This window comes from Streptomyces sp. NPDC001194 (assembly GCF_042896985.1).
Classification (GTDB): domain Bacteria; phylum Actinomycetota; class Actinomycetes; order Streptomycetales; family Streptomycetaceae; genus Streptomyces.
Window position 1 is genome coordinate 1 of the sequence record NZ_JBIAXU010000019.1, and the last position, 56,687, is coordinate 56,687.

A 56,687-nucleotide genomic window follows, 5' to 3' on the forward strand; every position below is an offset into this window, starting at 1 on the left:
ACGCCCGGTTACATTCCGAACCCGGAAGCTAAGCCTTTCAGCGCCGATGGTACTGCAGGGGGGACCCTGTGGGAGAGTAGGACGCCGCCGAACAACCCGCCCTTTTAGCTCAGTCGGTAGAGCGTCTCCATGGTAAGGAGAAGGTCAACGGTTCGATTCCGTTAAAGGGCTCCAAAGAAAAGGCCCCCGCCTCATGGCGGGGGCCTTTTTGCGTTTCCGGGAGTCGACTCCGGCGCCGGACGGGCGGGCTGCAGCGCACCTCCCTAAACTGAGCGGGAAGGGGGGAACCCTGGGAGGCGTGATGACCGTTCCGTTCGACGCGGCACCGAAGCACCCGCAGAGCGACCCCGAGGACGTCCTCAAGCAGGTCGGAGGCACCTGGCACTGGGCACTCGGCTTCGCCCTCGCGACCCTGATCCCCGGCATTCTGGTACTCGTCTGGCCCGACGAGACGCTGCACATCCTGGCCGTCATCATCGGTCTGCAGCTGCTTGTGGTGGGTGTCTTCCGCTTCGTCTCCGCCTTCTCGCACAGCAACGACGGCGGCAGCAGACTGGCGGGCATCCTGGTCGCCATGCTGGCGCTCCTGGCCGGCGTCCTCGTGCTGCGGCATCCGATGCAGACCATCGGCGCACTGTCCCTGATCCTCGGGGTGTTCTGGCTGCTGACCGGAGTACTCACGGCCTACACCGCGATCGCGGACCGCGCACTTGTGCACCGGGGCCTGCTCTTCGGCCTGGGCGCCCTCGGCACCGTCGCCGGAATCGTCGTGCTGTGCTTCCCGGTGGACTCCGCGGTCGCGCTGACCCGGCTGCTGGGGCTCTGGCTCGTCCTGCTGGGCGTTTTCGAGGTCGTCATGGCCTTCGCACTGCGCTCCGCCACCCGCCGCATGAGCTCCGGCTAGTCGCCCGTGCGCTGCTGGGGGACGCGGAAGGCCAGGATGGCCATGTCGTCCGAGGCCGGTTCGGCCGCGAAGCGCTCCACCGCGCGCAGGACGCGGGCGGCTACCGCGCCGGCGGTGAGGCCCGTACAGGTGGTGAGCACCTCGGTGAGGCCGTCGTCGCCCAGCATGCGCGTGCCCTCGCGGCGTTCCGTCACGCCGTCCGTGACGCAGAGCAGCACATCGCCGGGGTCGAGCATGAGGGTCTGTTCGTAGAGGTCGAGGTCGTCGATCACGCCGAGCAGGGGCTGCGGGTCCGCGGCCGCGGTGACCTGACCGTCCGGTCGGAGGCGGAGCGGCAGCGGGTGGCCCGCGCAGACGACCTTCATCAGGGCGCCGCCGTCCGGCTGCGGGTGGAGCTCCCCGTAGAGGAGGGTCAGGAAGCGGCTGCGGGCGCCCTCGTCGAGGATGGCCGCGTTGAGCCGCTCCAGTACGGCCGGGCCGCCGAGACCTTCGCGGGCCAGCAGGCGCAGGGCGTGCCGGGCGAGGCCGGTGACGGCGGCGGCCTCGGGGCCCGTACCGCAGACGTCGCCGATGGCGAAGCCGTACGCGCCGTCGCGGATCGGGAAGACGTCGTAGAAGTCGCCGCCCACCTCGTTGCCCTCGCCGGCCGCGCGGTAGATGACCTCGACCTCCATGCCGGGGATCGCGGGGGAGCCGGGAGGGAGCAGGCTGCGCTGCAGGGAGCGGCTGATCGCCGTGCGCTCCGAGTAGAGGCGGGCGTTGTCGAGGGCGAGGGCGGCCCGGCGGGAGAGGTCCTCCGCGAGCTCGAGGATCTCCTGGCGGAAGTGCTCCTCGGAGGGCTTGCCGAGGGTGAGCATGCCGATCACGCGGTTGCGGGCCAGCAACGGGAGGACGACGGTCTCCCCGCCGACCGCCTGGGCCGTCTCAGGCCAGGGGCGGGCGCCGGCCTCGCGGACCGGTTCGGGCGGGCTGACACGGGACAGGAGGGCCTTCAGGCCGTCGATGCGCTCCTCGTCCTCGTGCAGGACGTACGAGAGGTACGGATCCGAGGACTGGTCGGCGATCGTGTACACGGCACACCAGGTGGCCAGGGTCGGGACGGTCATCTGGGCCATGAGGGCCAGGGTCTGGTCCCGGTCGAGGGTGCCGGCCAGCAGGTCGGAGGCCTCGACGAGGAAGGACAGGGAGCCGCGGCGCAGTCGTTCCAGCTCGCCGAGGCGGGCGGATTCGACGGCGAGGGCGATGCGGTCGGCGGCGAACTGGAGCCGCAGCGCCTCGGCGTTGGAGTAGCGGCCGGGGTTCTCGGCGGCGACGCCGAGCGAGCCGGTGAGCCGGCCTTCGACCTTGAGCGGGACGGTGATCACCGAGCGCATGCCGGTGGCCTCCAGGAGCGGTACGGCTCCGGGGACGGCGGCGAGGTCGTCGTGGACGGCGGGCATGCGGGCGGAGCCGTACCGGTTGGTGCCGGCCTCGACGGGGACTCGGGCGAAGCGCTGGCGGGTCGAGGGGAGCCCGGTCGTTGCGCGGACCTCGAGCTCCGTCTCGTCGTCGGTGGCCAGCAGCAGGAAGGCGGAGTCGGCGTCGAGCATGTCGCGGGCGCGTTCGACGGTGCGCTGGAGGAGCCCGTCGAGGTCGTCGGGGGCGGGGGAGCCGATGAAGACCTCGAAGGGGTCCGCGGGGCGGGGCTCGGTGAGCTGGAGGCTGTCGGCGGAGGCCACCCGGACGGGGGTCTGGAGCAGGGCCCGCTCGTCGTCGTGGACCAGGAGGCAGACGATGGAGGGCTCGCCATGGGCATCGCGTACCCGCAGGTGGGATGCGTACACGGGGATCACGCGGCCGTCGGCGCCGCGGATGCCGTAGCTGCCCTCCCAGCGGGAGAGGCGCAGGGCCTCGGCGATGCCGGTGCCGGTGCCGGGGGTCTGGGGCCAGGCCGCGAGCTCGGCGAGGGGGCGGCCGACGACCTTCTCGGCGGAATAGCCGAAGACGTGCTCGGCGTCCTCGTTCCAGGCGGAGATCGAGTCGGAGGCGTCGATCTGGAGGACGGCGACGCGCACCCGGCTGTCGGCGAGGGGCAGGAGGCGGTCCGGGACGACGGGTCCGGCGGATCGGGTACCGACCGGCCGGTCCGGGAGGTCGAGCCGGAACCACACGTGCTTGTGGGTGGCCGTGTACTCGACTCCCCAGCGCGTGGCGAGGGCGGCGCAGAGCATCAGTCCGCGGCCGCTCTCCCGGTCGGGGTCGGCGTACGGGCGCTCGCCCGGGTGCTGGAGGGGGAGCTCGCGTTCCGGATAGCGGTCGGCGATCTCGACCCGTACCCCGTCCCCGGAGCGCAGGCAGAGCACCTCGGCCTTGGTGCCGGCGTGGACCACGGCGTTGGTGACGAGCTCGCTGGTGAGCACCACGGCGTCGTCGACGATGTCCGCGAAGCCCCATCCCTGCAGGGTGTCGCGGACGAACGCCCGGGCCGCGGCGACCGAGCGCCCGAGGGGGTCGAAGCTGGCAGCCGCCCGAGCCGTGATCACGAATCTCCTTCGACGCGGTTGGACATCGGGTGCCAGGTTACTTACCTTCGCGGTCGGCATGGTGCCGTCGTCAGGGATTCCACCCGCAGGGTGCGGCCGGTGTGCGATGGTGCCGAAGTGTTATGGCCGGGTTCGGTCAGGGTGAAACACTGGGCAGGATCGGATAGCCGGGCGTGCGCTCGCCGGGTGTCGGTGGAACAGCGGTCGACCCTTTCGGGAGGGACACGGTGGAGTCTGGCGCAGCGGTGCGACGTACGGGAACGCGCCCGAAGGGCGGGAGGTCCCGCCGCAACGGCACGACGGAAGTCGATACCGCGGCCCTGAACCGGCTGCTCACGGCCCTGGTGTCGATGCGGGACGGGAACTTCCGCAAGCGGCTGACGGTGTCCGGCGACGGTGTGATGGCGGAGATCGCCGCCGTCTACAACGAGGTCGCCGACCGGAACCTCCATCTGACGGGAGAGCTCTCCCGGGTGCGGCGGATGGTGGGCCGCGAGGGAAAGCTGAGCGAAAGGCTGGAAACAGGCGCCTGCGAGGGCTCCTGGGCGGCCGCGATCGATGCCTCGAACCAGCTGGTGGACGATCTCGCCCGGCCGGTGTCCGAGGTGGGCCGGGTGCTGTCGGCGGTCGCCGAGGGTGATCTGGACCAGCGGATGGACCTGCGGACGCAGGCCGCGGAGGGGGCCGGGCATCCGCTGCGCGGTGAGTTCCTGAAGGTCGGGCGTACGGTCAACAACCTGGTCGACCAGTTGTCCGCGTTCACCGACGAGGTGACGCGGGTCGCGCTGGAGGTGGGCACCGAGGGCAAGCTCGGCGGTCAGGCCCAGGTGCGCGGGATGTCGGGTTCCTGGAAGGATCTGACCGACTCCGTCAACACGATGGCGTACCGGCTCACCGCTCAGGTGCGTGACATCGCTCTCGTCACGACGGCGGTCGCGAAGGGCGATCTGTCGCGCAAGGTCACGGTGCACGTGGCCGGCGAGATGCTGCAGCTGAAGAACACCGTGAACACCATGGTGGACCAGCTGTCCTCGTTCTCCTCCGAGGTGACGCGGGTCGCCCGTGAGGTGGGTACGGAGGGTGAGCTCGGCGGCCAGGCGAAGGTGCCCGGGGTCGCGGGTGTGTGGAAGGACCTGACCGACTCCGTCAACACCATGGCGGGCAACCTGACGGCTCAGGTGCGCGGGATCGCGCAGGTCACGACGGCTGTGGCCAATGGCGACCTGTCGCAGAAGGTACGGGTCAGCGCGCGCGGCGAGGTGGCGCAGCTGGCCGAAACGATCAACCAGATGACGGAGACGCTGCGCACCTTCGCGGACGAGGTCACCCGCGTGGCCAGCGAGGTCGGGGCGAAGGGCCTGCTGGGCGGTCAGGCGCAGGTGCCGGGTGCGGCGGGTACGTGGAAGGACCTCACCGATTCGGTGAACACGGTCTTCCGCAACCTGACCACGCAGGTGCGGGACATCGCGCAGGTGACGACGGCGGTGGCCAACGGCGATCTGTCGCAGAAGGTCACCGTGGACGTGGCCGGCGAGATGCTGGAGCTGAAGAACACCGTCAACACGATGGTGGACCAGCTCCAGTCCTTCGGTGCCGAAGTGACGCGAGTGGCCCGTGAGGTCGGCGTCGAGGGTGAGCTGGGCGGTCAGGCGCAGGTGCCGGGCGCGGCGGGTACGTGGAAGGACCTCACCGATTCGGTGAACACCGCCTTCCGCAATCTGACCGGCCAGGTGCGCAACATCGCGCAGGTGACGACGGCGGTGGCCAACGGCGATCTGTCGCAGAAGGTCACCGTGGACGTCTCGGGCGAGATGCTCCAGCTGAAGAACACCGTGAACACGATGGTGGACCAGCTGTCCTCCTTCGCCGATCAGGTCACGCGGATGGCCCGTGACGTGGGCACGGAGGGCCGCCTCGGCGGCCAGGCACGGGTGGAGGGGGTCTCGGGCACCTGGAAGGAGCTCACCGACTCCGTCAACTTCATGGCGGGCAATCTGACCTCCCAGGTGCGGCAGATCGCGCAGGTGACCACGGCGGTGGCCCGCGGCGACCTCTCGCAGAAGATCGACGTGGACGCGCGCGGCGAGATCCTGGAGCTGAAGAACACCATCAACACGATGGTCGACCAGCTCTCGGCGTTCGCCGAGCAGGTGACGCGGGTGGCCCGGGACGTGGGTACGGAGGGCCGGCTCGGCGGGCAGGCGCAGGTGCCCGGGGTGGCCGGCGTGTGGCGCGACCTCACGGACTCGGTGAACGGCATGGCCGGGAACCTGACCTCGCAGGTGCGCAACATCGCGCAGGTCGCGACGGCGGTGGCCCGCGGCGACCTCTCGCAGAAGATCGACGTGGACGCGCGCGGCGAGATCCTGGAGCTGAAGAACACCCTCAACACGATGGTGGACCAGCTCTCGAACTTCGCGGAGCAGGTGACCCGCGTCGCCCGCGAGGTGGGCACCGAGGGGATCCTGGGCGGTCAGGCGGAGGTGAAGGGGGTCTCCGGTACCTGGAAGGACCTCACGCAGTCCGTCAACTTCATGGCGAACAACCTGACCTCGCAGGTGCGCAACATCGCCGAGGTGACGACGGCGGTCGCGATGGGCGACCTCTCCAAGAAGATCACCGTGGACGCGAAGGGCGAGATCCTCGAACTCGTCACCACCGTGAACACGATGGTGGACCAGCTGTCCTCGTTCGCGGAGCAGGTGACGCGGGTCGCCCGTGAGGTGGGTTCCGAGGGCATCCTCGGCGGGCAGGCGCGGGTGCGCGGGGTGACCGGCATCTGGAAGGACCTGACCGACAACGTCAACCTGATGGCCAACAACCTGACCTCGCAGGTGCGCAACATCTCGCAGGTCTCGGCGGCGGTCGCCAACGGCGACCTGACCAAGGCGGTCACGGTCGAGGCGCGCGGCGAGGTCGCGCAGCTCGCCGACACCGTCAACACGATGGTGAAGACCCTGTCCTCCTTCGCTGACGAGGTCACGCGCGTGGCCCGCGAGGTGGGTACGGAGGGCCGGCTCGGCGGCCAGGCGCACGTGCCGGGTGTGTCGGGTACGTGGAAGGACCTGACCGATTCGGTGAATTTCATGGCCTCCAACCTCACCGGCCAGGTGCGGCAGATCGCCATGGTCACGACCGCCATCGCCAAGGGCGACATGACCAAGAAGATCGACATCGACGCCCGGGGCGAGATCCTGGAGCTGAAGACGACGATCAACACGATGGTCGACCAGCTGTCCTCGTTCGCCGACCAGGTCACGCGGGTGGCGCGCGAGGTGGGTACCGAGGGCATCCTGGGCGGCCAGGCGCGGGTGCGCGACGTGGACGGCACCTGGCGCGACCTCACGGAGTCCGTGAACGAGATGGCCGGGAACCTGACCCGGCAGGTGCGCGCGATCGCGGCCGTGGCCACGGCGGTGACGCGCGGCGACCTCAACCTGAAGATCGACGTGGACGCGGCGGGCGAGATCCAGGTCCTCCAGGACAACATCAACACGATGATCGCGAACCTGCGCGACACCACCTTGGCCAACAAGGAGCAGGACTGGCTGAAGGGCAACCTCGCCCGGATCTCGGCCCTGATGCAGGGCCGCCGCGAGCTGGACGACGTGGCCTCGCTGATCATGAGCGAGCTGACCCCGGTGGTCTCGGCGCAGCACGGGGCGTTCTTCCTGGCGCTGCCCTCGGGGGCCACCACCGAGATCGGGACCGACGGCGGTCCCGACGGTTCGTACGAGCTGCGGATGCGCGGGAGTTACGCGTACGCGGGCGGGGCGGTGCCCACCTCCTTCCGGCCGGGGGAGGGGCTGATCGGGACCGTCGCCGAGGAGAAGCGGACGATCCTGGTCGAGAACACCCCGCCCGGCTACCTGAAGATCTCCTCCGGTCTCGGGGAGGCTCCGCCGGCGCACGTGATCGTGCTGCCGGTGCTGTTCGAGGGGAAGGTGCTCGGCGTCATCGAGCTGGCGTCCTTCCAGCCCTTCACGCAGATCCAGAAGGACTTCCTGAGCCAGATCGCCGAGATGATCGGTACGAGCGTCAACACGATCAGCGTCAACTCCAAGACGGAGATGCTGCTCAAGCAGTCGCAGGAGATGACCGAGCAGCTGCGAGAGCGCTCCGACGAGCTGGAGAACCGGCAGAAGGCGCTGCAGGCCGCCAATGCCGAGCTGGAGGAGAAGGCGGAGCTGCTGGCCCAGCAGAACCGGGACATCGAGGTGAAGAACACCGAGATCGAGGAGGCCCGGCAGGTCCTGGAGGAGCGTGCCGAGCAGCTCGCGGTGTCGATGCGCTACAAGTCCGAGTTCCTGGCGAACATGTCGCACGAGCTGCGGACGCCGCTCAACTCGCTGCTGATCCTGGCCAAGCTGCTCGCGGACAACGCGGACGAGAACCTGTCGCCGAAGCAGGTGGAGTTCGCGGAGACGATCCACGGGGCGGGCTCGGACCTGCTCCAGCTGATCAACGACATCCTGGACCTGTCGAAGGTCGAGGCCGGGAAGATGGACGTCTCGCCGACGCGGATCGCGCTCGTGCAGCTCGTGGACTACGTGGAGGCGACCTTCCGGCCGCTGACCGCGGAGAAGGGCCTGGACTTCTCGGTACGGGTCTCCCCGGAGCTGCCCGCGACCCTGCACACGGACGAGCAGCGGCTGCTCCAGGTGTTGCGCAACCTGCTGTCGAACGCGGTGAAGTTCACCGACACCGGGGCGGTGGAGCTGGTGATCCGGCCCGCCGGCGCGGACGTGCCGATGGCGATCCGCGAGCAGCTGCTGGAGGCCGGTTCGCTGCGGGAGGCGGACGCGGACCTGATCGCCTTCTCGGTGACGGACACCGGGATCGGGATCGCGGCGAGCAAGATGCTGGTGATCTTCGAGGCGTTCAAGCAGGCCGACGGGACGACCAGCAGGAAGTACGGCGGCACGGGGCTCGGGCTGTCCATCAGCCGGGAGATCGCCCGGCTGCTGGGCGGGGAGATCCACGCGGCGAGCGAGCCCGGCCGAGGCTCCACGTTCACGCTGTACCTGCCGCTGCACCCGAGCGAGCTGCCGCCGCAGGGGTACGCGCCGCCCACGCCCGGCGGCGGGCGCGGCGAGGTGTACCGCAGGCAGGTCGACGGGGCGCGGCCCGCGCTGCCGGCGGCCCCGGCGGCGCCGGTCTCCGCGGCGCAGCCGCAGCACGCGCAGCACGTCCGGCCGGCGCTGCCGGCCGCCGAGCCGGCCGGGCAGGGGCAGGGCGGAGCCGCGCTGTTCCGGCGGCGGCGCAAGGCGCTGAGCGACCTGGAGCCGCGGACGGCGGTGCCGGGGCAGCCGAACGCGCAGGGGCCCGGGGAGGGTTGGGTCAATCCGGAGGAGGATCTTCCGGTGCTGCCCAGGTCGTACGACTTCCACGGCGAGAAGGTGCTCATCGTCGACGACGACGTGCGCAACGTGTTCGCGCTGACCAGCGTGCTGGAGCAGCACGGACTCGCGGTGCTGTACGCGGAGAACGGCCGGGAGGGCATCGAAGTCCTGGAGCAGCACGACGATGTGACGGTCGTACTGATGGACATCATGATGCCGGAGATGGACGGGTACGCGACGACCTCGGCGATCCGGCGGATGCCGCAGTTCGCGGGGCTGCCGATCATCGCGCTGACGGCGAAGGCGATGAAGGGGGACCGGGAGAAGGCGATCGACTCCGGTGCTTCCGACTATGTCACCAAGCCGGTCGACCCGGACTATCTGCTGTCGGTCATGGAACAGTGGATGCGCGGCAAGTGATCAACGGGCGAGCACTCTGATACCAATTGCTGACTGACTGTGGCGAAAGCGGTGTGAAAGGGCGGGAGGCGGGGAACCTTCTGCTCTCCCACACCGTTTCTGCTTCGTGCACAGTGACATCCTGGTGACAGGGTGTGGCGATCTCGGGACTGGGGCTACGATGACCGGCACAAGGACGGACGGCGCAAGGATGCCGTCCTCTTCTGGGGCGGGGCCCGGCGTACAGGCCGGTGCCAGGAGCCGGGGAGGCCCCATGCCGGGGCGAGGAGGACAGGGCATGGTGCAGAAGGCCAAGATCCTCCTGGTCGACGACCGGCCGGAGAATCTGCTGGCGCTGGAGGCCATCCTCTCCGCGCTCGATCAGACACTGGTCCGGGCGTCGTCGGGGGAGGAAGCGCTCAAGGCGCTGCTGACGGACGATTTCGCGGTCATCCTGCTGGATGTGCAGATGCCCGGGATGGACGGATTCGAGACCGCCGCGCACATCAAGCGGCGCGAGCGGACCCGGGACATCCCGATCATCTTCCTCACCGCGATCAACCACGGTCCGCACCACACGTTCCGCGGCTACGCCGCCGGCGCGGTGGACTACATCTCCAAGCCCTTCGACCCGTGGGTGCTGCGGGCCAAGGTCTCGGTGTTCGTGGAGCTGTACACGAAGAACTGCCAGCTGCGGGAGCAGGCGGCGCTGCTGCGCCTCCAGCTGGAGGGCGGCGGTTCCAACGGCGACGGCAGCAAGGAGACGGCCGGCCTGCTGGCCGAGCTCTCCGCGCGGCTCGCTGCGGTCGAGGAGCAGGCCGAGGCGCTGACCAAGCAGCTCGGCGAGGAATCGGCCGACGCGGCGGTCGTGGCGACCGCGGCCCATCTGGAGCGCAAGCTCACCGGACTGAGGCGGGCGCTCGACGCGCTGGAGCCCGGGACCGGCGGGGGAACGCCGGTGCTGCCCGCGCAGGGCTGAGCGCGTCCGGAGGCCGGACGCCGGGCCGTTGGCGCGGGTGACATGTCTGGCGGTGCGTCAAAGCACTGACGCGACGCGCGACACGAACGGGTGAAGGGGTGGGCACGCGTGTCCACCGGCGCGCGCACCGGTAACCTCGGCCCCATGGCCTCACGTACGTCCGGCAAGGGTTCCCAGAGCGCAGCGGGCACCGCGAAGGGCCGCACCGGCCGGACGACGGCGCCGGCGAAGAAGGCGGCCGCCGCGCGCGGTTCCGCCGCGAAGAAGACCGCGGCGCCCCGGCGCGCCCCCGCCAGGAAGGCGCCGCCCAAGCCCGCGCCGTCCCCCACCGGGGGCGTGGTGCGGCTGGTGCGCGCCGTGTGGCTGGGCTGCGCGCACGCGGTCGGCGCGGTCTTCCGCGGAGTCGGCCAGGGGGCCAAGAACCTCGACCCGGCCCACCGCAAGGACGGCGTCGCGCTGCTGCTGCTCGCCCTGGCGCTGATCGTCGCCGCCGGTACCTGGTCGAACCTGAGCGGTCCCGTCGGGGATCTGGTCACGATGCTGGTCACCGGCGCCTTCGGACGACTGGATCTGCTCGTGCCGATCCTGCTCGGCGTCATGGCGGTACGTTTCATCCGCCACCCCGAGCAGCCCGACGCCAACGGCCGGATCGGCGTCGGCCTCTCCGCGCTCGCCATCGGCGTCCTCGGCCTCGTGCACATCGCCTGCGGGGCGCCCGGCCGCGACGAGGGCACCACCGCCATGCAGAACGCGGGCGGACTGATCGGCTGGGGCGCCTCGAAGCCGCTGATCTTCACCATGGGCGCGCCGCTGGCCGTGCCGATGCTGGTGCTGCTCACGATCTTCGGGCTGCTCGTGGTGACCGCCACCCCGGTGAACGCGATCCCGCAGCGGCTGCGGCGGCTGGGGATCCGGCTGGGGATCATCGCCCCGAACGAGTACGACGAGGGGTACGGGGAGGGCGGCGCCCCCGCCGACCGGCACGACGCCGAGCAGTGGCGGGCCCGGTCGGGGGCCGCCGGTCCGGGGGCGTCCACGGACGCGGCCGGTCCCGCCGGTTCCGCCGACGCGGCCGAGGAGCAGGCGCTCGCCCGGCGGCGGCGCCCGCGCCGGGCCCCGGCCCGGCCGGCCGCCGAGCGCGGGATGGACGCCGTCGACGTGGCCGCGGCGGCGGCCGCCGCGCTGGACGGGGTGGTCTACGGCGGAATGCCGCCCTCCCCGCTGGTGGCCGACCTCACGCACGGCATCTCGGCGGAGCGCGAGGGGGCCGAGATCACCACCCCGGTGCCGCCCGCGCGGGTGGAGCGGCCCAAGGCCGCGGAGCCGGAGCCCGAGCCCGTCGCGGAGGCGGCCGAGGCACCGCACGCCACCACCGCCGCGGCCTCCGGGACCCTGTCCGTCCCGGACCTCACCAAAGCCCCTCCGCCGTCCCAGCCGCTGCCGCCCCGCGCCGAGCAGCTCCAGCTGCGCGGGGACATCACGTACGCCCTGCCCTCGCTCGATCTGCTGGAGAAGGGCGGGCCGGGCAAGACCCGCAGCGCCGCCAACGACGCGGTCGTGGCCTCGCTGACCAACGTGTTCTCCGAGTTCAAGGTCGACGCGCAGGTCACCGGTTTCACCCGGGGCCCGACGGTCACCCGGTACGAGGTCACGCTCGGCGCGGCGGTCAAGGTCGAGCGGATCACGGCGCTGGCGAAGAACATCGCGTACGCCGTGGCCTCGCCGGACGTCCGGATCATCAGCCCGATCCCGGGCAAGTCGGCCGTCGGCATCGAGATCCCGAACACCGACCGAGAGATGGTCAACCTGGGTGACGTGCTCCGGCTGGCGGACGCGGCCGAGGACGACCACCCGATGCTGGTGGCGCTCGGCAAGGACGTCGAGGGCGGCTACGTCATGGCCAACCTCGCGAAGATGCCGCACGTGCTCGTCGCCGGCGCCACCGGCTCCGGAAAGTCCTCCTGCATCAACTGCCTCATCACCTCGGTGATGGTGCGGGCCACCCCGGAGGACGTCCGGATGGTGCTCGTGGACCCCAAGCGCGTCGAGCTGACGGCGTACGAGGGCATCCCGCACCTGATCACGCCGATCATCACCAATCCCAAGCGGGCCGCCGAGGCGCTCCAGTGGGTCGTGCGCGAGATGGACCTGCGCTACGACGACCTGGCCGCCTTCGGCTACCGGCACATCGACGACTTCAACCAGGCCATCCGGGACGGCAAGATCAAACTGCCGCCGGGCAGCGAGCGGGAGCTCAGCCCGTACCCGTACCTGCTGGTGATCGTCGACGAGCTCGCGGACCTGATGATGGTGGCCCCGCGCGACGTCGAGGACTCGATCGTCCGCATCACCCAGCTGGCCCGTGCGGCCGGCATCCACCTGGTGCTCGCCACCCAGCGGCCCTCGGTGGACGTGGTCACCGGCCTGATCAAGGCGAACGTGCCCTCACGGCTCGCCTTCGCCACCTCCTCGCTCGCCGACAGCCGGGTCATCCTGGACCAGCCGGGCGCCGAGAAGCTGATCGGCAAGGGTGACGGGCTGTTCCTGCCGATGGGGGCGAACAAGCCGGTCCGCCTCCAGGGCGCCTTCGTCACCGAGGACGAGATCGCCGGGATCGTGCAGCACTGCAAGGACCAGATGGCGCCCGTCTTCCGGGACGACGTCACGGTCGGGCAGAAGCAGAAGAAGGAGATCGACGAGGAGATCGGCGACGACCTGGACCTGCTGTGCCAGGCGGCCGAGCTGGTGGTCTCCACCCAGTTCGGGTCCACCTCGATGCTCCAGCGCAAGCTCCGGGTGGGCTTCGCGAAGGCCGGCCGGCTCATGGACCTGATGGAGTCGCGGGCAATCGTCGGCCCGAGCGAGGGTTCGAAAGCGCGCGACGTCCTGGTCAAAGCGGACGAGCTGGACGGGGTCCTGGCCGTCATCCGGGGAGAGACCCAACCGTGATTCGCGGGCGGGCAACCGTTTCCCTTGGGGCCGCGTCAAGTTGAGGGAGGTGGCACCGCCGTGTCCGGTGCGGGGCCGCCGCAGCACCCCGACTTCCCACACTGTTCGGTTTGCCATTCGGATGGCGTAGGAAGTCCACCCTCCGGTTGCTCCACCCTTTCGTCACCCCCCTAGACTGGACATCCAGCAGGTGGCTACACGCTCGAAAGGCGCCCTCGTGTCCATCGGCAACTCCAACTCCCCCGAAGATGAGCGTCCTTCGACCGACGACCGGTCCGAGGACCGCATCATCGAACGCAAGGCCGAAGGGCCGTCCATCGGGACGGTCCTGAAGAAGGCCCGGATCGCCGCCGGGCTCACTGTCGACGAGGTCAGTTCCACCACCCGCGTGCGCATCCCGATCGTGCACGCGATCGAAGCTGACGATTTCACGCGGTGCGGCGGCGACGTCTACGCCCGCGGCCACATCCGTACGCTCGCCCGCGCCGTCCGCACCGATCCGGAACCCCTGGTCGACGCGTACGACGCGGCCCACGGCGGCCGGCCGGCACCCACGCCCGCCGCGCCGTTGTTCGACGCCGAACGCATCCGTCCCGAGCGGCAGCGGCCCAACTGGACCGCGGCCATGGTCGCCGCCATCGTCGCCGTGATCGGCTTCGTGGGCTTCACCGCCTTCAGCGGCGGCGACGCCAAGGACAAGCGGCCGGTGGCGGACGCCTCCGCCGCCCCGCAGGCGGCGCCCAAGCAGTCGGCCGGCAAGCCGGCCGCCCAGCCGCAGCAGCCGAAGGCCCCCAAGCCGGAGCCCTCGGACAGTGCGATCGCCGCCGCGCCCAAGGACCTCGTCACGGTCGTCCTGACGGCCAACGACGGCGAGAGCTGGATCTCCGCCAAGGACCACAGCGGCCGCCTGCTGTTCGACGGGACGCTGGCCCCGGGCGAGTCCAAGACCTTCACGGACAAGGAGTCCATCGACCTCGTCCTCGGCGATGCCGGGGTCGTGAAGCTCTTCGTGAACGGCAAGGAGATCAAGGACGACTTCCAGCCGGGTCAGGTGGAACGCCTCACATACACCAAGGACGACCCCCGCCAGGGGGCGGCCCAGGCGGGCTGATACAGCGCTGAATCCGTGATTCCGGGTCCCCGGGGTGCTGCGCCGCACCCCGGGGATCTTGGTTTACCGGGACTTGGGGCGGGGGCCGCCGTTTGGACAAAGTAGTCTTGAGTCCATGCCCGAACGCCGTACCGTCGCCCTTGTCACTCTTGGCTGCGCCCGTAACGAGGTGGACTCGGAGGAGCTCGCAGGCCGCTTGGCGGCGGATGGCTGGGAGCTCGTCGAGGACGCCGCCGATGCGGACGTAGCCGTCGTCAACACCTGCGGCTTCGTCGAAGCCGCCAAAAAGGACTCCGTAGACGCCCTGCTGGAAGCCAACGATCTCAAGGATCACGGCAAGACCCAGGCCGTCGTCGCCGTCGGCTGCATGGCCGAGCGCTACGGCAAGGAGCTCGCCGAGGCGCTTCCCGAGGCCGACGGCGTGCTCGGCTTCGACGACTACGCCGACATCTCCGACCGCCTCCAGACCATCCTCAACGGCGGCATCCACGCCTCCCACACCCCGCGTGACCGGCGCAAGCTGCTGCCGATCAGCCCCGCGGCCCGCCAGGAGAGCGCGGTGGCACTGCCCGGCCACGCCCAGTCGGCGCCCGCCGAGGAGCCTGCCGAGGCCCCCGCCGACCTCCCGGACGGAGTCGCCCCGGCCTCCGGGCCGCGCGCGCCCCTGCGCCGCCGTCTGGACAAGAGCCCGGTCGCCTCGGTCAAGCTGGCCTCCGGCTGCGACCGGCGCTGCTCGTTCTGCGCCATCCCGTCCTTCCGCGGCTCCTTCATCTCGCGCCGCCCCAGTGATGTGCTGGGCGAGACGCGCTGGCTCGCCGAGCAGGGCGTCAAGGAGATCATGCTGGTCTCCGAGAACAACACCTCGTACGGCAAGGACCTCGGCGACATCCGCCTGCTGGAGACCCTGCTGCCCGAGCTGGCCGCGGTGGACGGCATCGAGCGCGTCCGCGTCAGCTACCTCCAGCCGGCCGAGATGCGGCCCGGCCTGATCGACGTGCTGACCTCGACCCCCAAGGTCGTGCCGTACTTCGACCTGTCCTTCCAGCACTCGGCCCCCGACGTGCTGCGCGCCATGCGCCGCTTCGGCGACACGGACCGGTTCCTGGAGCTGCTGGACACCATCCGCAGCAAGGCCCCGCTGGCCGGCGTCCGGTCCAACTTCATCGTCGGCTTCCCCGGCGAGAGCGAGTCGGACTTCAAGGAGCTGGAGCGCTTCCTCACCCACGCGCGGCTCGACGCGATCGGCGTCTTCGGCTACTCCGACGAGGACGGCACCGAGGCCGTCACGTACGACAACAAGCTGGACGAGGAGACGATCGCCGAGCGGCTCGCGCACATGCAGCGGCTCGCCGAGGAGCTCACCTCGCAGCGCGCCGAGGAGCGGATCGGGGAGACCCTGGAGGTACTCGTCGAGTCCGTGGAAGCGGTGGACGAGGACGGTGACGGTGCCTACGGGCGGGCCGCGCACCAGGCTCCCGAGACGGACGGCCAGGTCGTCTTCACGGACAGCACGGGCCTGGTGCCCGGCCGTATCGTGACGGCGAAGGTGGTCGGCACGCTGGGCGTGGACCTGGTGGCCGAGCCCCTGCACCTCGACGAGGAGGCGGCCGGATGACCGGAGTCCCGGCATCTGCGGCGGGCGGGACCGGCCGCCGGCCCGCGCCCGGCGCGAAGCTGGGGGCCGCGGCGGTCAATCAGGCCAGCCTGTGGAACATCGCGAACATCCTGACGATGATCCGGCTCGTCCTGGTGCCGGGATTCGTCCTGCTCCTCCTCGCCGACGGCGGGTACGACCCGGTGTGGCGCGCATGGGCCTGGGCCGCGTTCGCCGTCGCCATGATCACGGACATCTTCGACGGGCACCTGGCCCGTACGTACAACCTGGTCACGGACTTCGGGAAGATCGCCGACCCCATCGCCGACAAGGCGATCATGGGGTCGGCGTTGATCTGTCTCTCCTGGCTCGGAGACCTGCCCTGGTGGGTCACCGGGGTGATCCTCGGGCGGGAACTCGGGATCACGCTCATGCGTTTCTGGGTCATCCGGTACGGGGTGATTCCCGCCAGCCGGGGCGGCAAGCTCAAGACCCTCGTCCAGGGGACGGCGGTGGGCATGTACGTCCTCGCGCTGACCGGGCCGCTGGCGACCCTGCGCTACTGGGTGATGGCGGCCGCCGTCGTGCTGACCGTGGTCACCGGTTTGGATTACATCCGTCAGGCCGTGGTGCTGCGTCGCCAGGGTCTGGAAGCGGAGCGGGCCGCAAGGTGACATACGCGGTGGGGGATTCTCCGGCGGTCGGTGGGGCGTCTTCGGGCGCCGCGGAACCGGCGGCGGAGACCGGGACCACCGCAGCGATCGCCGCGGAGGTGTTGCGCCTCCTCGCGGAGAGTGACCAGACCCTCGCCGTCGCGGAGTCGCTGACCGGCGGCATGGTGGCCGCGGAGCTCACGGGCATCGCCGGAGCCTCCCGCTCGTTCCGCGGTTCGGTCACGGCGTACGCCACCGAGCTGAAGCACCGCGTCCTGGGGGTGGACGCGGGGCTGCTGGCCGCCGAAGGTGCGGTGAACGCGCAGGTCGCGACCGAGATGGCGGTCGGCGTGCGGCGCGTGCTGGGTGCATCGTGGGGGATCGCGACCACCGGGGTGGCCGGTCCGGACCCGCAGGACGGGCAGCCGGTGGGCACCGTCTTCATCGCCGTGGCGGGTCCGCAGGGCAGGAAAACCGTCCCGCTGAGGTTGAACGGCTCCCGTGCGGAAATTCGTAGGGAGAGTGCACGGACAGTGCTCGAACTGCTCTCGAGCGAACTCCGCGAGAATGCGCGGGGGCAGGATACGGAACAGAACGGGGGGATTTGATGTTTGCAGCCCTGAGTGAACACGACATAGCTCCCCGCACGGCCGCGGCGCGAGGCGGTACGGTGGGGCGTGAAGGATGCGGCTACACGGTCAGAGGAGGGAGCCACCGATGATTCTGCTCCGTCGCCTGCTGGGTGACGTGCTGCGTCGGCAGCGCCAGCGCCAGGGCCGTACTCTGCGCGAAGTCTCCTCGTCCGCCCGAGTTTCTCTCGGCTATCTTTCCGAGGTGGAGCGGGGGCAGAAGGAGGCATCCTCCGAGCTGCTCTCCGCGATCTGCGACGCGTTGGACGTACGGATGTCCGAGCTGATGCGCGAGGTCAGCGACGAGCTGTCGCTGGCTGAGCTGGCGCAGTCGGCAAGCGAACCGGTCACCGTGCCGGTCCGCCCGATGCTCAATTCGGTCTCCGTGGCTTCGGTCACGGGCGGCCCGGAGCGGGTGACCATCAAGGCGCCTGCGGAAGCGGTGAATGTCGTAGCCGCGTGAGATCGATGCGCGAGCTGTGAAGAAATGAGCGTGGCCGGAGCCCCGGCCGGTGCGTCACGCACCGGCCGGGGCTCCGGGCCGTTCTGGGTGCGCGGCCCGGAGGTGTGCGGGAGGATGGGAAATCCGGACGAGTCCGGATCGCGGCCCTGATCCCGGGAGGCAGCCGTGCGGCGGTTACTGCGGACACCTCCGGTACTGGGCATATCCCCGATGGCGGCCCTCGCTCTGGCGGCGGGTGCCCTGTGGTGGTGGGCGGTGCTGCGGCTGGCGCTGGCGCCGGGCGAGTCGGGTCCGGTGGAGGGCGCGGTGGCCGTGGGGGGCTGGGGACTGGGCCTGCTGCCGGTGCACTGCACGCCCGGGCCCGTACGCAGGGCCCGGCGGGCGCTGGCTCAGTCGCCCGCCACGGCGGTGGCCGGGCCGGACGGCGCGGTGCCGGGTGGTGAGGGACTCACCAGGGCATCGACACTCCGCCGTTCGGGCGGAGGATCTGGCCCGTCATGAAGGACGAGGCGTCCGAGGCCAGGTAGAGCACGGCCTGGGCGATGTCCTCGGGCTCTCCGACGCGGCGCAGGGGGGACATCCGGACCATCGCGGCCTCGGTCTGCTCCCGGACCTCGGGGCCGTGCCTTCCGGTCATGGGAGTGCGGATCCACCCCGGGGCTACGGCGTTGACCCGGATCCCGTGGGGCCCGGCCTCCGTGGCGAGGGTCTTGGTGAGCTGGACGACGGCGGCCTTGGCGGCGCTGTAGCAGAGCAGGCCGGGCTGGGCGGCGTCCACGGCTCCGGAGGCCATCGTGATGATCGATCCCGGGCGGCCGGCCGCGATCATGGCCCGCGCGGCCTCCTGGCAGGTGCGCAGGATCCCCTTGAAGTTGATGTCCAGGACCCGGTCGAGGTCCTCGTCGGAGGTCTCCAGGACGCTGCTGGTGTGCATGATCCCGGCGATGGCGGCGGTGATGTCGAGCGGGCCGGCGGCGGCCACGGCGGCGCGCAGGGCGGCCCGGTCGGTGACGTCGAGGGGGTGGACGGTGGCGGACCCGCCGGCCTTGGCGACGAGGTCGGCGGTCTCGGCGAGGCCCGGCTCGTCGCGGTCCGCGCAGTGCACGGCGGCGCCCGCCTCGGCGAGGAGAACGGCGGTGGCGCGGCCTATGCCGCTCGCGGCGCCGGTGATCAGGGCGGTCCGGCCGGTGAGGTCGTACGGGGCTCTGGGTGTGGGCATGCCGGGACGGTACGACCGGATCTGACGGACCGTCAACCAGGCGGGCGTGTGGGAGGGGTCGGGCCGGACTGGCAGCGGGGGCACCAGTACGTCGGGCGGTCGTCCTGCGGGGCCTCGCGGACGGGGGTGCCGCAGCGCAGGCAGGGCCGGCGGGCGCGGCCGTACACGAAGAGCTCCTGGCCGCGGCGGCGGCTGCCGGTGGTGTTGCGGACCGCGCTGTCGCCGGTGTTGGCGCGCAGCAGGCGGTGGGCGGCGCCGGCGAGGCGGACGGCGGTGGTCCCGGGGTCGGGGAGGTCGCCGACCGGGGTCCAGGGGGTGACCTGGGCGAGGAAGCAGAGCTCGGACTTGTAGATGTTGCCGATGCCGGCCAGGTTGCGCTGGTCGAGCAGGGCCTCGCCGAGCGGGCGCCCGGGGGCGGCGAGGAGGTTGGCGGCGGCCTTCCCCGCGTCCCAGTCGGGGCCGAGGAGGTCGGGGCCCAGATGGCCGACGGCCCGGTCCTCCTCGCGGGTGCGGAGCAGTTCGACGACCGGGAGGCGGTAGCCGACGGCCGTGTGCCCGGCGGTGCCCAGAACGGCGCGGATCTCGTACGCGGGGCCGCCGTGCCACGCCTCGCGCGCGGCGAAGACCCGCCAGGAGCCGTCCATGCCCAGGTGGGTGTGGAGGGTCAGGCCGCCCTCGAAGCGGGCGAGGAGGTGTTTGCCGCGCGGGGTGACGCCGAGGGTGGTGCGGCCGGTGAGGTCGGCGGTGGCGAAGCGGGGCACGCGCAGGTCGCTGCGGGTCAGCTCGTGGCCGGTGAGGGCGGCGTCCAGCCGGGCCGCGGCGCGCCAGACGCTGTCTCCTTCGGGCATGGCGCCATTGTCGCGCCGCGGAGCCCGGACGGCGGGAGCCCCCGCCCGCGCGGTGGCGCGGGCGGGGGCCCGGTCGTCAGGAAGGGGAAGGCGCGGGGGTGGCCGCTGCCGGTTCCCGTGCCGTTACTTCCAGAAGAGGCCCTTGCCGTCGCTCAGGTTGTTGTACGGGTCGCCCCAGTACTCGGCGCCGACCACCTTCGTCTGGGCGGACGGGGCCAGGGCGATGGCGCAGCTGGTCTGCGTCTGGCCGTTGGTGAAGCCCTTCGGCAGCGTCTCGTCCTTGCACTTCTCGAACTTGCCGATGACGGAGACGCCCTGGGCCTCGGAGCCGTCCGGGAGGGTGCCCTTGATGTGGCCCACGGAGGCGTACGAGAGGTCCACGGTGCCGATGTTCTTGACCGTGTAGCGGACGTAGTAGGGGATCATCCCCTTGACCTTGTCGCCCAGCTTGAGCGAGTCGAGGTCGGCCGGCTGGCCCTGCTCGACGGCGGTGACGGTGAGGGCGAGGGTGCCGCCCTTGGTGCTGCCGTAGCTGAACGGGATCTGCGCCGTCTCGCCGATCTTGAATGTCTGGCCGGGCTTGGCCTGGCCCGCCGCGCCCGCCTGGCCGCCGCCGGTGGAGGGGCTGGCCGGGGTGCTGGGCTGCGCGGAGTCCTGGCCTGCCTGGCTCGGCTGTGCGGCCGGAGCGCTCGACTGCGCGGGCGCGACCTCCTCGTTGCCGTTCTTGCAGCCGGTGAGGGTCAGGGTTCCGGCAACCGCCAGACCGATGACGCCCGTTGCCGCTCGTCGCATGGTGTTGGTGCTCACTTTTCTGGTCCCCCATGAGTGTGTTTTTTTGACGTGGCGTCGTCACGCTTGACGCCTGCGGTGATCTTGATAGTCCAGAAAAGGGCGGGGTCGCCAGTCGAGAGGGGCTTCGTGACGTGCTCAAGACATAAGCGGGACGTAAGCGCGATGGTCGGGACCGGAATGTCGGATTCAGCGGTCGACCCGGCCGTCGGACTCACGAGCGCATGCGCAGCCCCCGCGGGGTGGCGTGGAAGCCGGCCGCCTCCAGGGCCGGGCCCAGCGGGGAGGTCAACGCCGCAGCGGCATTGATCCGTTCCACCGTGAGCGCCGGGAGCGCGCCGATCCGGGAGGCGGCCGCCAGGGCCGCGGTGGCCGCGGCGAGCCGCGGGTCCTCGGCCGGGGGCCAGGCCAGCAGCGTCTTGCCGCCGCGCTCCAGGTACAGGGCGAGCTCGCCGTCGACCAGGACCACCAGCGAGCCGGCCTTGCGGCCCGGCTTGTGGGTGGCCCCGGCCGGGGGCTCCGGCCAGGGCAGGGCCGCCCCGTACGCGTTCGCCGGGTCGGCGGCGGCCAGGACCACCGCCGCCAGCGGGGGCGGGTTCCGCTCGGCAGACCGCAGCCGGTCCACCGCGCCGTCCATCGCGAACTGGGCCGCGCCCAGACCCTCCACCACGTATCCGCGCCGGGCCTGCCCGCTGTCCTCGAAGGCCGACAGGACCCGGTACACCGCGCTGAAGCCGCCCTCCACGCCCTCGGCGGCCACCGCGCCCCGCGTCACCACCCCGTGCCGGTCCAGCAGGGTCCGGGCCAGTGCGTGCGCCCGGTGGGTGGGGTCGGGGGCCCGGGTGGGCAGCAGCGACCAGCGGCCCGAGACCGTGGGCGGTCCCGGGCGGGACACCTGCGCGCTGAGCGCCCCGTACCGGCCGCGCGGGACGGTGCGCCGGGCCCGGTGGGCGGTGGCGCCCGCCGTACGGCCCGAGCCGAGCAGGGAGCGCAGCGGGGCGAGCGTGTCGTTGGTCAGCCGTCCCGACCAGGCCAGGTCCCAGACGGCCTCGGACAGTTCGAGGTCGGTGGCCTCGGACCACTTGGCGCGCACCGATTCCGCGAGCTGGCGGAAGAACAGCCCGTACCCGCCGGACAGGGTCTCGAGGACCGACTGGTGAAGGGGCGTCAGCTCCAGCGGGTGCGGCGGGGGCAGCAGCAGCGGCGCGGCGTCCGCCAGGTAGAGCGAGACCCAGCCGTCCTTGCCGGGGAGGGCCCCGGCGCCCGCCCAGACCACCTCCCCGGTGGTGGTGAGCTCGTCCAGCAGGGTCGGGGAGTACCCCGCGACCCGGGAGGGGAGGATCAGCCGCTCCAGGGCCGAAGCGGGCACCGGGGCGCCCTGGAGCTGCTCGATCGCCCGGGCCAGGCCGTCGATGCCGCGCAGGGCGCCGCCCAGGTGCTGCCACTGCGGCAGGAAGGTGGCCAGGGAGGTCGGCGGGACCGGCTCCAGCTCCTGGCGCAGCGCCGCCAGGGAGCGGCGGCGCAGCCTGCGCAGCACGGTCGCGTCGCACCACTCCTGGCCGATGCCGGCCGGATGGAACTCGCCCTGCACCACCCGGCCCGCCGCCGCGAGCCGCTGCAGGGCGCCCTCCGTCACCGCCGCGCCCAGGCCGAAGCGGGCGGCGACGGCGGTCGTGGTGAAGGGCCCGTGGGTACGGGCGTACCGGGCCAGCAGATCACCGAGCGGGTCCTTGACCGGCTCGGTGAACGCCTCGGGGACCCCGACCGGGAGGGCCGTGCCCAGCGCGTCGCGCAGGCGGCCCGCGTCCTCGACCGACGCCCAGTGGTCCGCCCCGCCGATCCGGACCGCGATGGCCCGGCGGGCCTCGGCCAGGGCCTTCGGCCAGGCCGCGTCGGCGCCGCGCTCGGCCAGTTCGGCCGTGGTCAGCGGGCCGAGCAGGCGCAGCAGGTCGGCGACGGACTCGGCGTCCTTGGCCCGCCGGTCCTCCGTCAGCCACTGGAGCTCGCGCTCCAGCTCCTCCAGCACCTGCGCGTCGAGCAGTTCGCGCAGCTCCGCCTGGCCCAGCAGCTCCGCCAGCAGGCGGGAGTCCAGCGACAGCGCGGCCGCCCTGCGCTCGGCGAGCGGCGAGTCCCCCTCGTACAGGAACTGGGCGACGTACCCGAACAGCAGCGACCGGGCGAACGGGGACGGTTCGGCGGTGGTGACCTCGACCAGGCGGACGCGGCGCGCCTCGATGTCCCCCATCAGCTCCGTCAGGCCCGGCACGTCGAAGACGTCCTGCAGGCACTCCCGTACGGCTTCCAGCACGATCGGGAACGATCCGAATTCGGAAGCCACCTGGAGCAGCTGGGAGGCGCGCTGGCGCTGCTGCCACAGCGGGGTCCGCTTGCCGGGACTGCGACGCGGCAGCAGCAGGGCGCGCGCCGCGCACTCGCGGAACCGGGAGGCGAACAGGGCGGAGCCGCCGACCTGGTCGGTGACGATCTGGTTGATCTCGCCGTGGTCGAAAGCGACGTCCGCGGCGCCCAGCGGGGCCTGTTCGTCGTCGAACTCGAAGGAGGCGGTGTGCGCGGGGTCGTGGTCCAGCAGGTCCATCGACAGCAGGTCCGCGTCGGGCAGCCGCAGCACGATCCCGTCGTCGGCGTGCATGACCTGCGCGTCCATGCCGTACTTCTCGGCGAGGCGGGCGCCGAGGGCGAGCGCCCAGGGAGCGTGTACCTGGGCACCGAAGGGGGAGTGGACCACGACCCGCCAGTCGCCGAGCTCGTCGCGGAACCGCTCGACCACGATGGTCCGGTCGTCGGGGACGTGGCCGCAGGCCTCGCGCTGCTCGGCGAGGTACGCGAGGACGTTCTCCGCGGCCCAGGCGTCGAGCCCGGCCGCGACCAGGCGCAGCCGGGCGTCCTCCTGGGTCAGGGCGCCCAGCTCGCGAAGGAACGCGCCGACCGCACGGCCCAGTTCGAGGGGTCGGCCCAGCTGGTCGCCCTTCCAGAACGGCAGCCGGCCGGGCACCCCGGGGGCGGGGGAGACCAGGACCCGGTCGCGGGTGATGTCCTCGATGCGCCAGGAGGTGGTGCCCAGCGTGAACACGTCCCCGACGCGGGACTCGTAGACCATCTCCTCGTCGAGCTCGCCGACCCGGCCACCCCCCTTCTTCGGATCCGCGCCCGCGAGGAACACCCCGAAGAGGCCCCGGTCGGGGATGGTGCCGCCGGAGGTGACGGCGAGGCGCTGCGCCCCCGGACGACCGGTGATCGTCCCCGCCACCCGGTCCCAGACGACCCGCGGTCTGAGCTCCGCGAACGCGTCGGACGGATAGCGGCCCGCCAGCATGTCGAGGACCGCGGTGAACGCCGACTCCGGCAGGGCCGCGAACGGCGCCGCCCGCCGCACGAGCGCCAGCAGCTCGTCCAGCTGCCAGGTGTCCATCGCGGTCATCGCGACCAGCTGCTGCGCGAGCACGTCCAGCGGATTCGACGGGATGCGCAGCGACTCGATCGACCCGGTGCGCATCCGCTCGGTGACCACGGCCGCCTGGACCAGGTCCCCGCGGTACTTGGGGAACACCACCCCCCTGGAGACCGCGCCCACCTGGTGCCCGGCCCGGCCCACGCGCTGGAGCCCGGAGGCCACCGAGGGCGGGGACTCCACCTGCACCACCAGGTCCACCGCGCCCATGTCGATGCCCAGTTCCAGACTGGAGGTGGCGACCACGGCGGGCAGCCGGCCCGCCTTCAGGTCCTCCTCCACCAGCGCCCGCTGCTCCTTGGAGACCGAGCCGTGGTGCGCCCGCGCCAGCAGCGGCGGGGCTCCCAGGGCGGCTCCCGACTGGGCCATGATCTCGGCCGGCGGCGAGCCGTCGGGCAGCTTCTCGCCCACGGCGCGCTCGTACGCGATCTCGTTCAGCCGGTTGCACAGCCGCTCGGCGAGGCGGCGGGAGTTGGCGAACACGATCGTGGAGCGGTGGGCCTGGACGAGATCGGCGATCCGCTCCTCCACGTGCGGCCAGATCGAGGGCTTGTCCCCGCCCTCCCGCCCCTCGGTGGCCGGCGAGCCGCCCAACTCGCCCATGTCCTGCACCGGGACGACCACCGACAGGTCGAACTCCTTCGCCGAGGGCGGCTGGACGATCTCCACCTTGCCGCGCGGGGCGAGATAGCGGGCCACCTCGTCCACCGGCCGGACCGTCGCCGACAGCCCGATCCGGCGGGCCGGGCGGGGCAGCAGCTCGTCCAGCCGCTCCAGGGACAGGGCCAGGTGCGCGCCGCGCTTGGTCCCCGCGACGGCGTGCACCTCGTCCAGGATCACCGTCTCGATCCCGGCCAGTGCGTCGCGCGTCGCCGAAGTCAGCATCAGGAACAGCGACTCGGGCGTGGTGATCAGGATGTCCGGCGGCCGGGTGGCCAGCGCCCGCCGCTCCGCCGGCGGGGTGTCCCCCGAGCGGATCCCGACCCGGATCTCCGGCTCGGGCAGGCCCAGGCGGACGGACTCCTGGCGGATCCCGGTCAGCGGGCTGCGCAGATTCCGCTCGACGTCCACCGCGAGGGCCTTCAGCGGGGACACGTACAGCACCCGGCAGCGCTTCTTCGGCTCGGCCGGCGGCGGGACGGACGCCAGCCGGTCGAGGGCGGCGAGGAAGGCGGCCAGGGTCTTGCCGGAGCCGGTCGGCGCCACGACGAGCACGTCGGAGCCCTCCCGGATGGCCCGCCAGGCGCCCTCCTGCGCGGAAGTGGGCGAGGCGAAGGCCCCCGTGAACCAGGAACGGGTCGCGGGGGAGAACGCATCGAGCGCGGAGCCGGCCATGCCCCCATCCTGCACCCGGCCACTGACAACGGCCCGGACCTGGGCAGACACCCGCACCGGGCGGGTCGCCGCGGCGGGCGGGGCGCAGAATGGAGGAATGACAGACGGGGCGCACGGGGCGGACAAGGCGCACGGGGCGCACGGGGCACACGAGGCGGCCGGGCGGGAGTGGGCCCGGCACTGGCGGTACGCGCAGCTGCCCGGCCTGGACCTGCTGCGCGCCCACTACGTACGCCACACCTTCCCGCGCCACACCCACGACGGGTACGTCATCGCGGCCGTCACCGGCGGCATCGAGGAGGTCGGCCTGCCCGGCGGCACCCTGCGGGCCGGGCCGGGCAGCGTGGTCCTGATCAACCCGGAGGTGCCGCACACCGCGCGCGCCGGGGTCCCGGAGGGCTGGGCGTACGCCACCCTCTACCCCTCCCGACAGCTGATCGCGGAGGTGGCCGCGGAGATCGGCAGTTTGCGCGGGACCCCCGGCTTCACCGCCGACTCGGTCACCGACCCGCAGACCTCGTACGTGATCACCGAGGTGCACCGGGCCGCCGAGGAGGGGAACGCGCTGGCCGCCGACACGCTGCTGCGCGCCGCGGTCGCGCGGATGCTGGCCCGGCACGCCGGGCCGCTGCCCGCCCGTACGGTCCGCAGCGCGGGAGCGGTCGACGCCGCGGCGGCGCGGGCGGTGCTCCAGGAGCGGATGGCGCGGCCGCCCTCGCTGGAACAGCTCGCCGCGGAACTGGGGACCAGCCCCTTCGCCCTGCTGCGGGCCTTCCGGGAGACGTACGGGATGCCGCCGCACACCTGGCTGACCGACGCCCGGGTCCGGCGGGCCCGGGTGCTGCTGGACGGGGGCACCCCGCCCGCGGAGGCGGCCGTCGCCGTCGGCTTCACCGACCAGCCCCACCTGAACCGCCACTTCACCCGCATCGTGGGCGTCCCCCCGGGCGCCTACCGCCGGGGGCGCTCGAGCGGCCGGCTCCCGCGCGGGGGCTGAGCCCGGCCCCGCCTGCGCGCCTCCCGCCTGCCCGCCCCCGCTCCCGCGTGCAAGAACGTACAAGACCGGTGGGGGACGGGCTGCGTACGGTCCGGGTGTGGGAGAGCGACAGATGGTGAGGCAGGAGACCCCCGAGGGGGTCGCGGAGCGACCGCGGCGGGCCGTCCTACGGGACGCGCTCGGGGTCGGGGTGGCCGTCGGGCTGTCCGGGTTCGCCTTCGGGGTGACCGCCGCCGGGGCCGGGATCAGCGTGCTCCAGGCCTGCGCGCTGAGCCTGCTGGTGTTCACCGGAGCCTCGCAGTTCGCGCTGGTCGGGGCGCTGGCCGCGGGCGGGAACCCGTTCACCGCGGCCGCCGGAGCCTTCTTCCTCGGCACGCGGAACGCCTTCTACGGGCTGCGGCTGTCGCAGCTGCTCGCCGTGCCCAAGGCCGTGCGGCCCCTCGCCGCCCACTGGGTGATCGACGAGACCACCGCCGTGGCCCTGGCCCAGCCGGACCGCAGGTCGGCCCGGCTGGGGTTCACCGTGACCGGGCTGAGCCTGTACGTCCTGTGGAACCTCACCACCCTGCTCGGAGCCCTCGGCGCCGAGGCCCTCGGGGACACCTCCGCGTGGGGGCTGGACGCCGCCGGACCGGCCGTCTTCCTGGCCCTGCTCGCGCCGATGCTGAAGACCGCAACCGAACGGGCCGTCGCCGCGCTCGCCCTCGTCCTCGGGCTGGGCCTGCTGCCCGTACTGCCCGCCGGGCTGCCGGTGCTCGTCGCCGCGCTCGCCGCCCCCGCGATCCTCTGGCTGAAGGGACGCCGCTCGTGAACGTCTGGATCGCCATCGCGCTCACCGTCGTCGGCTGCTACGCCGTCAAGCTCGCCGGGCTGCTCGTGCCCGCCGGGGTACTGGAGCGGCCGCCGGTGCGCCGGCTCGCCGCCCTGCTGCCGGTCGCGCTGCTCGCGGCGCTCACCGCCCAGCAGACCTTCAGCACCGGGCACGAGCTCGTCCTCGACGCCCGCGCCGCCGGGCTGGCCGCCGCGGGGCTCGCGCTGCTGCTGCGGGCGCCGTTCCTGCTCGTGGTCGCCGCCGCCGTGGTCGTCACCGCGGGAGTGCGGGCCCTGGGCGGCTAGCGTCCGCCGGGGGCTCACCGGCCAGGGGGCGCCCGTACGCGCGCAGCGTCAGCAGGGCTTCCAGGGTGGCGATCGGGCGCCGCTCCAGCGAGCTGCCCGGCGCCCACGCGAGGCGCCGCACCGGCCAGCCACCGTCCTGCTGCTGGCCGGCGGCCAGGAAGTCCAGCGACCGCCGGATCTCCTCGTCGGTGAACCAGCCGCGCGCCAGGGACTCCGGCCGCCGGGCCAGATCGTGCGGGAACAGCTGCTCGCCCGGCGCGCAGCCGGGGTAGGGCGGGTACTCCCGGCGGCGGCGCGGATCGAGCACGACCAGCCGCTGCTCCCGTACGAGCCGTCCGAGCCGGTCCGCGGCCGCCACCGCCCGCGCCCGGTCGGGGGCGCCGTCGAGGAAGGCCACCGCGCTCTGGACCTCGTACGGGCCCGCCCGGCGCAGGTTCTCGACCCGCTCCCAGCAGAAGTCCGTGGCCCGGAACAGCCACGCGTGCCAGATCCGGTTGCGGTGCAGCACGCCGACCACCGGGCCCGTGGTCAGCAGGTCGCCCGGCGGGTCGTCGTACACCGGGTGGTAAGGGGCCCCGGGGTAGCCGCGCGGCGCCGGGAGGACCACCGGGAGCGCGCCGTCCGCGGTGGAGACGCGGGTCAGGTGGCGGCAGAGCCGCTCGATCCGCTGCCCGGCACAGCGGCCCAGGCTGTCCAGGACCCGGAGCGCGTGCGCCGTGTGGAGCGGATGGCTGAGCGGACCGCGCAGGTCCGGATCGAGGGCGTGGCCGTAGCCGCCGTCGGCGTTGAGGTACGAGCCGAGGGCGGTGTCCACCGCGTCGGCGTCCCCGCCGAGGAAGTGGAAGGCGAACCGCCGCTGCTCCAGGACCCGGGCCGTGAGCCAGAAGAACTGCTCGGCGCGGGCCAGTGGGGTCGGTGGGTTCGACGAGGGCGGCGGGGTCAGCGAGGAAGCGTCGTCTCCAGGCATGCGTGACACCGTAGGGCGCGCCGCCTCGCGGACGGGAGGAGAACGTCGCCGGTGCACTCTCCCGGGGCGGGATACTGGGGGCATGCGGTTGACGATTTTCTGGGAGCGGATGGCCGAGCACTTCGGCGCGGGCTACGCGGACTCCTTCGCGCGGGACCACGTCATGACGGAGCTGGGCGGACGCACCGTCCACCAGGCGCTGGACGCGGGCTGGGAGGCCAAGGACGTGTGGCGCGCGGTGTGTTCGGCGATGGACGTGCCCGCCTCGCTGCGCTGACGGGGGCGGCCGTTTCCCCGTACGCGGGGCGGGTGGGACAGACTGGTCGGCGTGGCAGCCACCGATGAGACGACCGTGACGACGACCGGCACGACGACGGATACGACGACCGACACCGCCGAGGGGGCCGGGACCGCCGAGGCGGCCGGGCCCGCGGGATCCGCGGCACCTCCCGGAGGGGCCACCGCACCGCCGGCGGGGGCCGGGGCCCGGATGCCGCGCTGGCTGCCGCGCGCCGTCGTCCTCGTACTCGCCCTCATCGCCTGCTTCCAGCTCGGCAGCTGGGCCTTCCACCAGCTGACCGCACTGCTCGTCAACATCCTGATCGCGTTCTTCCTCGCGCTCGCGGTCGAACCCGCCGTCTCCCGGATGGCCGCCCGCGGCATGCGCCGCGGGCTCGCCACCTTCCTGGTGTTCCTGGGCGTGTTCGTCGCCGCCGCCGGGTTCGTCGTGCTGCTCGGCTCGATGCTCGCCGGGCAGATCGTCGAGATGGTGGGGGGCTTCCCCCGCTACCTCGACTCGGTGATCGCCGCGATCAACACCACCTTCCACACCAAGCTGTCCCGGCTGGAGATCCAGGACAGCCTGCTGCACTCCGACTGGCTCCAGAAGTACGTGCAGAACAGCGCGACCGGCGTGCTCGACGTGTCCGCCACCGTGCTCGGCGGGCTCTTCCGGCTGCTGACGGTCGGGCTCTTCTCCTTCTACTTCGCCGCCGACGGGCCGCGGCTGCGGCGCGCGCTGTGCTCCGTACTGCCGCCCGCGAAGCAGTCGGAGGTGCTGCGCGCCTGGGAGATCGCCGTCGCCAAGACGGGCGGCTACCTGTACTCGCGCGGGCTGATGGCGCTGGTCTCCGGCATCGCGCACTACGTCGTCTTCGCGGTGCTCGACGTGCCGTACGCGCCCGCGCTGGCGGTGTGGGTGGGGCTGGTGTCCCAGTTCATCCCCACCATCGGCACCTACCTGGCGGGCGCGCTGCCGATGCTGATCGCCTTCCCCGACTCGCCCTGGTACGCGCTGTACGTGCTGGGCTTCGTGGTGATCTACCAGCAGTTCGAGAACTACGTCCTGCAGCCGAAGCTGACCTCGAAGACGGTCGACATCCACCCGGCGGTGGCCTTCGGGTCCGTCATCGCCGGCACGGCCCTGCTGGGCGCGGTCGGGGCGCTCATCGCGATCCCGGCCGTCGCCACGCTGCAGGCCTTCCTCGGCGCGTACGTGAAGCGGTACGAACTGACCGAGCGGGCGGCCGGGGACTCGGCTACGGCGTCTCCCCGGTCGTTTCCCCGGCCGCGGCGGCGAAGGACTCCAGGGCCTCGTTGACGGTCGCCTCGACGGCGTCCTTGTCGACGCCGAGGCCGCTGAGCGGGCCTTCGCCGTTCTCGAGTTCGAGGAGGGCGAGGAGGACGTGCTCGGTGCCCACGTAGTTGTGGCCCAGGCGCAGCGCCTCGCGGAAGGTGAGCTCCAGGGCCTTCTTGGCGCCGGCGTCGAAGGGGATGAGGGCGGGGAGCTCCCCGGCCGCGGCCGGGGGCAGGGCGGCGGTCGCGGCGGCGCGCACGTCGTCGGCGGAGACCTGCTGGGCGCGCAGGGCGAGCGCGGCGAGGCCCTCCGGCTCGGCGAGCAGGCCGAGGACGAGGTGCTCGGTGCGGATCTCGGAGTTGCCGGCGGCGCGGGTCTCGTTCTGAGCGGTGACGACGACGTTGCGGGCGCGCGGTGTGAAGCGGCCGAAGCCCTGGGCGGGGTCCATGCCGCCCTCGCCCTCCTTGTCGGCCTTGGGGACGAAGCGCTTCTGGGCGGCCTGGCGGGTGACGCCCATGCTGCGGCCGATGTCGGTCCAGGAGGCGCCGGAGCGGCGGGCCTGGTCCACGAAGTGGCCGATGAGGTGGTCCGCGACGTCTCCGAGCGATTCGGCGACGACGACGGCGCCGCTGAGCTGCTCCAGGGAGTCGGTGTGGACCTTCTTGATGGCCTCGATCAGGTCGTCGAGGCGTACCGGATTGGTCATGCGAACGGGTTCCACCGAAGGGTTCGTCATGGAGGCAACCCTAGGTTGACAGCGGGAGGGGTGTCAACCCTGGGTTGTCAGTCGGGTGCCCGGCGAGCCCGCTTGACACGGAAATCGAACATCCATTCTGATGAGTTATCCACAGCCGAAACGGGCGTGGGAGCGCATTGTCAGTGGCAGGCGTTAGCGTCAATGGCGTGAAGCGATCGACTCAAGCAAACCGGGTGGAACCCATGGCAGGCACCGACCGCGAGAAGGCTCTCGACGCCGCGCTCGCACAGATTGAACGGCAATTCGGCAAGGGTGCGGTCATGCGCCTCGGCGACAAGCCGAACGACCCCATCGAGGTCATCCCCACCGGGTCGACCGCGCTGGACATCGCCCTCGGCGTCGGCGGGCTGCCCCGCGGCCGTGTGATCGAGGTGTACGGCCCGGAGTCCTCCGGCAAGACGACCCTGACCCTGCACGCCGTGGCCAACGCACAGAAGGCCGGCGGCACCGTCGCCTTCGTGGACGCCGAGCACGCGCTCGACCCCGAGTACGCGAAGGCCCTCGGCGTCGACACCGACAACCTCATCCTGTCGCAGCCGGACACCGGCGAGCAGGCGCTGGAGATCGTGGACATGCTGGTCCGCTCCGGTGCCCTCGACCTGATCGTCATCGACTCCGTCGCCGCGCTCGTGCCGCGTGCGGAGATCGAGGGCGAGATGGGCGACTCGCACGTGGGTCTCCAGGCCCGACTGATGAGCCAGGCGCTCCGGAAGATCACCGGTGCGCTCAACCAGTCCAAGACCACCGCGATCTTCATCAACCAGCTCCGCGAGAAGATCGGTGTGATGTTCGGCTCGCCGGAGACCACCACCGGTGGCCGCGCGCTGAAGTTCTACGCCTCCGTGCGCCTCGACATCCGCCGCATCGAGACCCTCAAGGACGGCACCGACGCGGTCGGCAACCGCACCCGCGTCAAGGTCGTCAAGAACAAGGTCGCGCCGCCCTTCAAGCAGGCCGAGTTCGACATCCTCTACGGCCAGGGCATCAGCCGCGAGGGCGGTCTGATCGACATGGGCGTGGAGCACGGCTTCGTGCGCAAGGCCGGCGCCTGGTACACGTACGAGGGCGACCAGCTCGGCCAGGGCAAGGAGAACGCCCGCAACTTCCTGAAGGACAACCCCGACCTCGCCAACGAGATCGAGCGGAAGATCAAGGAGAAGCTGGGCGTGGGCGTGCGCAAGGACGCCGCCGCCGAGGCCGGCGCCGGTGCGCCTGCCGCCGAGGCCGCGGCCGTGCCCGCCCCCGCGTCGAAGGCCAAGACGACGGCCAAGGCTGCCGTCGCCAAGAGCTGACCGTGCGGGAGCAGGAAAGGGGCGGCGGGAGCGGCGGCCGGGAGGGCCGTCGCGGAGATCGCCGGGAGGGCGGCCGCGAAGGCCGTCGTGAGGGCGGCCGGGAAGGCCGCCGTGACGGCGACCGGGAGGGCCGCCAGGAACTGCCGCCCCAGAGTCCCGAGGAGCAGGCGCGGGCGATCTGCCTGCGTCTGCTCACCGGGATGCCGCGCACCCGGCGGCAGCTCGCGGACGCCCTGGAGAAGCGGGGCATCCCCGAGGAGGTGTCGCAGGAGGTCCTCTCCCGGTACGAGGAGGTCGGCCTGATCGACGACGCCGCGTTCGCCGGGGCCTGGGTCGAGTCCCGGCACCGGGGCCGGGGCCTCGCCCGCCGGGCGCTCGCGCAGGAGCTGCGCACCAAGGGGGTGCACGCCACCCTCGTCCAGGAGGCCCTGGAACAGCTGGACTCCGACCAGGAGGAGCAGACCGCCCGGGAGCTCGTGGAGCGCAAGCTCCGCGCCACCCGGGGCCTGGAGCGGGACAAACGGATCCGGCGCCTCGCCGGGATGCTCGCCCGCAAGGGGTACCCGGAGGGCATGGCCCTGCGGGTGGTGCGGCGCGCGCTGGAGCAAGAGGGCGCCGAAGGCACGGACGAGGACGAAGACGGCCCGGGGTATTCGGGGTTCTGACGTACGAGGTGCACGGATGCACGGGTGCCGGCCTCCGGGCCTCCGGGCAGTGGACAGGGCCCGGGGGGTGGGGGTAGCCCCCGGGCCGAGAGGCCGGGGTGCAGCACTGCCAACGCGCGGGCCCGGCGGCAGAGTTGGCCGCATGATGCTGCGTTACGCCCTCCAGACCGTCAGGGACCGCAAGGCCGGCTTCCTCGGCGCCTTCGTCGCACTGCTGTGTGCGGCCGCCCTCATCACCGCCTGCGGCACGCTCCTGGAAACCGGACTCCGCGGAAAGATCGCCACCGAGCGCTACGCGGCCACGCCGGTCGTGGTCTCCGCCGACCAGAACGTGCACCAGACCACGGTCGAGAAGAAGGGCGACGGGCAGAAGAGCAAGATCAAGCACAAGGCCAAGCCCGTCACCGAGCGGGCCTGGCTCCCCGCAGCCACCGTGGACGCGGTCCGTTCCGTACCCGGCGTCGAGCGGGCCGTACCGGAGCTCAGCTTCCAGGCCGTCCCGCTGGGCGAGGCCGCCGGCACGAAGCCCTCGTACGGGCACGCCTGGACCTCCGCCGTGCTCACGCCCTTCACGCTCGCCGAGGGCCGCGCCCCCCAGGGCGGCGACGAGGTCGTCGTCGACCGTGAACTGGCCGCCCGCGCAGGGCTGAAGACGGGCGCCCCGCTCACCGTGCAGGCCACCGGCGAGCCCAAGACGTACACCGTGAGCGGGATCGCGCGGAGCGCCGCCGGCGACCTCGCCCGGCAGAGCGCGCTGTTCTTCGGCGACGCCGAGGCGCAGCGGCTGGCCGCACGCGACGGACAGGTCACCGCCGTCGGGGTGCTCCCGGCGCCCGGGACCGACCCCGGTGAGCTGGCCGGGCGGATCGGGAAGGCGCTCCAGGGCCAGGGCAGTGGCGCGCAGGTCGCCGCCGGCGACGCACGCGGGCCCGTGGAGTTCCTCGACGCGGCCGGCGCGCGCATCAAGCTGGTCTCCATGGGCGGGGCCATGGGAGGCACCTCGCTGCTCGTCGCGATCCTCGTGGTCGTCGGCACCTTCGCCCTCTGCGTCCAGCAGCGCTACCGCGAGCTCGCCCTGCTGCGGGCCATCGCCGCCACGCCCCGGCAGCTGCGCCGCATGATCGGCCGCGAGGCCCTGCTCGTGGGCCTGGCCGCCGGTGTCGCGGGGGCGCTCGCCGGACTCCCGCTCGCCGCCTGGCTGCACGGCCGGTTCGTCGACAGCGGGGTCGTCCCCGCCAACCTGGAGCGCACCGCCGGGATCTTCCCGATGTTCGCCGCCCTCGGCGCGAGCCTCCTCGGAGCCTGGGCCGCGGCCCGGATCACCGGGCGGCGGATCGCCCGGATCCGCCCGGCCGAAGCGCTCGCCGAAGCCGCCGTGGAGCGGGGCCGGCCCGCGTGGACCCGGATCGCGATCGGCGTTCTGCTGCTGGCCGGCGGTGTGGTGCTGGTCGCCGTACTCAGCGCGCTGCGCACCGAGCCGGCATCGACCCCGGTGACCTTCCTCGCGGTCGTCGTCTTCGCCGGGGCGGTCTCGCTGCTCGGCCCGCTGCTGGTCCGGGGCGCGACCGCGGTCCTCGCCGGGCCGCTGCGGCTGGCCGGCCCGGGCGGGTACCTGGCCACCGCGAACCTGCGCGGCAACGCCACCCGGATGGCCTCCGCCGTCACCCCGCTCGCCCTGCTGATCGGCATGACCTGCACCGTCCTGTTCATCACGCCGACGCTGGGCGACGCCGCCCGGGCGCAGGCCCGTGACGGGGTCCGGGCCGGCTGGGTGCTGGCCGCGCAGGGGCCGGGGGTCACGGGTGCGGCGGCGGAGCGGGTCCGGCGGACCCCCGGGGTCACGGCTGCCACCGAGGTCGTGCACACGTCCGTACGGGTGGGGCTGACGAAGTACGGCGCGCAGGGCGTCACCCCGGCCGGGCTGACCCGGACCTGGGACCCGGGTGTGACGAGCGGGAGCCTGGAAGGCTTCGGCGAGAAGAGCGTGGCGGTGAGCGAACTGGCCGCCGACCAGCTGGGGCTGAAGCCGGGGAGCCCGCTGCGGCTGGCACTGGGCGACGGGACACCGGTCACCCTGACCGTCTCGGCCGTGTACGCGCGGGGGCTGGGCTTCGGCGACCTGACGCTGCCGCACGACCTCGTCGCGGCGCACGTGGACAACCCGCTGGCGAGCAGCGTGCTGGTGGCGGCGGAGCCGGGGACCGGGCGCGAGCAGCTGGCCGCTGCGGTCGGCGGATTCCCGGGGGTCGGGGTGCTGTCGGCGCGGGACGCGGACGCGGCGCGGGGGGAGCGGCAGCGCGAAGGCGCCGAGATCAACCTGCTGGCGATGGGGCTGGTCCTGGCCTTCACCGCGATCGCGGTGGTCAACACGCTGGCGATGTCCACGTCGGAGCGGCTGCGCGAGTTCGCGATGCTGAGGCTGGCGGGGGCGAAGCGGCGCCAAGTGCTGCGGATGCTGCGGGCGGAGGCCCTGGCGGTGGTGCTGATCGGGGCGGTGCTGGGGTCGGGGATCGCGCTGGCCGTACTGACCGCGTTCAGCGTGGGGATGACGGGGACCGCGGCGCCGGCGGTGCTGCCGGTGGTGTACGTCGGGGTGGTGGGTGTGGCCGGGCTGCTGGCGCTGGCCGCGACCGCCGTGCCGGGGCGGGTCGCCCTGCGGGTGCCGCCGGTCGAGGTGGCCACCTCGCGGTAGCGCCCCGCCGCCGTCCACGGCCCGGCCCCGCCGCCGAAGCGGCGGGGCCGGGCCCGGCGACGTACGTGGTCCCCCGCCCCGGTCCGCCGGACACGCCCTAAGCGGCGGGGGCGACGGGCAGGCCCGCGGCCTTCCAGGCCTGGAAGCCGCCCGTGAGGTCCGTCGCGCGGTGGAGGCCCAGGGCGTGGAGGGAGACCGCCGCCAGGGAGGAGGCGTAGCCCTCGTTGCAGATCACCACCACCCGCAGGTCGTGCGAGGTGGCTTCGGGGGCCCGGTGGGAGCCCTGGGGGTCCAGTCGCCACTCCAGTTCGTTGCGCTCCACCACCAGCGCTCCCGGGATCAGGCCGTCCCGCTCGCGCAGCGCCTGGTAGCGGATGTCCACCAGCAGTGCGTCGCCCGCGCCGAACGCCTCGTACGCCTGCGCCGGGTCGATCCGCGCGTACGTCGACCGGACCCGCTCCAGCAGGGCGTCGATGCCGACCGGGGCGCTCACTGCCAGTCCGCCGGGCGCTCGACCTGCTCCAGCGTGAGCACCTGTCCGCTGCGGCTGAAGCGGCGGATCAGGGGCAGCGGCGGGTAGTACGCGTGCACCGAGACCGCGTGCTCCGTCTGCGACTCGTTGAGCACCTCGTGGACGTGGTGCTCGCCGAACGCCCGGCCCGTCCCCGCGCCCAGGCTGCGGCTGCGGTCCAGGTCCGGGGCGAGTTCCAGGCTCCGCCAGCCCTCCGAGGGGAGCCGTACCGCCAGCGAGTGCTCCCTCAGGTGGCCGCGGGCGGTGGCGAACGCGCCCTGCGACTCGGCGTGGTCGTGCCATCCGGTGCCGGTGCCCGGCGGCCAGCCGATCACCCAGGCCTCGCTGCCGCCCGGCCCGTCGAGGCGGATCCAGGTGCGGCCCTCGGGGTCGAGGGGGAGGGAGTCGATGACCGCCGGGTCGGCGGCGGTGCGCAGGGCGAAGTCGAGGAGTTCCGCCGCCGTGACCGCGCGCACGGGGGCGCGTACGGGGGCGTGCGGAGGTGCGAGGGGCGCAGTGGATGCACTGGGGGCAAGGGGCGCAGACATGGGGGCGTGACCGTCCTGGGGGTTCGCGAAAGTGCGCGCGGAGCGCGCGGGGAATGGCGAATCAGCAGGAAGGGCGACACACGCAGCCCGCGTAGCGGAGCAGGTCCATATGGACCCTCCGCCACAGGCGTACGTCGTTGCCGGTCATGTTCGCGAGTGAAGCACGCGGACCGGAGACCGGTCAATCGATCACGGCTGGATGTGTCGGGGTCGCGGGTGCGGTCGAGGCGGGGTCGAGCGGTGCGCGAGCGCCCTCGGGGGCTCCCCACCGGAGCGTGTCCGCCGCCTCGTACAGCTCCGCGGGCCGCACGCCCGCGAAGGTGGCAGCCAGGTGCCCGTCGGGCCTGACCAGCAGGACCGTGTGTGCGGGCGCCCCTGGGTAGCCGTCCGCGACCAGCAGTTCGGTACGGACCGGGAGTGCGCTCACCGCCGCCGCGAGCCGCGGCATCAGCCCGGCTCCCAGCCAGTGCCGCCGGTCCCAGACCCCGGTCCCCGGGGCGACGAGGATCACCAGCGGCCGGCCCCGGCCCAGCAGGTCGCGCAGCGGCACCGTCGACCCGTCGGGCGCGGTGACGGGAACGTTGGCGACCTGACCGCCCGGCTCCGTGTCGGTGGGCACCTCGCGTACGGCCACCGGCGGGGCGTACGTCGGCGCCGCACCCAGCGGCCCCCGCCCCAAGTGGCCGTCCGTCAGAAGCAGTTCACCGGAGCGGGTGGCGCCGGGCAGGTACGTCCGCAGCCCGCCGCCGCCGCGCAGCACGGGCATCGCCTGGTCGGCGGCGCGCAGCCGGGCCGCGACCGCCGTGCGGCGCTCGCCCTCGTAGCTGTCGAGCAGGCCCTCGGAAGCGCCCTGGTGCCAGGCCAGGGACAGCTTCCAGGCGAGGTTCTCGGCGTCCCGCAGCCCCTCGTCGACCCCCTGCGTGCCGAGCGCGCCCAGCAGGTGGGCGGCGTCCCCGGCGAGGAAGGCGCGCCGGTCGCGCCAGCGCCGGGCCAGCCGGTGGTGCAGGGTGTGCACCCCGGTGTCGAGGAGCTCGTACGGGGGTGTCGTGCCCCCGCACCACGCGGCCAGGGTGTCCCGGATCAGGGTGACGAGCGCGTCGGGCGTGACCAGCTCCCCGCGGGCCGGGAGCAGCCAGTCCAGCCGCCAGACCCCGTCGGGCAGCGGCCGGGCGGTGGTCTCCTGCGGCGGGTCGCGGTGCAGCAGGGCCTCGCCGGGCCAGGGGAGTTCGGTGCGCAGGGCGGCCACGGCGTGCCGCTCGACGGCCGTGCGGCCCGGGAAGCGGATGCCGAGCAGCTTGCGCACGGTGGAGCGGGCCCCGTCGCAGCCGACCAGGTAACTCCCGCGCCACCAGGTGGTCTCGGCGCCCCGGGTGTGCGCGGTGACCCCGTCGGCGTCCTGTTCCAGGGAGTCCAGCTTGCTGTCGGTGACCAGCTGGATCAGCGGATGCGCGGCCGCGGCGTCGCGCAGCCCGCGCGTGAGGGCGTGCTGCGGCAGGTGCAGGGGTGCCTGGCGGTCCTCGAAGGTGATGCGCCGGGCGTCGTCGGCCCGGCTGCGGCGCCGCATGGTGCGCCAGGCGGCGAACAGTGCCCCCTCGTCGCGCAGCGTGGCACAGCCCAGCCGGTGGACCATGGCCGAGGTGTCCTCGTGCAGGACGACCGTACGGGCCGGTCGGGGCAGGTCCTTGCCCGGTCCCTCGTCGAGCACGACGCTGGGCACGCCCGAGCCGGCCAGGGCCAGCGCCAGGGACAGCCCGACCGGTCCTGCGCCGACGACGATCACCGGGTCCATGATGCGGCTCCCGATGTCCGGTATGTGATCACAGAACGTATGCAACCCATTGGAGGTGCCTGCGTCAAGTGACACCCGGCCCCGCCAACGCCGTGTGGTGCGGCGGATGAGTTCCGCCGCACCACAGGTGTCACGCCAGTGTACTGACCGGGCGTCAGCCGCCCGAGCCGGGGGAGAGCCGTCAGGGAGCCTGGCCCACGCCGGCGGCGCCGCCCGCGTCGACCTCGGCCACGTCCCCGGCGACGACGGCGCCGGTGCCCTTCTGCGACTTCCGCAGCCGCCCTTCGAGCCAGGAGGCGAAGGTGGTGAGCGCGAAGTTCACGGCGATGTAGATCAGGGCGATCACGACCATGGTCGCGATGGTGTTGCTGTAGTTGGCCGAGATCTGCCGGTTCATCGACATCAGGTCGGCGAAGCCCAGGGCCGCGCCGCCGAGCGCCGTGTCCTTCAGGATCACCACGAGCTGGCTGACCAGCGCGGGCAGCATCGCCGTGACGGCCTGCGGTACCAGGACGTACGTCATGATCTGGCCCTTGCGCATGCCGATCGCCTTCGCCGCGTCGGTCTGGCCGCGCGGCAGCGTCAGGATGCCGGCCCGGACGATCTCGGCGATGACCGAGGCGTTGTACAGGACCAGGCCGGTGACCACCGCGTACAGCGGCCGCAGATCGGAGCTGACGGTACCGAACATCACGTACAGGGCGGAGCTGAAGAACATCAGCATCAGGACCGGGATGGCGCGGAAGAATTCCACGACCGTTCCGACCGGGACGCGGATCCACGCGTGGTCCGAGAGGCGCGCGATGCCGAGGAGCGCACCCAGGGGCAGCGCGATCACCATGGCGATCAGACCGGCCTTGAGGGTCTCACCGAGGCCGGGGAGCAGATACGTCGTCCAGACCTGGCTGTCGGTGACGAACGGAGACCACTTGTCGGCGTCGAGCTGGTTCTTCTCGGCCATGAGGGACAGCGCCCACCACAGGACCAGAGCGATGACCACCAGGAAGATGCCGGTGTAGACCCAGTTGCGGGTTTTGGCCTTGGGGCCGGGGGTGTCGTACAGAACGGAACTCATCGCTTCACCGCCACTCGCTTGGCCACCCAGCCCAGCAGCAGGCCGGTGGGCAGGGTCAGCACGACGAAGCCGAGAGCGAAGACGGCGAAGACGGCGAAGATCGCGTCCGACTCGTTCTCCAGCATTTCCTTCATCAGCAGGGCCGCCTCGGCCACGCCGATGGTCGCGGCCACCGTGGTGTTCTTGGTGAGCGCGATCAGCACGTTGGCGAGCGGCGCGATCACCGCGCGGAAGGCCTGGGGGAGCACGATCAGGGTGAGCACCTGGAAGAAGCTCAGACCCAGCGCGCGGGCGGCCTCGGCCTGTCCCACGGGCACGGTGTTGATGCCCGAGCGGATCGCTTCGCAGACGAACGTGCCGGTGTAGGCGATCAGGCCCAGCACCGCGAGGCGGAACCCGATCTCCTTGAAGGTCCCGCCGCCGAGCGAGATGCCGAGCGTCTGGTTGAGGCCCAGTGAGCAGCCGATGATCAGCAGGGTCAGCGGGGTATTGCGCACGGTGTTGACGTACGCGGTGCCGAACGACCGCATCAGCGGAACCGGGCTGACCCGCATCCCTGCCAGCATCGTGCCCCAGACCAGGGATCCGACTGCTGAGTAGAGGGTGAGCTGAACCGTCACCCAGAAGGCCCCGAGCACGTCGTACTGCCCGGAATTTAGAAAGTCGAACACGTTGCCCTGCGCTCTCCCCAGGATGGACCGGTGAGGTGTGCCGCCGCCCGCGGCAGGCGGGCGGCGACACCCCTCACCGGTGAATCAGCTGCCTTCGGTGATCTGCGGGGCCGGCTCGGCCTTGTAGTTGGCCGGGCCGAAGTTCGCGTCGACCGCCTTCTGCCAGGAGCCGTCCTCGACCATCTTCTTCAGCGCGGCGTTGACCTTCGTCTGGAGGTCCTTGTCGCCCTTCTTCAGGCCGATGCCGTAGGGCTCGTCGCTCAGCTTCAGGCCCGTGAGCTTGAACTTGCCCTTGTTCTTCTCCTGGGCGGCGTAGCCGGCGAGGATCGAGTCGTCCGTGGTCAGCGCGTCCACGGCCTTGTTCTCCAGCCCGGTGAGGCACTCGGAGTAGCCGCCCAGCTGCTGCAGGTCGGCCTCGGGGGCCAGCTTGGTCTTGACGTTCTGCGCCGAGGTGGAGCCGGTGACCGAGCAGAGCTTCTTCTTGTTGAGGTCCTCGGCCTTGGTGATCGAGGTCTCGTCGGCGCGGACCAGCAGGTCCTGGTGGGCCTTGAAGTACGGGCCGGCGAAGTCGACCTTCGCCTTGCGCTTGTCGTTGATCGTGTAGGTCGCGACGACCAGCTTCACGTCACCGTTGGCGATCAGGTTCTCGCGCTCGGCGCTGACGGCCTGCTTGAACTCGATCTGGTCGGGCTGGTAGCCCAGCTCCTTGGCGACGTACGTCGCCACGTCCACGTCGAAGCCGGTGAACTTGCCGTCCGGGGTCTTGAGGCCCAGACCGGGCTGGTCGAACTTGATGCCGATGGCGATCTTGTCCTTCTTGGCGCCACCGGACGCGCCGCCGTCACCGCTCGCCTTGTCGCTGCTGCCGCCGCAGGCGGTCGCCGTCAGGGCGAGGACTGCGGCAACGGCTGCGGCCGCACCGGCCTTGAAAACCTTCATGGTGAACTTCCCTCGGATGAGACGTTGTTGGACGACGAGCGACACGCGTGCTCTGAGCCGCCAGGGGATCACTACCAGAGCAAGACCGTCAGTGGTGCAGGATCTTCGAAAGGAAGTCCTTGGCGCGGTCACTGCGCGGGTTGCTGAAGAACTGCTCGGGCGCGGCCTCTTCGACGATCTTTCCGTCGGCCATGAACACGACCCGATTGGCCGCAGAACGGGCGAAGCCCATCTCGTGCGTGACGACCACCATCGTCATGCCCTCCCGGGCGAGCTGCTGCATGACTTCCAGCACCTCGTTGATCATTTCCGGGTCGAGCGCCGAGGTCGGCTCGTCGAACAGCATCACCTTCGGGTCCATCGCCAGCGCGCGGGCGATCGCCACGCGCTGCTGCTGGCCGCCGGACAGCTGCGCCGGGTACTTGTCGGCCTGGGAGCCGACGCCCACCCGGTCCAGCAGGGACTTGGCCTTCTCGAGCGCGGCGGCCGAGTCCGTCTTGCGGACCTTCAGCTGACCGAGCATCACGTTCTGCAGCACCGTCTTGTGCGCGAACAGGTTGAAGGACTGGAAGACCATGCCCACATCGGCGCGCAGCCGGGCCAGTTCCCGTCCCTCCGACGGCAGTTCCTTGCCGTCGACCGTGATGGTGCCCGAGTCGATCGTCTCCAGGCGGTTGATGGTCCGGCACAGCGTTGACTTGCCCGATCCCGAGGGACCGATCACGACGACGACCTCACCGCGGGCGATGCTCAGATCGATGTCCTGAAGCACGTGCAGCGCGCCGAAGTGCTTGTTGACGTTGCTCAGTACGACCAGGTCGTCCGCGGCCGGGGCCGCATCCTGCGCGTCCTTGGTCACTGATACTCCGCTCATCGGCTTCTTGCTCCGTCCTCCTCGGTTGGGAGGACAGTAGTGACGTCGTGCGCACACCGTCATTACATCTGAGGGAGAATTGAGCATAACGAAACGGCCTCGCTCCGATACGCTCCGTGCGCACCGCGGCTACCGGGGCAGGATCGCCCGTACCGGGTGCATAACGGAAGACGCGCCGGACCGGAACCCCCTTGACGTGGGCCTCTTCATCGGCGTGGATGCAGGGTGGCCCTGACCGCGGGCCCTGATCAGGAAAACAGGAAAGGGGGACGCAATGAGACTGCTGCTCGTCGAGGACGACGACCACGTCGCCGCCGCCCTGTCCGCGATCCTCGCCCGACACGGCTTCCAGGTGACCCACGCCCGCAGCGGCGAGGAGGCCCTGCAGGCCCTGCTGCCCGCCGGGGCTCCCCCCTTCGGCGTCGTCCTCCTGGACCTCGGGCTGCCCGATCAGGACGGGTACGAGGTCTGCGGCAAGATCCGGAAGCGCACGTCGACCCCCGTGATCATGGTGACCGCGCGCGGCGACGTACGTTCCCGCATCCACGGCCTCAACATGGGCGCCGACGACTATGTCGTCAAGCCCTACGACACGGGTGAACTCCTCGCACGCATCCACGCCGTCGCCCGGCGCACCGGCGCCTCCGAGGAGGCCGCAGCCACCGGTACGGCCGCCCCCGACGTGGTCCGGCTCGGCCCCGTCAGCATCGAGCTGTCGACCCGCCGGGTCAGCGTCGACGGCGCCGACGTGCCGCTCACCCGCAAGGAGTTCGACCTGCTGGCCCTGCTCGCGCAGCGCCCCGGGGTCGTCTTCCGGCGCGAGCAGATCATCAGCGAGGTGTGGCGGACCAGCTGGGAGGGGACCGGGCGGACCCTGGAGGTCCACGTCGCCTCGCTGCGCTCCAAGCTGCGCATGCCCGCGCTCATCGAGACCGTCCGCGGGGTGGGCTACCGGCTCGTCACCCCGGCCGCGCCCTAGAGGGGTCCCGCCGTGCGCGCCCGCCTGCTCCCCCTGCTCGTCGTCCTCATGGCGGGCGTGCTGCTCGCCCTCGGCTTCCCGCTCGCCGTGAGCCTGGCCGCGGGGCAGCAGCAGCGCGTGGTCGTCGACCGCATCGACGACAGCGCCCGCTTCGCCGCCCTCGCCCAGTTCGTCATCGACGCCGAGGGCTCCGGATCCACCGGCGCCACCGAGCGCCTGGAGACCCTCCAGCTGGAACTGGCCCGCTACCAGCAGCTGTACGGCATCCGCGTCGGCATCTTCCTGCGCGACGACAACGCCATGGCGCGCGCGCCCGGCTGGTGGGAGCTCCCCGAGACGGGCGAGGGCCGCCGCGCCTTCCAGGAGGCGCTCGCCGGGCGCCGCAGCCACGACCCCGCCCAGGTGTGGCCGTGGCAGTCCCACGGCAAGCTGCTCGTCGCCTCGCCGGTCGTCCTCGACGGCGACGTCGTCGCGGTCGTCGTCACCGAGTCGCCCACCGATCAGATGAGGGCCCGCATCCTGGACGGCTGGCTGATCATCATCGCCGGGCTGGCGGCCGCGATGCTCGTGGCCTTCGGCGCCGCCCTCGTGCTCACCCGCTGGGTGCTCAAGCCCGTCCGGACCCTCGACGCCGCCGCCCACGGCATCGCCACCGGGCGGATGAACTCCCGGGTCGCGGCGGCCGGCGGGCCCCCGGAACTCCAACGCCTGGCACATTCGTTCAACGAGATGGCCGACAACGTGGAAGAGGTCCTGGAGCAGCAGCGGGCGTTCGTCGCCGACGCCTCCCACCAGCTGCGCAATCCGCTCGCGGCGCTGCTCCTGCGGATCGAGCTGCTCGCCCTCGAACTGCCCGAGGGCAACGAGGAGATCGCCTCCGTGCGGACCGAGGGCAAGCGCCTGACCCAGGTCCTGGACGACCTGCTGGACCTGGCGCTGGCCGAGCACACCTCGGCCGAGCTCAGCCTCACCGACATCGCCGGGCTCACCGCGGAGCGGGTCGCCGCCTGGCGCCCGTACGCGGAGGAGAAGGGCGTACGGGTCACCGAGACGGGCCGGACCGCCGTCACCGGCTGGGCCGACCCGATCGCGCTCTCCAGCGCGCTCGACGCCGTGATCGACAACGCCCTCAAGTTCACCCCGGAGGGTGAGGAGGTCGAGGTGTCGGTGGCCTCGGCCGGGCCCTTCGTGCAGGTCGTCGTCGCCGACCGCGGCCCCGGACTCACCGACGAGGAGCTGCTCCGCGTCGGTGACCGGTTCTGGCGCAGCGGCCGCCACCAGAACATCAAGGGCTCGGGGCTCGGCCTGTCGATCTCCCGGGCACTGCTCGCCGCGGGCGGCGGGTCCCTCGCGTACGAGAAGAACCCGCCGCACGGGCTGCGGGTGACGGTGGCCGTCCCGCGCAGCGATCCGCATACGTCCTGAGCCCCCGAGCCCTGACCCTTCGGCTCTGAGGCCCCGGAGGCCCCTGAGACCCCTCAGACCCCTGAGTCCGGGCGCGAACCGGATCCGGCCGGGTGGTCAGGCCCAGGGGAGCGTCGTGCCCGCCGGGGCCGAGGCCGCGTACAGCTCGTCCACGGCCCGGACCTCGAACGCGGCGGCGGGCTCCCCGTCGGCGCGGGTGACGGCCGGGAGGTACAGGGCCGTGCCGCAGGTGCCGCCGAGGAAGCGGCGGGTGCCGTCCGGGTACAGCCGGTACAGCTCGTAGTGCCGGACCGGCCCGGCCGCCCGGCGCCAGGACAGCCGGACGGAGGCCTTGCCGTCCTGCTGGGCCGAGGCGTCGACGGTCAGTGCACCCGGAGTCGCCGGGCGCCGCCGCGCGGTGTCGTCGCGTACCGATATCGCCCCGAGCCGCCAGGACACCGCTCCCTTCCCCCGAGCCGTGATCCGTACGGCAAGTCCGTACGCGGTCTTGCCCGCCAGTGCCGAGAGCCCGATCCGGGAGGTGTGCCAGGCGCCCCGGCCCGAGCCCGGCGCCTGCGTCTTCAGCCAGGTGTACGGGACGGGCTCGCCCGGGCCGGCCGGCTCGCGCGTGGCCACGCCGACCTCCACGGTCACCGCCCCCGCCTCGGTGGCGTGCACCAGCTCCAAGGCCGCGGAACCGGTCAGCGGCAGCCGCGTGCAGTGCAGGCCGACGACGGCCGTGGCGCTCGGGCCGCCGGACACGAGGAGGCTGGAGCCGCCGCGCCAGGCCCTCGCGAAGTCCAGCGTCACGGACGGACGCGCTCCGGAGCCCTCCACGGCCCAGCGGCGGCCCGGGAGGCGGTCCTGGAGCCCGAGGTGGTTCCACGGGGTGTCGGAGGTGACCACGCCGTCCTCGTACCAGCGCTCCCCGTGCCCGGTGTTGAAGGCGCAGGCGAACGGCAGCGCGGTAACGGTGGACCGGTCCGCGACGGCGGTGGCGGGCGCCCGCCAGGCGCCCTCGGGCGCGGGGTGTGCCGGGTCCAGGGACTCGCCCGTCCAGAACCGGTCGTCGGCGCGGTGGAAGGCGCCGGGGGAGCGGTCGGTGAGGTGGTTGCGGGTCCACTCGGGCCGGTAGAAGCCGAAACTGACGACGTGGGCGCGGTCGCGCGGGATGATCGCGTCCCAGCGGAGGCCGGAATCCCAGCCGCGCGACTCCACGTCGAGTGCCGCCCACAGCTCGTGGCGGGAGCGGCCCAGCCGGTCGGCGAGCGCCCCCGAGGAGGCCAGGGTCTGCCGGGTCCAGCGGAAGTCGACGAACACCGTGTCCGCGACCCGGCCCGCCCGGTCCTCGAAGAACTCCTGGTTGAGCTGGTTGAGCGCGCCCTGCCAGCCGACCCGGCCCGTGCTGTTCATGGCGTCGTACCAGGTGATCCGCAGGCCGTACGGGGCGCCGGCCGCCCGCAGCGCGCGCAGGAACTCCCGCATCCGGGCGGCGAGCGAGCTGTCCCCGCCATCGGTCTCGGCATTCACGAACCAGCCGTCGAACCCGTACGTCCGCGCCACCAGTACGAGCTTCTCGGCGATCGGGAACCGGCCGAGCGGGTCCCGCTGGACGAGGTCCCGGGTCCACTGGAGGTCACCGCCGTACGCGACGGGCGGCAGGAAGACGTTGCCGAGCACCGGGACGCCGTTGCGGTGGGCGGCGTCGACGACGGGCGCGTTCGGGGCGAGCACGATGCCCTCGCCGGAGGAGCCGCCCCAGAACACCAGCTCGTCGAGGTACGCCCAGTGCGTGAGCGCGTAGTGGTCGGCGGTGGCGGAGCCCTGCGAGGGGTTCTGCGCGGTGGGTCCGAAGGAGACGAGCGAGGAGATCCGGGCCTGGCCGCCGCGGGCCGTCGCGTTCGGGGGCACGGGGGTGAAGCGGGGCGCGAGGGGCACGGTGGCGGTGTTGTGGGCCAGGTCCCGATCGGACTCGGGGCTCCACTGCTTGAGGGAGCGCCACGTGATGCCGGGGCCGGGGGCGCCCTGGGGGAGCGAGTCGGGGAACCAGTAGGAGGCGTACGGGGCCAGGTCGGCGGGTGCCGGGGCCGTCGGGGCGGCGGGTGCCGGGGCCGGCGGGGCCTGCGCGGCGCGCGCCGCGGTGGCGGCGCCGGTGACGCCGAGCAGGGCGGCGGCCCCCGCTCCGGCCCCGGCGGCCAGGACGCCGCGCCGGGTGGGAGGCGCCGGCGGCGCCGTGCGCAGGGGGCGGGCGGTGCGCGTCGGGCGGGCGGTGCGAGGGTCGGCGCCGTTGTCGGTCTCGGACATGCGGGGCTCCTCGGTGACGGGGGACGAGCGGTCGGGTTGCGGACGGTCAGGTGACGTCGGGCACGCGCAGCACCTCCGTGATGCCGCGCGCCGACAGATGGGCCGTGTCCCCGGCGAGCTCCGCCAGGACCACCGCGGGGCGGACCCCCTGGGCGGTGAGCGCGGCCCAGGCCTCGAAGAAGGCGCCGCCCGGGGCGCACACCGAGCGCCCCGGCGCCGCCTGCGCCCCGCCGACGTCCACGGCCAGCGCGGTGGACCGTACGGCGGGGCGGTGCTCCCGGCCCCGCCACTGCGCGGCGATCCGTGCGACGGCGGACCCGGCGGGCTTGGCCCTGCGGTCGTTGGTGAGCAGGCCGAGCCCGTACTCCAGCTCCGGGAAGTCCGCGAGCTCCCGGGACACGTCGTGCGAGCACCACCAGGTCACGCCCCACAGGTCCGGGCAGTCCAGCACGTTCGCCACCGTCGCCTCGGTGAACGCCGCCGCGTGCTCCGCCGGGATCAGCGGCGCGGGCGCCCCGACCTCCTGGAGCCACACCGGCCGGTGCGGGTCACGGGCCCAGGCCTTCGCCAGCTCGACCAGGTACGCGGCGTGGTGCTCGGTCGCCGTTCCGGTGCGGCCGTGGCGCTGCGCGGTGCCGTTGAACACCCAGGAGTGCACCGCCGTGGCCGCGCCCAGCCGGGCGGCCTGGGCCGGGGTGAAGGGGTGGCCGTCCCGGTACCAGGCGGCGTCGTACTCGGCGTGCACGTGGAACCGGTCCGGCGCGCCCTTCTCGCACGCGGCGAGCATCCGCTCCAGCCAGCGCCCGGCCTGCTCACGGGTGATCCGGTCCGGGTCCGGGTGGGGGGCGTCGGAGAACTGGTTGATCTCGTTGCCCACGGTCATGCCGAGGAAGTTGGGGCGGTCGGCGAGGGCGCCGGCCAGCGTGCGCAGGTACTCCTCCTGCGCGGCGACGACGTCCGGGTCGGTGAAGATGCCGCGCCGGTGCCAGGTCCCGGTCCACGCGGGCAGGAAGTCGAAGCTCGACAAGTGCCCTTGCAGGCCGTCCACGCCGACGTCGAGCCCGCGCTCGGCGGCCGCGTCGGCGAGCGCGACGAGCTGCTCGACGGCGCGCGGCCGGATCAGGGTCCGGTTCGGCTGGAACACCGGCCACAGCGGGAAGACCCGCACGTGGTCCAGCCCGAGCGCGGCGACGGAGTCGAGGTCGGCCCTGACCTCGTCGAGGTCGAAGTCGAGCCAGTGGTGGAACCAGCCGCGCGAGGGGGTGTAGTTGGCGCCGAAACGGAGTGGACGAGGGATGAATCCGTCGTGCATGAGGGCGTCCTGGAGTTCTCGGGAATTCGCCGGGTGACGGACAACCTGCCGGGTGCCGGGAGGGAAGTCAACAGGGCCTCCGGCGCCGGTACTTAAGCGCTTCAGTCCCGTTGACAGAAGGGTTTCGGCCGCTCAAGCTGGTCGAAACTAATGCGGTTTAGTTCCGGCGCCGGAATGCGTACGGGAAATGACCGGAGGAAGAGGCAGGCACGCCATGGCCCGCAGGCCCACCATCAAGGACATCGCCCGCCGGGCCGGGGTGTCCGAAAGCGCCGTGTCCTTCGCGCTCAACGACCGTCCGGGCGTCTCCAAGGACACCCGCGCCCGCATCCGCGGGGTCGCCGAAGAACTCGGCTGGCAGCCCAACAGCGCCGCGCGGGCCCTGTCCGGGGAGCGTTCCGGAGCGGTCGGGCTGGTGCTCGCCCGGCCCGCGCAGACCCTCGGCGTCGAGTCCTTCTTCCTCCAACTGGTCTCCGGCATCCAGGAGGTGCTCTCCGCGGGCCGGGTCGCGCTGCTCTTCCAGGTCGTCGACTCCATCGACGCCGAATGCGCCGTGTACCGCCGCTGGTGGGCCGAACGGCGCGTCGACGGCGTCCTCGTCGTGGACCCGCGTACGGACGACCCGCGGCCGGAGCTCCTCGCGGGGCTCGGCCTGCCCGCCGTGATGATCGGCGGGACGGGCGGGGACGGGGGGCTGTCCTCGGTCTGGGCCGACGACGCCCGGGCCATGGCCCGGGTCGTGGAGCACCTGTACGGGCTGGGCCACCGGCGGATCACCCACATCGCCGGACTGCCCGGCCTCGCCCACACCGCCCGCCGCATCGCGTCGCTGCGCGCCGAGGCCGAGGCGCGCGGGCTCGACCCGGCGCACGTGCGCTCCGTGGTCACCGACTACTCCGACGCCGAGGGCGCGGCCGCCACCCGCCGGGTCCTCGCCGAACCCGGGCCGCCGACCGCCCTCGTCTACGACAACGACGTGATGGCGGTCGCCGGCATCGCCGTCGCCGCCGAGCTGGGCATCGCGGTCCCCGGCCGCGTCTCCGTGGTCGCCTGGGACGACTCCGCGCTGTGCCGGGTCACCCACCCCCGGCTCACCGCGCTCGTACGCGACACCGCCGGGTTCGGCCGGCTCGCCGCCGAGGAGCTCCTCGCCGTACTGGCCGGGAGCCCGCCCCGGGCCCGGGAGAGCGAGCGGCCGCGGCTGGAGCCCCGGGAGAGTACGGCCCCGCCGGCGGCCCCATACTGATCCCGACCCCTTCCTGGAGCCGCTTCCGTGACGAGTCCCACCTCCGCACCGCCCGCACCGCAGACCGCTGACGGCGCCGCCGCCGTCGATCCGGCCGCCGGCCTGACCGTGGCCGTCGACATCGGCGGTACGAAGATCGCCGGCGCGCTGGTGCACCCCGACGGCACGATGACGGCCACCACCCGCCGCCCGACCCCGCGCGGTGCGGACGGCGACGCGGTCTTCGCCGCCGTCGCCGAGGTCGTCGCCGAGCTCGCCGGCTCCCCGCTGTGGCCCTCGGCGGTCCGTTGCGGCATCGGCAGCGCGGGCCCCGTGGACACCTCGCGCGGCACGGTGAGCCCCGTGAACATCGGGGCGTGGCGGGAGTTCCCGATCCAGCCCCGGGTCGAGGCAGAACTGGCCCGGCACGGCGCGGCCCTGCCGACCGTGCTCGCCGGCGACGGCGTGGCGATGACCGCCGCCGAGCACTGGCTGGGCGCGGCCCGGGGGCACGCGAACGCCCTGTGCATGGTGGTCTCCACCGGGGTCGGCGGAGGGCTGATCCTGAACAACCGGCTCCACCCGGGCCCCACGGGCAATGCGGGCCACATCGGTCACATCAGCGTGGCTTTCGAGGGTGAGCCGTGCGTCTGCGGGAGCCGTGGCTGCGTGGAGTCCATCGCCTCCGGCACCGCCATCGCCCGGTGGGCCCTGGCCCAGGGCTGGACCCCGGCCGACCCGGACGGGGACGCCTCCGCTGCGGGCGTGGCCGCGGCCGCGGAGGCCGGGGATCCCGTCGCGGTGGCCGCCTTCGACCGTGCGGGGCGGGCCCTGGCCGCGGCCATCGCGGCCACCGCGACGCTGGTCGAGACCGACATCGCGGTGATCGGCGGCGGCGTCGCCACGTCGGGGGACACGCTGTTCGCGCCGATCCGCGCGCACCTGGCCGACTACGCCACGCTGTCCTTCGTGAGCGGGCTGCGGGTGGTCCCGGCGGCCCTGGGGACGCACGCGGGGCTGATCGGGGCGGCCGCGGCCGCGCTGATGCTGCTGCCGGGCGGCTGACCGGACACCCCCTAGGGCTTCACCGAGCGGTAGTAGCGCTGCGCGCCCTCGTGCAGGTCGAGCGGGTCCGTGTAGATCGCCGTGCGCAGGTCCACCAGCTGGGCGGCGTGCACCTGGTGCCCGATCCGGTCGCGGCTGCTGATCACCGTCTGCGTGAACCGCTCGGTCAGCTCCGGGTCCGTCGCCTCGGTGGTGACCAGCAGGTTCGGCACGGCCAAGGTCGCCACCGACGAGGTGTTCCGGGCCCGCGTGTAGGCGTCCTGCGGCATCACCGCCGCCCGGTAGTACCGCGCCGGGGTCCCGCTCGCCTGGAGCGACTCCACCAGGTCGCCGAGCTGCACGAGCCGGATGTCGTACCGCTCCGACAGTTCGCGCACCGCCTGGGTCGGCAGGCCGCCGGACCAGAAGAACGCGTCGATCCGGCCGGCCTGCAGCTCCGCGGGCATGGTGTCGATGCCTATCGACACCGGGGTGATGTCCCGCGCCGGATCCAGCTTGGCCGCCGTCAGCAGCCGCTCCGAGATCAGGCGCACGCCGGATCCCGGCTGGCCGATCGCGACCCGCTTGCCCTTCAGGTCCCGCGCCGACTGCACGCTCGAGCCGGCCGGCACCACCAGCTGCACGTAGTCGTCGTAGAGCCGTGCCACGCCGCGCAGCTGCTCCGCGCCCGGCTTCCCGTCGACCCGGTACTTGGAGACCGCGTCCGCGGTCGCGATGGTGAAGTCGGCCTTCCCGGTGGCCACGCGCTGGAGGTTCTCCTGCGAGCCCTCGCTGGGCGTCAGCGCCACCTTCACGCCGGGCATGTCCTGGGCCAGGGCCTGTTCCAGCAGCTGGCCGTAGCGGTGGTAGACGCCGGTACGGACCCCCGTGCTGAAGGTCAGCCCGCCCTTGAGCTCCGGCTCCCCGAAGGGCCTCAGCCACCAGGCGAGCAGCCCGAGCACCGCCAGTACGGCCACCAGCCCCCACAGGGCGGTGCGCCTGCGGATGCGGGGCGGTACGTGAGCCATGCGGCGATCCTGCCACCGGGGCGGGGCCGCTGTCACGGCCGGCCCCCGGCGGGAGGGGGCCGGAGGGGTTCCGGGTACCGCCTACCCTTGTCGTATGACCAGCAGCAGCGACCGGAGCACGGCAGTGGACGTCAAGGGAACATACGAGGTGCGCACCTACGGGTGCCAGATGAACGTGCACGACTCCGAGCGGCTGTCCGGTCTGCTGGAGGGCGCGGGCTACACGCGGGCGCCCGAGGGCTGTGACGGTGACGCCGACGTCGTGGTGTTCAACACCTGCGCCGTGCGGGAGAACGCCGACAACAAGCTGTACGGCAACCTCGGCCGGCTCGCCCCGATGAAGACCAAGCGCCCCGGCATGCAGATCGCCGTCGGCGGCTGCCTCGCGCAGAAGGACCGCGACACGATCGTCAAGCGGGCCCCCTGGGTCGACGTGGTCTTCGGCACCCACAACATCGGCAAGCTGCCCGTCCTGCTGGAGCGCGCCCGCATCCAGGAAGAGGCGCAGGTCGAGATCGCCGAGTCGCTGGAGGCGTTCCCCTCCACGCTGCCGACCCGGCGCGAGTCCGCGTACGCCGCGTGGGTTTCGATCTCCGTCGGCTGCAACAACACGTGCACCTTCTGCATCGTCCCTGCCCTGCGCGGCAAGGAGGAGGACCGCCGGCCCGGCGACATCCTCGCCGAGGTGGAGGCCCTGGTCGCCGAGGGCGTTTCCGAGATCACCCTGCTCGGGCAGAACGTGAACGCGTACGGGTCCGACCTGGGCGACCGCGAGGCCTTCTCGAAGCTGCTGCGGGCGTGCGGGCAGATCGAGGGCCTGGAGCGGGTCCGCTTCACCTCCCCGCACCCGCGCGACTTCACGGACGACGTGATCGCGGCGATGGCCGAGACCCCGAACGTCATGCCGCAGCTGCACATGCCGATGCAGTCCGGATCGGACACCATCCTGCGCGCGATGCGCCGCTCCTACCGCCAGGAGCGCTTCCTCGGCATCATCGAGAAGGTCCGCGCGGCCATCCCGCACGCGGCGATCTCCACCGACATCATCGTGGGCTTCCCCGGTGAGACGGAGGAGGACTTCGAGCAGACGATGCACGCCGTGCGCGAGGCCCGTTTCGCGAACGCCTTCACCTTCCAGTACTCCAAGCGCCCCGGGACCCCCGCGGCGGACATGGAGGGGCAGATCCCGAAGGAGGTCGTCCAGGAGCGCTACATGCGGCTGGTGGCCCTCCAGGAGGAGATCTCCTGGGACGAGAACAAGAAGCAGGTCGGGCGGACGCTGGAGGTCATGGTCGCGGAGGGCGAGGGCCGCAAGGACGGAGCCACGCACCGGCTGTCCGGGCGCGCGCCCGACAACCGCCTGGTGCACTTCACGAAGCCGGAGGGGGAGGTCCGCCCCGGGGACGTGGTGACCGTGGACATCACCTACGCGGCCCCGCACCACCTGCTGGCGGAGGGCCCGACGCTGTCCGTGCGCCGCACGCGCGCCGGTGACGCCTGGGAGAAGCGCAACGCGGCTCCCGCGCAGCCGCAGGGCGTCATGCTCGGCATCCCGACCCTGGGCGTCCCCGCCCCGCTCCCGCCGGCCGCCGCTTCGGGCTGCGCCCTGCCGGCGTCTTCCTGACAGCCCCGCGCGGCCCCCGCCGGGGGCCTCGCGGGACAGGCCTGTCCGGGAAGGGCCGCCTGCCTCCCGGCGCACGGCGCCACCTCGCGGACATGCCCTAGGGTGCGGATCATGCTTGTTGCCGCCGCCGTGTGCCCCGCCCCGCCCCTGCTCGTGCCCGAGGTCGCCGCGGGGGCCGCTCCCGAGCTCGCGGACGCCCGTACCGCCTGCTCCGACGCGCTCGCGGTGCTCGCCGCCTCCCGCCCCGACCTGCTCGTCGTCGTCGGCGCCGCCGACCAGGACCACCGCGGGGCCTACCCCCAGGGCTCCCGCGGCGGTTTCCACGGCTTCGGCGTCGAGGCCGGCGTACAGCTCGGGGAGGGCGAGGAGGGGCCTCGGCTGCTGCCGCCGTCCCTGGCGGTCGGCGCCTGGCTGCTCCGGCACGCCCGCTGGGGCGCCGCTCCCGTCGAGGGGCTCGGCGTCGGGGAGCCCCTCGAAGCCGCGCGGTGCCTGGAGGCCGGCCGGGGGCTCGCGGCCCGCGAGGAGCGCGTCGCGCTCCTCGTCATGGGCGACGGCAGCGCCTGCCGGACCCTGAAGGCCCCCGGCTACCTCGACGACCGCGCCGCCGCCTTCGACGCCGCCGCGGCCCGCGCGCTCGCCGCCGCCGACGTGGCCGCGCTCGGCGCCCTCGACGCCGAGCTCGCGTACGAGCTCAAGGCCGCCGGGCGGGCGCCCTGGCAGGTGCTGGCCGGAGCGGCCGAGGGCGCGGGCCTCGACGGGCGGCTGCTGTACGAGGACGCCCCGTACGGGGTCGGCTACTTCGTCGCCGCCTGGTCCTGACCGACCCGCCCTGGCCGCCTGTTCCTGACCGCACGGTCCTGACCGGCGGTGCCGCCGCCGAGGCGGCTGCAGGGAGGCCGCCGGGAACGAGGAAGGGGCGCGGGTTCAGCCGAACCCGCGCCCCTGCCGTCGACCGCGTCAGGCGGACGGCGCCGGCGGCGTCTGCCCGCCGGGGGCGTCCTTGTGCGCGATCTTGCCCAGGGCGTCCTTCGCCTTGCTCGTGCCGGTCTCGATGTGACCGTGGTACTTGCCCTTGGTCTTGGAGTCCACGGCCTTGGCCATCTTGTCGAGATTCTGGCCGATCTTCCCCTCGTGCTGCTGCGCGAGGTCGCCGACCTTTTCCTTCGCCGGTGCGAGCTTGGCCTTCAGCGTGTCCAGCAGGCCCATGGGTCACCTTCCAGTGGCGGTAGCTACTTGCGGGCGCCTTCGCCGGCCTCGCTGTCCGCGGCCTTCTCCGCCGACTGCTGCTTCGGGATCTCCACGCCCTCCGGCGCGGCGCTCTCCGACCCAGCCGGCGGCGCGGTCCCGACCGCGGTCTCCGCCTCGTCCGCGGCGACCGCGTCCTCGGACTCCGTCGTCAGGGCCGCGGCCGCGGCATCCTCCGTGCTCGCTTCCGCGGCCTTGCGGCGAAACCGACTAAAAACGCCCATGTCTACTCCCATAACGTTACTCGTGCGGGTGAAGTTCCGCCGTGTGCGGCCCGGCCTCCGCCCGGCGTGCGCCCGGCGGAACCCCGCCAGGGCAACGACCCCGACACCACCCCGTCACGTAACTCGATCGGGTACATGCCGCGGCGTTTGCGAGACTGGGGCGGTGAGCAATGCAGCCCCCGCTCCGCGGGTCATCGCCGTCGTCGGTCCCACCGCGGCCGGAAAGTCCGATCTGGGCGTAGCCCTGGCCCGCCGTTTCGACGGCGAGGTCGTCAACGCCGATTCCATGCAGCTGTACCGGGGGATGGACATCGGCACCGCCAAGCTGACGACCGAGGAGCGCGGCGGAGTCCCGCACCACCTCCTCGACATCTGGGACGTGACCGAGACCGCGAGCGTCGCCGAGTACCAGCGCCTGGCCCGCGCCGAGATCGACAAGCTCCTCGCCCAGGGCCGCACGCCCGTCCTCGTCGGCGGATCGGGCCTGTACGTCCGCGGAGCCCTCGACGCGATGGAGTTCCCCGGCACCGACCCCGAGGTCCGGGCCCGGCTGGAGGCCGAGGTCACGCTGCGCGGCCCCGGCGCCCTGCACGCCCGCCTCGCCGCCGCCGACCCGGCCGCGGCCCAGGCGATCCTGCCCAGCAACGGCCGCCGCATCGTCCGGGCCCTGGAGGTCATCGAGATCACCGGGAAGCCCTTCACCGCGAACCTGCCCGGCCACGACTCGGTCTACGAGACGGTGCAGATCGGCGTGGACGTGGCCCGGCCGGAGCTCGACGAGCGGATCGCACTGCGCGTGGACCGGATGTGGGAGGCCGGTCTCGTCGACGAGGTCCGCACGCTGGAAGCCCGGGGCCTGCGCGACGGAATCACCGCTTCCAGGGCGCTCGGCTACCAGCAGGTGCTCGCCGCCCTCGCCGGCGAGTGCACCGAGGACGAGGCCAGGGCCGAGACCGTACGGGCCACCAAGCGCTTCGCCCGCCGCCAGGACTCCTGGTTCCGCAGGGACCCCCGTGTGCACTGGCTCAGCGGGGCCGTCGCGGACCGGGGGGAACTCGTCGGACTCGCGCAGTCGTTGGTCGAACGAGCGGTCACAGCCTGATCACGTGATGGCATCGGGACGCCCCTCGTGCCCGTTCGAGGGCTTGAGCCGTGCCATCATCAAATTCCGCGGGTGCGGTCACCGGCGGTGAACAACGGCGTACGAAGTCCGAGTGGGGAGGGCGCGTGGCGATGGAGGCCGGCCCTCGCGACACCGGGCAGGACGGCACGAGGCAGGACGCGGACCTCTGGGACGGTGATCCCACGGTCGCCGAGCCCGAGGCTCTCGGCCTGCCCGCGGATCCCGCACGGCTGACCCCCGACGGCCCGGACGCACCGGACGCCGCCGAGGCGGAGGCCGCCGCCGGTCCCGCGTTCGAGGTGGAGCTGCGCCCGCAGCGCCGCCTGCGCATCTGGCAGATCGCGCCCATCGTGATGCTGGCAGCGGCCGGCTCCCTGATGTTCGCCTTCCCGCTCGCCTTCGAGTTCGGCGACGGCGGAGCCGTGGTCGCCATGCTCGGCTTCCTCATCTGCTGCTGCGCCGGCGGCTGGGGGATGATGGCCGCCCGCCGCGTCGGGTACACCTGGCCCGGGCTCCCGGCCCGCGGCAGCGGCCGCCGCCCCGACTGGCGCATGGCGGGGCTGTACGCACTGGTCGCACTGGCCGTCGTCGCGCTGGCCGTGTACCGGGTCGCGCGACTGCGGTAAGGCGCGTCTTTCGGATCGCGCCGGGCTCCCGGCGGCGCCGCCGACCTGCCCGAACGTCCCGCTCGGTACCATGGGCGCGTGACGCAGACGAGCCTCTCCTTCCTCAAGGGCCACGGCACCGAGAACGACTTCGTGATCGTCCCGGACCCGGACAACGCCGTCGAGCTGCCCGCGACCGCCGTCGCGAAGCTGTGCGACCGGCGCGCCGGCATCGGCGCGGACGGGGTGCTGCACGTCGTCCGGTCCGCCGCGCACCCCGAGGCGACGCACATGGCCGACGAGGCCGAGTGGTTCATGGACTACCGCAACAGCGACGGCTCCATCGCCGAGATGTGCGGCAACGGCGTCCGCGTCTTCGCCCGCTACCTCCAGTACGCCGGCCACGTCGAGCCCGGCGACCTCGCCGTCGCCACCCGGGGCGGCATCAAGCGCGTGCACCTCGACAAGAGCGGCGACGTGACGGTCTCCATGGGCCGGGCCGTCCTCCCCGAGGAGCAGGTCACCGTCAGCGTCGGCGAGCGCGCCTGGCCCGCCCGCAACGTCAACATGGGCAACCCGCACGCCGTCGCGTTCGTCGACAGCCTCGACCACGCCGGAAAGCTGCTCGACCCGCCCCCGTTCAGCCCGGCCGAGGTCTACCCGACGGGCGTCAACGTGGAGTTCGTCGTCGACCGCGGCCCCCGGCACGTCGCCATGCGCGTCCACGAGCGCGGCTCCGGCGAGACCCGCTCCTGCGGCACCGGCGCCTGCGCCGTCGCCGTGGCGGCCATCCGCCGCGACGGCGCCGACCCGGCCGTCACCGGCGAGCCCGTCACGTACACCGTCGACCTCCCCGGCGGCACCCTCGTCATCACCGAACACCCCGACGGGCAGAT

At 72.8% G+C, this 56,687-nt stretch carries 47 protein-coding genes, 1 tRNA gene and 1 rRNA gene (1 of these 49 running past the window's edge); 29 read left to right on the forward strand and 20 right to left on the reverse strand.

Going from position 1 to position 56,687, the window contains the following annotated elements:
* From rrf to ACFY1T_RS28925, 3 genes are all read left to right on the forward strand, one after another.
* Positions 1-93: ribosomal RNA gene (gene rrf / locus ACFY1T_RS28915) — 5S ribosomal RNA — on the forward strand; the annotation flags it as partial.
* A gap of 5 nt (positions 94-98) precedes the next feature.
* Positions 99-174: transfer RNA gene (locus tag ACFY1T_RS28920), tRNA-Thr, on the forward strand.
* A gap of 127 nt (positions 175-301) precedes the next feature.
* Entirely contained in the window at positions 302-904 is a 603-nt protein-coding gene (locus tag ACFY1T_RS28925) for an HdeD family acid-resistance protein (protein ID WP_390790765.1), read from the forward strand.
* Here ACFY1T_RS28925 and ACFY1T_RS28930 read toward each other — a convergent pair.
* Positions 901-3,486, reverse strand: a complete 2,586-nt coding sequence (locus ACFY1T_RS28930; RefSeq protein WP_390790766.1) for a SpoIIE family protein phosphatase — start codon at positions 3,484-3,486, stop codon at positions 901-903. The two genes, ACFY1T_RS28925 and ACFY1T_RS28930, sit on opposite strands and share 4 nt — an antisense overlap.
* Positions 3,487-3,653: 167 nt before the next feature.
* Here ACFY1T_RS28930 and ACFY1T_RS28935 point away from each other — a divergent pair, with 167 nt between their 5' ends.
* The 9 genes from ACFY1T_RS28935 to ACFY1T_RS28975 all read left to right on the forward strand — a co-directional run bounded on the left by ACFY1T_RS28935 (position 3,654) and on the right by ACFY1T_RS28975 (position 18,046).
* Positions 3,654-9,188: a HAMP domain-containing protein gene (locus ACFY1T_RS28935; RefSeq protein WP_390790767.1), complete on the forward strand. Its 5,535-nt coding sequence runs from the start codon at positions 3,654-3,656 to the stop codon at positions 9,186-9,188.
* A gap of 277 nt (positions 9,189-9,465) precedes the next feature.
* Entirely contained in the window at positions 9,466-10,146 is a 681-nt protein-coding gene (locus ACFY1T_RS28940) for a response regulator (protein ID WP_366104583.1), read from the forward strand.
* 144 nt (positions 10,147-10,290) lie between these two features.
* Positions 10,291-13,095 (forward strand): DNA translocase FtsK, encoded by a 2,805-nt coding sequence (locus ACFY1T_RS28945; protein WP_390790768.1) that lies wholly within the window; start codon positions 10,291-10,293, stop codon positions 13,093-13,095.
* A 217-nt stretch (positions 13,096-13,312) separates the two neighbouring features.
* Positions 13,313-14,206 (forward strand): helix-turn-helix domain-containing protein, encoded by an 894-nt coding sequence (locus ACFY1T_RS28950; protein ID WP_390790769.1) that lies wholly within the window; start codon positions 13,313-13,315, stop codon positions 14,204-14,206.
* A 115-nt stretch (positions 14,207-14,321) separates the two neighbouring features.
* Positions 14,322-15,821: a 30S ribosomal protein S12 methylthiotransferase RimO gene (rimO, locus tag ACFY1T_RS28955; protein WP_390790770.1), complete on the forward strand. Its 1,500-nt coding sequence runs from the start codon at positions 14,322-14,324 to the stop codon at positions 15,819-15,821.
* A complete protein-coding gene (pgsA, locus tag ACFY1T_RS28960; RefSeq protein ID WP_030859703.1) occupies positions 15,818-16,474 on the forward strand; it encodes a CDP-diacylglycerol--glycerol-3-phosphate 3-phosphatidyltransferase in 657 nt (218 codons plus the stop codon). The genes rimO and pgsA overlap by 4 nt, the downstream gene beginning before the upstream one ends.
* Before the next feature lie 86 nt (positions 16,475-16,560).
* On the forward strand, positions 16,561-17,061 hold the full coding sequence (locus tag ACFY1T_RS28965; RefSeq protein WP_390790851.1) for a CinA family protein: 501 nt from the start codon (positions 16,561-16,563) through the stop codon (positions 17,059-17,061).
* Positions 17,062-17,170: 109 nt separating this feature from the next.
* Positions 17,171-17,545: a helix-turn-helix domain-containing protein gene (locus tag ACFY1T_RS28970; RefSeq protein WP_030859700.1), complete on the forward strand. Its 375-nt coding sequence runs from the start codon at positions 17,171-17,173 to the stop codon at positions 17,543-17,545.
* A 210-nt stretch (positions 17,546-17,755) separates the two neighbouring features.
* Positions 17,756-18,046 (forward strand): hypothetical protein, encoded by a 291-nt coding sequence (locus tag ACFY1T_RS28975; RefSeq protein ID WP_390790771.1) that lies wholly within the window; start codon positions 17,756-17,758, stop codon positions 18,044-18,046.
* Here ACFY1T_RS28975 and ACFY1T_RS28980 read toward each other — a convergent pair.
* From ACFY1T_RS28980 to ACFY1T_RS28995, 4 genes are all read right to left on the reverse strand, one after another.
* Positions 17,994-18,764 carry an SDR family NAD(P)-dependent oxidoreductase gene (locus tag ACFY1T_RS28980; RefSeq protein ID WP_390790772.1) on the reverse strand — a complete coding sequence of 257 codons (771 nt, stop codon included), beginning with the start codon at positions 18,762-18,764 and terminating at the stop codon, positions 17,994-17,996. The genes ACFY1T_RS28975 and ACFY1T_RS28980 overlap by 53 nt on opposite strands.
* A 32-nt stretch (positions 18,765-18,796) precedes the next feature.
* Entirely contained in the window at positions 18,797-19,612 is an 816-nt protein-coding gene (locus ACFY1T_RS28985) for an Fpg/Nei family DNA glycosylase (protein ID WP_390790773.1), read from the reverse strand.
* A gap of 123 nt (positions 19,613-19,735) precedes the next feature.
* Positions 19,736-20,419: a hypothetical protein gene (locus ACFY1T_RS28990; RefSeq protein ID WP_051805109.1), complete on the reverse strand. Its 684-nt coding sequence runs from the start codon at positions 20,417-20,419 to the stop codon at positions 19,736-19,738.
* A gap of 196 nt (positions 20,420-20,615) precedes the next feature.
* A complete protein-coding gene (locus tag ACFY1T_RS28995) occupies positions 20,616-25,205 on the reverse strand; it encodes an ATP-dependent helicase (protein WP_390790774.1) in 4,590 nt (1,529 codons plus the stop codon).
* A 97-nt stretch (positions 25,206-25,302) separates the two neighbouring features.
* Here ACFY1T_RS28995 and ACFY1T_RS29000 point away from each other — a divergent pair, with 97 nt between their 5' ends.
* The 3 genes from ACFY1T_RS29000 to ACFY1T_RS29010 all read left to right on the forward strand — a co-directional run bounded on the left by ACFY1T_RS29000 (position 25,303) and on the right by ACFY1T_RS29010 (position 27,318).
* A complete protein-coding gene (locus ACFY1T_RS29000; protein ID WP_390790775.1) occupies positions 25,303-26,202 on the forward strand; it encodes an AraC family transcriptional regulator in 900 nt (299 codons plus the stop codon).
* 112 nt (positions 26,203-26,314) lie between these two features.
* Entirely contained in the window at positions 26,315-27,013 is a 699-nt protein-coding gene (locus tag ACFY1T_RS29005; protein WP_384713255.1) for an AzlC family ABC transporter permease, read from the forward strand.
* Positions 27,010-27,318: an AzlD domain-containing protein gene (locus ACFY1T_RS29010; RefSeq protein ID WP_390790776.1), complete on the forward strand. Its 309-nt coding sequence runs from the start codon at positions 27,010-27,012 to the stop codon at positions 27,316-27,318. Before ACFY1T_RS29005 ends, ACFY1T_RS29010 begins: the two co-directional genes overlap by 4 nt.
* On the opposite strand, the gene ACFY1T_RS29015 is transcribed toward ACFY1T_RS29010, so the two are convergent.
* Positions 27,287-28,285, reverse strand: coding sequence for a hypothetical protein (locus ACFY1T_RS29015; protein WP_390790777.1), 999 nt, complete (start codon positions 28,283-28,285; stop codon positions 27,287-27,289). The genes ACFY1T_RS29010 and ACFY1T_RS29015 overlap by 32 nt on opposite strands.
* 82 nt (positions 28,286-28,367) lie before the next feature.
* On the opposite strand from ACFY1T_RS29015, the gene ACFY1T_RS29020 reads away from it, so the two are divergent.
* On the forward strand, positions 28,368-28,562 hold the full coding sequence (locus tag ACFY1T_RS29020; RefSeq protein WP_030154244.1) for a DUF3046 domain-containing protein: 195 nt from the start codon (positions 28,368-28,370) through the stop codon (positions 28,560-28,562).
* A gap of 213 nt (positions 28,563-28,775) precedes the next feature.
* Entirely contained in the window at positions 28,776-29,885 is a 1,110-nt protein-coding gene (locus tag ACFY1T_RS29025) for an AI-2E family transporter (protein WP_390790852.1), read from the forward strand.
* Here the strand turns inward: ACFY1T_RS29025 and ACFY1T_RS29030 are convergent.
* Positions 29,824-30,597, reverse strand: a complete 774-nt coding sequence (locus tag ACFY1T_RS29030) for a Clp protease N-terminal domain-containing protein (protein WP_390790778.1) — start codon at positions 30,595-30,597, stop codon at positions 29,824-29,826. The two genes, ACFY1T_RS29025 and ACFY1T_RS29030, sit on opposite strands and share 62 nt — an antisense overlap.
* Positions 30,598-30,800: 203 nt before the next feature.
* Here ACFY1T_RS29030 and recA point away from each other — a divergent pair, with 203 nt between their 5' ends.
* From recA to ACFY1T_RS29045, 3 genes are all read left to right on the forward strand, one after another.
* On the forward strand, positions 30,801-31,910 hold the full coding sequence (gene recA, locus ACFY1T_RS29035; protein ID WP_030859683.1) for a recombinase RecA: 1,110 nt from the start codon (positions 30,801-30,803) through the stop codon (positions 31,908-31,910).
* Entirely contained in the window at positions 31,907-32,575 is a 669-nt protein-coding gene (recX, locus tag ACFY1T_RS29040) for a recombination regulator RecX (protein WP_390790853.1), read from the forward strand. Before recA ends, recX begins: the two co-directional genes overlap by 4 nt.
* Before the next feature lie 142 nt (positions 32,576-32,717).
* On the forward strand, positions 32,718-35,267 hold the full coding sequence (locus ACFY1T_RS29045; RefSeq protein ID WP_390790779.1) for an FtsX-like permease family protein: 2,550 nt from the start codon (positions 32,718-32,720) through the stop codon (positions 35,265-35,267).
* 97 nt (positions 35,268-35,364) lie between these two features.
* Here ACFY1T_RS29045 and ACFY1T_RS29050 read toward each other — a convergent pair whose 3' ends face one another.
* From ACFY1T_RS29050 to ACFY1T_RS29085, 8 genes are all read right to left on the reverse strand, one after another.
* Positions 35,365-35,766 carry a rhodanese-like domain-containing protein gene (locus ACFY1T_RS29050; RefSeq protein WP_390790854.1) on the reverse strand — a complete coding sequence of 134 codons (402 nt, stop codon included), beginning with the start codon at positions 35,764-35,766 and terminating at the stop codon, positions 35,365-35,367.
* Positions 35,757-36,326 carry a cysteine dioxygenase gene (locus tag ACFY1T_RS29055; protein WP_390790780.1) on the reverse strand — a complete coding sequence of 190 codons (570 nt, stop codon included), beginning with the start codon at positions 36,324-36,326 and terminating at the stop codon, positions 35,757-35,759. The genes ACFY1T_RS29050 and ACFY1T_RS29055 overlap by 10 nt, the downstream gene beginning before the upstream one ends.
* A 61-nt stretch (positions 36,327-36,387) precedes the next feature.
* Positions 36,388-36,474: a putative leader peptide gene (locus tag ACFY1T_RS29060; protein WP_311318651.1), complete on the reverse strand. Its 87-nt coding sequence runs from the start codon at positions 36,472-36,474 to the stop codon at positions 36,388-36,390.
* A 33-nt stretch (positions 36,475-36,507) separates the two neighbouring features.
* Positions 36,508-38,115, reverse strand: a complete 1,608-nt coding sequence (locus ACFY1T_RS29065; RefSeq protein WP_390790781.1) for an FAD-dependent monooxygenase — start codon at positions 38,113-38,115, stop codon at positions 36,508-36,510.
* Between the two features lie 181 nt (positions 38,116-38,296).
* Positions 38,297-39,190 carry an amino acid ABC transporter permease gene (locus tag ACFY1T_RS29070; RefSeq protein WP_390790782.1) on the reverse strand — a complete coding sequence of 298 codons (894 nt, stop codon included), beginning with the start codon at positions 39,188-39,190 and terminating at the stop codon, positions 38,297-38,299.
* Positions 39,187-39,861 (reverse strand): amino acid ABC transporter permease, encoded by a 675-nt coding sequence (locus tag ACFY1T_RS29075; RefSeq protein WP_389013422.1) that lies wholly within the window; start codon positions 39,859-39,861, stop codon positions 39,187-39,189. Before ACFY1T_RS29075 ends, ACFY1T_RS29070 begins: the two co-directional genes overlap by 4 nt.
* A gap of 84 nt (positions 39,862-39,945) precedes the next feature.
* Positions 39,946-40,800, reverse strand: a complete 855-nt coding sequence (locus ACFY1T_RS29080; protein WP_390790783.1) for a glutamate ABC transporter substrate-binding protein — start codon at positions 40,798-40,800, stop codon at positions 39,946-39,948.
* Positions 40,801-40,888: 88 nt separating this feature from the next.
* The gene (locus ACFY1T_RS29085; RefSeq protein ID WP_030859665.1) at positions 40,889-41,674 is read right to left on the reverse strand and encodes an amino acid ABC transporter ATP-binding protein; all 786 of its coding nucleotides are present in this window, start codon (positions 41,672-41,674) and stop codon (positions 40,889-40,891) included.
* Between the two features lie 274 nt (positions 41,675-41,948).
* Here ACFY1T_RS29085 and ACFY1T_RS29090 point away from each other — a divergent pair, with 274 nt between their 5' ends.
* Positions 41,949-42,653 carry a response regulator transcription factor gene (locus ACFY1T_RS29090; protein ID WP_390790784.1) on the forward strand — a complete coding sequence of 235 codons (705 nt, stop codon included), beginning with the start codon at positions 41,949-41,951 and terminating at the stop codon, positions 42,651-42,653.
* A 12-nt stretch (positions 42,654-42,665) separates the two neighbouring features.
* On the forward strand, positions 42,666-44,078 hold the full coding sequence (locus ACFY1T_RS29095; protein ID WP_390790785.1) for an ATP-binding protein: 1,413 nt from the start codon (positions 42,666-42,668) through the stop codon (positions 44,076-44,078).
* Positions 44,079-44,174: 96 nt separating this feature from the next.
* Here the strand turns inward: ACFY1T_RS29095 and ACFY1T_RS29100 are convergent, their stop codons facing one another.
* Positions 44,175-46,361, reverse strand: coding sequence for an endo-beta-N-acetylglucosaminidase (locus ACFY1T_RS29100; RefSeq protein ID WP_390790786.1), 2,187 nt, complete (start codon positions 46,359-46,361; stop codon positions 44,175-44,177).
* A gap of 46 nt (positions 46,362-46,407) precedes the next feature.
* Entirely contained in the window at positions 46,408-47,673 is a 1,266-nt protein-coding gene (locus tag ACFY1T_RS29105; RefSeq protein WP_390790787.1) for a glycosyl hydrolase, read from the reverse strand.
* A 214-nt stretch (positions 47,674-47,887) separates the two neighbouring features.
* On the opposite strand from ACFY1T_RS29105, the gene ACFY1T_RS29110 reads away from it, so the two are divergent.
* Together ACFY1T_RS29110 and ACFY1T_RS29115 are read left to right on the forward strand one after the other, a co-directional pair.
* A complete protein-coding gene (locus ACFY1T_RS29110; RefSeq protein WP_390790788.1) occupies positions 47,888-48,919 on the forward strand; it encodes a LacI family DNA-binding transcriptional regulator in 1,032 nt (343 codons plus the stop codon).
* 102 nt (positions 48,920-49,021) lie between these two features.
* Positions 49,022-49,963, forward strand: coding sequence for an ROK family protein (locus ACFY1T_RS29115; RefSeq protein ID WP_390790855.1), 942 nt, complete (start codon positions 49,022-49,024; stop codon positions 49,961-49,963).
* Positions 49,964-49,974: 11 nt separating this feature from the next.
* Here the strand turns inward: ACFY1T_RS29115 and ACFY1T_RS29120 are convergent, their stop codons facing one another.
* The gene (locus tag ACFY1T_RS29120) at positions 49,975-50,970 is read right to left on the reverse strand and encodes a TAXI family TRAP transporter solute-binding subunit (RefSeq protein WP_390790789.1); all 996 of its coding nucleotides are present in this window, start codon (positions 50,968-50,970) and stop codon (positions 49,975-49,977) included.
* Between the two features lie 94 nt (positions 50,971-51,064).
* Between ACFY1T_RS29120 and miaB the strand changes: the two genes are divergently transcribed.
* Both miaB and ACFY1T_RS29130 read left to right on the forward strand, forming a co-directional pair.
* Positions 51,065-52,594: a tRNA (N6-isopentenyl adenosine(37)-C2)-methylthiotransferase MiaB gene (gene miaB / locus ACFY1T_RS29125; RefSeq protein WP_390790790.1), complete on the forward strand. Its 1,530-nt coding sequence runs from the start codon at positions 51,065-51,067 to the stop codon at positions 52,592-52,594.
* A gap of 111 nt (positions 52,595-52,705) precedes the next feature.
* The gene (locus ACFY1T_RS29130) at positions 52,706-53,413 is read left to right on the forward strand and encodes a class III extradiol dioxygenase subunit B-like domain-containing protein (protein WP_390790791.1); all 708 of its coding nucleotides are present in this window, start codon (positions 52,706-52,708) and stop codon (positions 53,411-53,413) included.
* Between the two features lie 138 nt (positions 53,414-53,551).
* Here ACFY1T_RS29130 and ACFY1T_RS29135 read toward each other — a convergent pair whose 3' ends face one another.
* Both ACFY1T_RS29135 and ACFY1T_RS29140 read right to left on the reverse strand, forming a co-directional pair.
* A complete protein-coding gene (locus tag ACFY1T_RS29135; RefSeq protein ID WP_390790792.1) occupies positions 53,552-53,800 on the reverse strand; it encodes an antitoxin in 249 nt (82 codons plus the stop codon).
* Between the two features lie 23 nt (positions 53,801-53,823).
* Entirely contained in the window at positions 53,824-54,063 is a 240-nt protein-coding gene (locus ACFY1T_RS29140; protein WP_390790793.1) for a gliding motility protein, read from the reverse strand.
* 163 nt (positions 54,064-54,226) lie between these two features.
* Here ACFY1T_RS29140 and miaA point away from each other — a divergent pair, with 163 nt between their 5' ends.
* The 3 genes from miaA to dapF all read left to right on the forward strand — a co-directional run.
* Positions 54,227-55,165, forward strand: a complete 939-nt coding sequence (gene miaA, locus ACFY1T_RS29145) for a tRNA (adenosine(37)-N6)-dimethylallyltransferase MiaA (RefSeq protein ID WP_390790794.1) — start codon at positions 54,227-54,229, stop codon at positions 55,163-55,165.
* Between the two features lie 131 nt (positions 55,166-55,296).
* Complete coding sequence (locus ACFY1T_RS29150; RefSeq protein WP_390790795.1) at positions 55,297-55,812, forward strand: hypothetical protein; 516 nt, start codon at positions 55,297-55,299, stop codon at positions 55,810-55,812.
* Between the two features lie 78 nt (positions 55,813-55,890).
* A protein-coding gene (dapF, locus tag ACFY1T_RS29155; RefSeq protein ID WP_390790796.1) for a diaminopimelate epimerase crosses the window boundary here: on the forward strand, positions 55,891-56,687 show its 5' portion. The gene runs 79 nt beyond the window's last position; only the first 797 of its 876 coding nucleotides appear in the window; it begins with the start codon at positions 55,891-55,893; its stop codon lies off the right edge, out of view.

What these genes read in the sequence shown, in the direction of transcription:
- ACFY1T_RS28925 (WP_390790765.1), top strand. Translation starts at nt 302, where the DNA reads ATGACCGTTCCGTTCGACGCGGCACCGAAGCACCCGCAGAGCGACCCC.
- ACFY1T_RS28930 (WP_390790766.1), bottom strand. Translation starts at nt 3,486, where the DNA reads ATGCCGACCGCGAAGGTAAGTAACCTGGCACCCGATGTCCAACCGCGT.
- ACFY1T_RS28940 (WP_366104583.1), top strand. Translation starts at nt 9,466, where the DNA reads ATGGTGCAGAAGGCCAAGATCCTCCTGGTCGACGACCGGCCGGAGAAT.
- ACFY1T_RS28945 (WP_390790768.1), top strand. Translation starts at nt 10,291, where the DNA reads ATGGCCTCACGTACGTCCGGCAAGGGTTCCCAGAGCGCAGCGGGCACC.
- rimO (WP_390790770.1), top strand. Translation starts at nt 14,322, where the DNA reads ATGCCCGAACGCCGTACCGTCGCCCTTGTCACTCTTGGCTGCGCCCGT.
- pgsA (WP_030859703.1), top strand. Translation starts at nt 15,818, where the DNA reads ATGACCGGAGTCCCGGCATCTGCGGCGGGCGGGACCGGCCGCCGGCCC.
- ACFY1T_RS28970 (WP_030859700.1), top strand. Translation starts at nt 17,171, where the DNA reads ATGATTCTGCTCCGTCGCCTGCTGGGTGACGTGCTGCGTCGGCAGCGC.
- ACFY1T_RS28975 (WP_390790771.1), top strand. Translation starts at nt 17,756, where the DNA reads ATGGCGGCCCTCGCTCTGGCGGCGGGTGCCCTGTGGTGGTGGGCGGTG.
- ACFY1T_RS28980 (WP_390790772.1), bottom strand. Translation starts at nt 18,764, where the DNA reads ATGCCCACACCCAGAGCCCCGTACGACCTCACCGGCCGGACCGCCCTG.
- ACFY1T_RS28985 (WP_390790773.1), bottom strand. Translation starts at nt 19,612, where the DNA reads ATGCCCGAAGGAGACAGCGTCTGGCGCGCCGCGGCCCGGCTGGACGCC.
- ACFY1T_RS28995 (WP_390790774.1), bottom strand. Translation starts at nt 25,205, where the DNA reads ATGGCCGGCTCCGCGCTCGATGCGTTCTCCCCCGCGACCCGTTCCTGG.
- ACFY1T_RS29000 (WP_390790775.1), top strand. Translation starts at nt 25,303, where the DNA reads ATGACAGACGGGGCGCACGGGGCGGACAAGGCGCACGGGGCGCACGGG.
- ACFY1T_RS29005 (WP_384713255.1), top strand. Translation starts at nt 26,315, where the DNA reads ATGGTGAGGCAGGAGACCCCCGAGGGGGTCGCGGAGCGACCGCGGCGG.
- ACFY1T_RS29015 (WP_390790777.1), bottom strand. Translation starts at nt 28,285, where the DNA reads ATGCCTGGAGACGACGCTTCCTCGCTGACCCCGCCGCCCTCGTCGAAC.
- ACFY1T_RS29020 (WP_030154244.1), top strand. Translation starts at nt 28,368, where the DNA reads ATGCGGTTGACGATTTTCTGGGAGCGGATGGCCGAGCACTTCGGCGCG.
- ACFY1T_RS29025 (WP_390790852.1), top strand. Translation starts at nt 28,776, where the DNA reads ATGCCGCGCTGGCTGCCGCGCGCCGTCGTCCTCGTACTCGCCCTCATC.
- ACFY1T_RS29030 (WP_390790778.1), bottom strand. Translation starts at nt 30,597, where the DNA reads ATGACGAACCCTTCGGTGGAACCCGTTCGCATGACCAATCCGGTACGC.
- recA (WP_030859683.1), top strand. Translation starts at nt 30,801, where the DNA reads ATGGCAGGCACCGACCGCGAGAAGGCTCTCGACGCCGCGCTCGCACAG.
- ACFY1T_RS29045 (WP_390790779.1), top strand. Translation starts at nt 32,718, where the DNA reads ATGATGCTGCGTTACGCCCTCCAGACCGTCAGGGACCGCAAGGCCGGC.
- ACFY1T_RS29055 (WP_390790780.1), bottom strand. Translation starts at nt 36,326, where the DNA reads ATGTCTGCGCCCCTTGCCCCCAGTGCATCCACTGCGCCCCTCGCACCT.
- ACFY1T_RS29060 (WP_311318651.1), bottom strand. Translation starts at nt 36,474, where the DNA reads ATGACCGGCAACGACGTACGCCTGTGGCGGAGGGTCCATATGGACCTG.
- ACFY1T_RS29065 (WP_390790781.1), bottom strand. Translation starts at nt 38,115, where the DNA reads ATGGACCCGGTGATCGTCGTCGGCGCAGGACCGGTCGGGCTGTCCCTG.
- ACFY1T_RS29070 (WP_390790782.1), bottom strand. Translation starts at nt 39,190, where the DNA reads ATGAGTTCCGTTCTGTACGACACCCCCGGCCCCAAGGCCAAAACCCGC.
- ACFY1T_RS29080 (WP_390790783.1), bottom strand. Translation starts at nt 40,800, where the DNA reads ATGAAGGTTTTCAAGGCCGGTGCGGCCGCAGCCGTTGCCGCAGTCCTC.
- ACFY1T_RS29085 (WP_030859665.1), bottom strand. Translation starts at nt 41,674, where the DNA reads ATGAGCGGAGTATCAGTGACCAAGGACGCGCAGGATGCGGCCCCGGCC.
- ACFY1T_RS29090 (WP_390790784.1), top strand. Translation starts at nt 41,949, where the DNA reads ATGAGACTGCTGCTCGTCGAGGACGACGACCACGTCGCCGCCGCCCTG.
- ACFY1T_RS29100 (WP_390790786.1), bottom strand. Translation starts at nt 46,361, where the DNA reads ATGTCCGAGACCGACAACGGCGCCGACCCTCGCACCGCCCGCCCGACG.
- ACFY1T_RS29105 (WP_390790787.1), bottom strand. Translation starts at nt 47,673, where the DNA reads ATGCACGACGGATTCATCCCTCGTCCACTCCGTTTCGGCGCCAACTAC.
- ACFY1T_RS29110 (WP_390790788.1), top strand. Translation starts at nt 47,888, where the DNA reads ATGGCCCGCAGGCCCACCATCAAGGACATCGCCCGCCGGGCCGGGGTG.
- ACFY1T_RS29120 (WP_390790789.1), bottom strand. Translation starts at nt 50,970, where the DNA reads ATGGCTCACGTACCGCCCCGCATCCGCAGGCGCACCGCCCTGTGGGGG.
- miaB (WP_390790790.1), top strand. Translation starts at nt 51,065, where the DNA reads ATGACCAGCAGCAGCGACCGGAGCACGGCAGTGGACGTCAAGGGAACA.
- ACFY1T_RS29130 (WP_390790791.1), top strand. Translation starts at nt 52,706, where the DNA reads ATGCTTGTTGCCGCCGCCGTGTGCCCCGCCCCGCCCCTGCTCGTGCCC.
- ACFY1T_RS29135 (WP_390790792.1), bottom strand. Translation starts at nt 53,800, where the DNA reads ATGGGCCTGCTGGACACGCTGAAGGCCAAGCTCGCACCGGCGAAGGAA.
- ACFY1T_RS29140 (WP_390790793.1), bottom strand. Translation starts at nt 54,063, where the DNA reads ATGGGCGTTTTTAGTCGGTTTCGCCGCAAGGCCGCGGAAGCGAGCACG.
- ACFY1T_RS29150 (WP_390790795.1), top strand. Translation starts at nt 55,297, where the DNA reads ATGGAGGCCGGCCCTCGCGACACCGGGCAGGACGGCACGAGGCAGGAC.